General features: G+C 74.2%; 46 protein-coding genes (2 of these 46 running past the window's edge). 27 read left to right on the top strand and 19 right to left on the bottom strand.

Annotated features, from left to right (window positions below):
* Positions 1–1,193, bottom strand: the 5' portion of a protein-coding gene (locus tag NX794_RS18170; protein WP_258779603.1) for a SpoIIE family protein phosphatase. Its footprint begins 877 nt before the window's first position; only the first 1,193 of its 2,070 coding nucleotides appear in the window; its start codon is at positions 1,191–1,193; its stop codon lies off the left edge, out of view.
* Positions 1,194–1,383: 190 nt separating this feature from the next.
* On the opposite strand from NX794_RS18170, the gene NX794_RS18165 reads away from it, so the two are divergent.
* A complete protein-coding gene (locus tag NX794_RS18165) occupies positions 1,384–3,855 on the top strand; it encodes a SpoIIE family protein phosphatase (RefSeq protein WP_258779602.1) in 2,472 nt (823 codons plus the stop codon).
* A gap of 29 nt (positions 3,856–3,884) precedes the next feature.
* On the opposite strand, the gene NX794_RS18160 is transcribed toward NX794_RS18165, so the two are convergent.
* The gene (locus tag NX794_RS18160) at positions 3,885–4,967 is read right to left on the bottom strand and encodes a PP2C family protein-serine/threonine phosphatase (protein ID WP_428985924.1); all 1,083 of its coding nucleotides are present in this window, start codon (positions 4,965–4,967) and stop codon (positions 3,885–3,887) included.
* 316 nt (positions 4,968–5,283) lie between these two features.
* On the opposite strand from NX794_RS18160, the gene NX794_RS18155 reads away from it, so the two are divergent.
* Entirely contained in the window at positions 5,284–6,516 is a 1,233-nt protein-coding gene (locus tag NX794_RS18155) for an FAD-dependent oxidoreductase (protein ID WP_258779600.1), read from the top strand.
* A 29-nt stretch (positions 6,517–6,545) separates the two neighbouring features.
* Here NX794_RS18155 and NX794_RS18150 read toward each other — a convergent pair whose 3' ends face one another.
* Positions 6,546–8,213 (bottom strand): sigma-70 family RNA polymerase sigma factor, encoded by a 1,668-nt coding sequence (locus NX794_RS18150; RefSeq protein ID WP_258779599.1) that lies wholly within the window; start codon positions 8,211–8,213, stop codon positions 6,546–6,548.
* A 203-nt stretch (positions 8,214–8,416) separates the two neighbouring features.
* Positions 8,417–9,223 carry an SGNH/GDSL hydrolase family protein gene (locus tag NX794_RS18145; RefSeq protein ID WP_258779598.1) on the bottom strand — a complete coding sequence of 269 codons (807 nt, stop codon included), beginning with the start codon at positions 9,221–9,223 and terminating at the stop codon, positions 8,417–8,419.
* 275 nt (positions 9,224–9,498) lie between these two features.
* Here NX794_RS18145 and rpmG point away from each other — a divergent pair, with 275 nt between their 5' ends.
* The gene (rpmG, locus tag NX794_RS18140) at positions 9,499–9,663 is read left to right on the top strand and encodes a 50S ribosomal protein L33 (RefSeq protein ID WP_258779597.1); all 165 of its coding nucleotides are present in this window, start codon (positions 9,499–9,501) and stop codon (positions 9,661–9,663) included.
* A 218-nt stretch (positions 9,664–9,881) separates the two neighbouring features.
* Here rpmG and NX794_RS18135 read toward each other — a convergent pair whose 3' ends face one another.
* Positions 9,882–10,766: a pyridoxamine 5'-phosphate oxidase family protein gene (locus NX794_RS18135; protein WP_258779632.1), complete on the bottom strand. Its 885-nt coding sequence runs from the start codon at positions 10,764–10,766 to the stop codon at positions 9,882–9,884.
* A 97-nt stretch (positions 10,767–10,863) separates the two neighbouring features.
* Positions 10,864–11,682 carry a universal stress protein gene (locus NX794_RS18130; RefSeq protein WP_258779596.1) on the bottom strand — a complete coding sequence of 273 codons (819 nt, stop codon included), beginning with the start codon at positions 11,680–11,682 and terminating at the stop codon, positions 10,864–10,866.
* Between the two features lie 156 nt (positions 11,683–11,838).
* Between NX794_RS18130 and NX794_RS18125 the strand changes: the two genes are divergently transcribed.
* The 4 genes from NX794_RS18125 (at position 11,839) to NX794_RS18110 (ending at position 15,551) form a co-directional block, all read left to right on the top strand.
* The gene (locus NX794_RS18125) at positions 11,839–12,867 is read left to right on the top strand and encodes an alcohol dehydrogenase catalytic domain-containing protein (RefSeq protein WP_258779595.1); all 1,029 of its coding nucleotides are present in this window, start codon (positions 11,839–11,841) and stop codon (positions 12,865–12,867) included.
* A 23-nt stretch (positions 12,868–12,890) separates the two neighbouring features.
* Positions 12,891–13,775 carry a universal stress protein gene (locus NX794_RS18120; RefSeq protein ID WP_258779594.1) on the top strand — a complete coding sequence of 295 codons (885 nt, stop codon included), beginning with the start codon at positions 12,891–12,893 and terminating at the stop codon, positions 13,773–13,775.
* A gap of 131 nt (positions 13,776–13,906) precedes the next feature.
* Positions 13,907–14,761, top strand: coding sequence for a universal stress protein (locus NX794_RS18115; RefSeq protein ID WP_258779593.1), 855 nt, complete (start codon positions 13,907–13,909; stop codon positions 14,759–14,761).
* Between the two features lie 115 nt (positions 14,762–14,876).
* Positions 14,877–15,551: a pyridoxamine 5'-phosphate oxidase family protein gene (locus NX794_RS18110; protein ID WP_258779592.1), complete on the top strand. Its 675-nt coding sequence runs from the start codon at positions 14,877–14,879 to the stop codon at positions 15,549–15,551.
* Between the two features lie 102 nt (positions 15,552–15,653).
* Here NX794_RS18110 and NX794_RS18105 read toward each other — a convergent pair whose 3' ends face one another.
* Complete coding sequence (locus NX794_RS18105; protein WP_258779591.1) at positions 15,654–15,842, bottom strand: hypothetical protein; 189 nt, start codon at positions 15,840–15,842, stop codon at positions 15,654–15,656.
* A 39-nt stretch (positions 15,843–15,881) separates the two neighbouring features.
* A complete protein-coding gene (locus NX794_RS18100) occupies positions 15,882–16,340 on the bottom strand; it encodes a Crp/Fnr family transcriptional regulator (RefSeq protein ID WP_258779590.1) in 459 nt (152 codons plus the stop codon).
* A 188-nt stretch (positions 16,341–16,528) separates the two neighbouring features.
* Here NX794_RS18100 and NX794_RS18095 point away from each other — a divergent pair, with 188 nt between their 5' ends.
* The gene (locus tag NX794_RS18095; protein WP_258779589.1) at positions 16,529–16,741 is read left to right on the top strand and encodes a hypothetical protein; all 213 of its coding nucleotides are present in this window, start codon (positions 16,529–16,531) and stop codon (positions 16,739–16,741) included.
* 123 nt (positions 16,742–16,864) lie between these two features.
* Positions 16,865–17,821: a hypothetical protein gene (locus NX794_RS18090; protein WP_258779588.1), complete on the top strand. Its 957-nt coding sequence runs from the start codon at positions 16,865–16,867 to the stop codon at positions 17,819–17,821.
* A 1-nt stretch (position 17,822) separates the two neighbouring features.
* On the opposite strand, the gene NX794_RS18085 is transcribed toward NX794_RS18090, so the two are convergent.
* Together NX794_RS18085 and NX794_RS18080 are read right to left on the bottom strand one after the other, a co-directional pair.
* Positions 17,823–18,935 carry a sensor histidine kinase gene (locus tag NX794_RS18085; protein WP_258779587.1) on the bottom strand — a complete coding sequence of 371 codons (1,113 nt, stop codon included), beginning with the start codon at positions 18,933–18,935 and terminating at the stop codon, positions 17,823–17,825.
* Positions 18,932–19,597, bottom strand: coding sequence for a response regulator (locus NX794_RS18080; protein WP_258779586.1), 666 nt, complete (start codon positions 19,595–19,597; stop codon positions 18,932–18,934). Before NX794_RS18080 ends, NX794_RS18085 begins: the two co-directional genes overlap by 4 nt.
* Positions 19,598–19,851: 254 nt before the next feature.
* Here NX794_RS18080 and NX794_RS18075 point away from each other — a divergent pair, with 254 nt between their 5' ends.
* From NX794_RS18075 to NX794_RS18060, 4 genes are all read left to right on the top strand, one after another.
* Positions 19,852–21,156, top strand: a complete 1,305-nt coding sequence (locus NX794_RS18075; protein WP_258779585.1) for a DUF418 domain-containing protein — start codon at positions 19,852–19,854, stop codon at positions 21,154–21,156.
* 36 nt (positions 21,157–21,192) lie between these two features.
* Positions 21,193–21,990, top strand: a complete 798-nt coding sequence (locus NX794_RS18070) for a hypothetical protein (RefSeq protein WP_258779584.1) — start codon at positions 21,193–21,195, stop codon at positions 21,988–21,990.
* Between the two features lie 3 nt (positions 21,991–21,993).
* The gene (locus NX794_RS18065; protein WP_258779583.1) at positions 21,994–22,926 is read left to right on the top strand and encodes a hypothetical protein; all 933 of its coding nucleotides are present in this window, start codon (positions 21,994–21,996) and stop codon (positions 22,924–22,926) included.
* A gap of 81 nt (positions 22,927–23,007) precedes the next feature.
* Complete coding sequence (locus NX794_RS18060; RefSeq protein ID WP_258779582.1) at positions 23,008–25,143, top strand: tetratricopeptide repeat protein; 2,136 nt, start codon at positions 23,008–23,010, stop codon at positions 25,141–25,143.
* Here NX794_RS18060 and NX794_RS18055 read toward each other — a convergent pair.
* A complete protein-coding gene (locus NX794_RS18055; RefSeq protein ID WP_258779581.1) occupies positions 25,043–26,890 on the bottom strand; it encodes a hypothetical protein in 1,848 nt (615 codons plus the stop codon). The two genes, NX794_RS18060 and NX794_RS18055, sit on opposite strands and share 101 nt — an antisense overlap.
* Positions 26,891–27,190: 300 nt before the next feature.
* On the opposite strand from NX794_RS18055, the gene NX794_RS18050 reads away from it, so the two are divergent.
* A complete protein-coding gene (locus NX794_RS18050; RefSeq protein ID WP_258779580.1) occupies positions 27,191–28,546 on the top strand; it encodes a beta-1,3-glucanase family protein in 1,356 nt (451 codons plus the stop codon).
* 77 nt (positions 28,547–28,623) lie between these two features.
* Here the strand turns inward: NX794_RS18050 and NX794_RS18045 are convergent, their stop codons facing one another.
* The 4 genes from NX794_RS18045 to NX794_RS18030 are packed head-to-tail and all read right to left on the bottom strand — an operon-like array spanning position 28,624 to position 32,465.
* Positions 28,624–30,057, bottom strand: coding sequence for an NAD(P)/FAD-dependent oxidoreductase (locus tag NX794_RS18045; protein ID WP_258779579.1), 1,434 nt, complete (start codon positions 30,055–30,057; stop codon positions 28,624–28,626).
* On the bottom strand, positions 30,050–31,237 hold the full coding sequence (locus tag NX794_RS18040; RefSeq protein WP_309506004.1) for an MAB_1171c family putative transporter: 1,188 nt from the start codon (positions 31,235–31,237) through the stop codon (positions 30,050–30,052). The genes NX794_RS18045 and NX794_RS18040 overlap by 8 nt, the downstream gene beginning before the upstream one ends.
* Positions 31,237–31,845, bottom strand: coding sequence for a toxin (locus tag NX794_RS18035; protein ID WP_258779578.1), 609 nt, complete (start codon positions 31,843–31,845; stop codon positions 31,237–31,239). The genes NX794_RS18040 and NX794_RS18035 overlap by 1 nt, the downstream gene beginning before the upstream one ends.
* A complete protein-coding gene (locus NX794_RS18030; RefSeq protein ID WP_258779577.1) occupies positions 31,842–32,465 on the bottom strand; it encodes a hypothetical protein in 624 nt (207 codons plus the stop codon). The genes NX794_RS18035 and NX794_RS18030 overlap by 4 nt, the downstream gene beginning before the upstream one ends.
* A 165-nt stretch (positions 32,466–32,630) precedes the next feature.
* Here NX794_RS18030 and NX794_RS18025 point away from each other — a divergent pair, with 165 nt between their 5' ends.
* Positions 32,631–33,116 (top strand): hypothetical protein, encoded by a 486-nt coding sequence (locus tag NX794_RS18025; RefSeq protein WP_258779576.1) that lies wholly within the window; start codon positions 32,631–32,633, stop codon positions 33,114–33,116.
* Between the two features lie 15 nt (positions 33,117–33,131).
* On the opposite strand, the gene NX794_RS18020 is transcribed toward NX794_RS18025, so the two are convergent.
* Entirely contained in the window at positions 33,132–33,284 is a 153-nt protein-coding gene (locus NX794_RS18020) for a hypothetical protein (protein ID WP_258779575.1), read from the bottom strand.
* Between the two features lie 55 nt (positions 33,285–33,339).
* Between NX794_RS18020 and NX794_RS18015 the strand changes: the two genes are divergently transcribed.
* Positions 33,340–33,777, top strand: a complete 438-nt coding sequence (locus NX794_RS18015) for a hypothetical protein (RefSeq protein WP_258779574.1) — start codon at positions 33,340–33,342, stop codon at positions 33,775–33,777.
* 184 nt (positions 33,778–33,961) lie between these two features.
* Here the strand turns inward: NX794_RS18015 and NX794_RS18010 are convergent, their stop codons facing one another.
* Positions 33,962–36,565: a PA14 domain-containing protein gene (locus tag NX794_RS18010; protein WP_258779573.1), complete on the bottom strand. Its 2,604-nt coding sequence runs from the start codon at positions 36,563–36,565 to the stop codon at positions 33,962–33,964.
* A 161-nt stretch (positions 36,566–36,726) separates the two neighbouring features.
* On the opposite strand from NX794_RS18010, the gene NX794_RS18005 reads away from it, so the two are divergent.
* The 6 genes from NX794_RS18005 to gad all read left to right on the top strand — a co-directional run bounded on the left by NX794_RS18005 (position 36,727) and on the right by gad (position 44,113).
* Positions 36,727–37,740 (top strand): LacI family DNA-binding transcriptional regulator, encoded by a 1,014-nt coding sequence (locus NX794_RS18005; protein ID WP_258779572.1) that lies wholly within the window; start codon positions 36,727–36,729, stop codon positions 37,738–37,740.
* Positions 37,741–37,908: 168 nt separating this feature from the next.
* Positions 37,909–39,006, top strand: a complete 1,098-nt coding sequence (locus tag NX794_RS18000; protein WP_258779571.1) for an ABC transporter substrate-binding protein — start codon at positions 37,909–37,911, stop codon at positions 39,004–39,006.
* 1 nt (position 39,007) lies between these two features.
* Positions 39,008–40,525: a sugar ABC transporter ATP-binding protein gene (locus NX794_RS17995; RefSeq protein ID WP_258779570.1), complete on the top strand. Its 1,518-nt coding sequence runs from the start codon at positions 39,008–39,010 to the stop codon at positions 40,523–40,525.
* Positions 40,518–41,480 carry an ABC transporter permease gene (locus NX794_RS17990; RefSeq protein WP_258779569.1) on the top strand — a complete coding sequence of 321 codons (963 nt, stop codon included), beginning with the start codon at positions 40,518–40,520 and terminating at the stop codon, positions 41,478–41,480. The genes NX794_RS17995 and NX794_RS17990 overlap by 8 nt, the downstream gene beginning before the upstream one ends.
* Positions 41,481–41,503: 23 nt before the next feature.
* Positions 41,504–42,511 (top strand): ABC transporter permease, encoded by a 1,008-nt coding sequence (locus NX794_RS17985; RefSeq protein ID WP_258779630.1) that lies wholly within the window; start codon positions 41,504–41,506, stop codon positions 42,509–42,511.
* 201 nt (positions 42,512–42,712) lie between these two features.
* Positions 42,713–44,113 carry a glutamate decarboxylase gene (gene gad / locus NX794_RS17980; RefSeq protein WP_258779568.1) on the top strand — a complete coding sequence of 467 codons (1,401 nt, stop codon included), beginning with the start codon at positions 42,713–42,715 and terminating at the stop codon, positions 44,111–44,113.
* 55 nt (positions 44,114–44,168) lie between these two features.
* Here gad and NX794_RS17975 read toward each other — a convergent pair whose 3' ends face one another.
* The gene (locus NX794_RS17975) at positions 44,169–44,999 is read right to left on the bottom strand and encodes an alpha/beta fold hydrolase (RefSeq protein ID WP_258779567.1); all 831 of its coding nucleotides are present in this window, start codon (positions 44,997–44,999) and stop codon (positions 44,169–44,171) included.
* A gap of 125 nt (positions 45,000–45,124) precedes the next feature.
* Positions 45,125–45,682 carry a winged helix-turn-helix transcriptional regulator gene (locus NX794_RS17970; RefSeq protein WP_258779566.1) on the bottom strand — a complete coding sequence of 186 codons (558 nt, stop codon included), beginning with the start codon at positions 45,680–45,682 and terminating at the stop codon, positions 45,125–45,127.
* 92 nt (positions 45,683–45,774) lie between these two features.
* Between NX794_RS17970 and NX794_RS17965 the strand changes: the two genes are divergently transcribed.
* The 5 genes from NX794_RS17965 to NX794_RS17945 form a co-directional block, all read left to right on the top strand.
* A complete protein-coding gene (locus NX794_RS17965; RefSeq protein WP_258779565.1) occupies positions 45,775–46,071 on the top strand; it encodes a nuclear transport factor 2 family protein in 297 nt (98 codons plus the stop codon).
* Between the two features lie 24 nt (positions 46,072–46,095).
* Positions 46,096–46,938, top strand: a complete 843-nt coding sequence (locus NX794_RS17960) for an SDR family NAD(P)-dependent oxidoreductase (protein WP_258779564.1) — start codon at positions 46,096–46,098, stop codon at positions 46,936–46,938.
* Positions 46,939–47,115: 177 nt separating this feature from the next.
* Complete coding sequence (locus NX794_RS17955; protein WP_258779563.1) at positions 47,116–52,500, top strand: type I polyketide synthase; 5,385 nt, start codon at positions 47,116–47,118, stop codon at positions 52,498–52,500.
* Entirely contained in the window at positions 52,500–57,245 is a 4,746-nt protein-coding gene (locus NX794_RS17950; RefSeq protein ID WP_258779562.1) for a type I polyketide synthase, read from the top strand. Before NX794_RS17955 ends, NX794_RS17950 begins: the two co-directional genes overlap by 1 nt.
* 67 nt (positions 57,246–57,312) lie before the next feature.
* Positions 57,313–57,671, top strand: the beginning of a protein-coding gene (locus tag NX794_RS17945; RefSeq protein WP_258779561.1) for a type I polyketide synthase. 15,136 nt of this gene lie beyond the right edge of the window; only the first 359 of its 15,495 coding nucleotides appear in the window; it begins with the start codon at positions 57,313–57,315; the stop codon falls past the right edge of the window.

Here is a 57,671-nt window from a genome sequence, read left to right as displayed (position 1 = left end):
CGCGCCAGCAGCGCGCCGGCCTCGGCGTCCCGGGCGATCCGCGGCAGGTCCTCCGGTCCGACCCGCTGGACCAGCACCGGGCGGCCGGTGTGCACGCACAGGGTGACCAGCCGGTCGCCCTCGTAGGCGGCCAGGTCGCCGGGCGGGTCGGCGGCGCGCTCGGCGACCGTCGGATGGGAGGCCTTCAGGGCGAGCGCCCGGAACAGCTCCGGACCGTTGTCCGGGCGGCTCATGGGGCGGCAGGACAGCGCCGAGTCGAGGATGTCCACCGCCACCACGTCCGCGAGCGCCGGCGCGGCGATCTCGGCCAGCTCGCGGGCGGTCTCCTGGACGTCCAGCGTGGTGCCGACCCGCGTGGACGCCTCGGCCACCAGCGCCAGCCGCCGCCGCGCCCGGTCGGCCTCGCCCGCCGCCCGGTGCCGCTCGGTGACGTCCACGACCGAGACGGCGGCGCCCAGCACCCGGCCGCCGGGATCGGCGAGCCGGTAGAAGGACAGCGACCAGGCGTGCTCGTTGCCGGGGTCGGACGGGGGGCGGCCCACGTGGTACTGGTCGAGCAGCGGCGTGCCGGTGGTCAGCACCTGGCGCAGCGCGGACTCGACGGTGTCGACGTCCGGGAAGGGCAGGGTCTCGCGCAGGTGCCGGCCGATGTGCTCCTCGGCCGGGATGCCGTCGATGCGCTGGAGCGCCGGGTTGACCAGCAGGTAGCGCAGGTCGGGGTCGAGCAGGGCCAGGCCGATGGGGGACTGGTTGACGAGCTGCTCGCACAGGGCCAGGTCGGTCTCGACCCGCTGCAGCAGGGTGTGGTCGGCCGCGATGCCCAGGGCGTAGACATCCCCGAGGTCGTCCAGCAGCCGCATGGTGCGGAACTCGGTCAGCCGGCTGGTGCCGTCCTTGTGCCGCACCGGGAACGCGCCGGCCCAGCCGCGTCCGGTCTCCAGCACGTCCGTGAACAGACTGACCACGGCCCCCAGGTGCTCGGGCTGGACGAGCAGCCGGGCCGCGTGCCGGCCGAGCGCCTCCTCGGCGGTGTAGCCGAACAGTTCCTCGGCCTGCGGGGTCCAGAAGACCACCCGGCCCTGGGTGTCCAGGGCCACCGCGGCCACGCTGAGCACGTCCAGCAGGCCGGTCGCCCGGGGTGGCGGCTCGGGCCGCTGTTCCGCGGGGCCGGTCTCGAAGGAGTCCACTGCCATACCGGGTCCACCTCCACCGGCCGGTCGGCCGCCCTCGCGGCCGGCGTCGCACCGGTCGCGCCGCTGCGTGCCGGGCACCGGTTTTCCGTCCATGGTCCCTCCGGGATCCTCCGGACCCAACCCGGCGAGGTCCGCCGTTAAAGCCCACCATATGAATAAAAGGGACCAAAGTGGTGAATGGTTTCATCTGATGGAATCTCCGCGAAAGGACGAGGGCGCATCCGGTTCCACCGGACCGGATGACCTCTTCGACGCGTCCGCCGACGCGGCGGCGGTGGTGGACGCGGCCGGCGTCGTGGTGGGCTGGACCCGCGGCGCCGAGGAGCTGTGCGGCTATCCGGCGCACGAGGTCGTCGGCCGCTCCGCGGCACGGCTGCTGGCCATGCCCGAGGACCCCGCGCGCGTCGCGGGCATCGCGGCCCGGTGCCGCGCCGGCAACGGCTGGAGCGGGCTGATCACCGTACGCCGCCGGGACGGCCGCCCGTTCGACGTCCGGCTGCGGGTCTCCGCGTCCTTCCGCGTCGGTGACGGCGACTGCTTCCTGGTCTCGGCCCACGAACAGCGGACCCGGTGGAGCAGCCAGTCCGTCCTCGACGCGTTCCTGACCCGCTCACCCCTCGGCATGGCCGTCGTGGACCCCGAGCTGCGCTACGTGTGGCTGAACGACACCCTCGAAGGCATCGGCGGGGTGCCCCGCGAGGAGCGGATCGGGCGCCGGCTGAGCGAACTGCTGCCCGGTCTGGAGGCCGAGACCCTCGAAGGCCTGATGCGCAAGGTCCTCGCGACCGGCGTACCGGTCACCGACTACGAGTACGTCGGCTGGAGCTGGGCCGACCCGCACCGCCGGCACGCCTACTCGTCGTCGTTCTTCCCCCTGGTCGACGCCGACGGCACCGGCACCGGCGTCTGCTACATGGTCCTGGACGTCACCGAGCGCTGGACCGCCCGCCGGCTGCTGTCCCTGGTCAACGAGGCCGGCACCCGTATCGGCACCACCCTCGACGTGATGCGCACGGCCCAGGAGCTCGCCGACTTCGCCGTCCCCCGCTTCGCCGACTTCGTCATGGTGGACCTGCTGGAGCCGGTCCTCAGCACCGAGGGACACGGCGCCTGGCTCAGCGACGCCGGACCCGCGCCCGCCTGGCCGACGATGCGCCGCGCCGGGCTCAGCTCGGTCAGGGCGGGCGCCCCCGAGGCCGTGGCCCGCGTCGGCGAGGAGGCCGACTTCCTCACGCGGCCGCACGGCATGAACCTGCGCATCGACGAACCGCTGCTCATGCCGGTCCTCGACCCCTCCGACGAGATGTGGGCCGTACAGGAGCCGGGGCGCGCGCGGACCATCCGCGAGTTCGGTCTGCACTCCCTGATCGCCGTGCCGATGCGGGCCCGCGACACCACCCTCGGCCTCACCACCTTCATCCGCTCCGACAACCCGGTCTCCTTCGGACCCGACGACGTCCTGCTCGCCGAGGAACTGGTCGCCCGGGCGGCGGTGTGCGTCGACAACGCCCGCCGCTACACCAGGGAGCACGCGGCGGCCGTCACCCTCCAGCGCAGCCTGCTGCCGCCGGCACTCGCGGGCGGCACCGCCGTGGAAGTCGCCTCCTCCTACCTGCCGGCCGACCCCTCGGGCGGTGTCGGCGGTGACTGGTTCGACGTGATCCCGCTCTCCGGGGCCCGGGTCGGCCTGGTGGTCGGGGACGTGGTGGGCCACGGCATCCCCGCGGCGGCCAGCATGGGACGGCTGCGCACCGCGGTGCAGACCCTGGCCGACATGGAGCTGCCGCCCGACGAACTCCTCGCCCACCTCGACGACCTCGTGCTGCGCCTGACCGACGAGGAGGCCACCGCGGGCGAGGCCCCCTCGAACGCCACCTTCACCGGCGCCACCTGTCTGTACGCCGTGTACGACCCCGTCACCCGGTGCTGCCGGCTGGCCCGGGCCGGCCACCCGCCGCCCGTCGTGGTCGACCCCGACGGGCACCACTGGTACCCGGAGATCCCGGCCGGGCCCCCGCTCGGCCTCGGGGGCATGGCTTTCGAGGCCACCGAGATCGAACTCGCCGAGAACAGCCTGCTCGGCCTCTACACCAACGGCCTCATCGAGGGCGGCGATCAGGACGTGGAGCGCGGCATGGCCCGGCTCGGCGAGATCCTCGCGGGCGCCGAGGAGGACCTCGCCACGCTGTGCACCTCCGTGGTGCGGCATCTCGTGCCCGTGCCCCAGCCCGACGACGTCGCCCTGCTGCTGGCCCGCACCCGCGCCCTGGACGCCGACCACGTCGTCTCCTGGGAGGTGCCCGTCGACCCGGCGGCCGTCGCCGATCTGCGCACTCGCGCCACCCGGCAGGTCGAGGAGTGGGGATTGCCGGAACTGGCCGTCACCACCGAACTCCTCGTCAGCGAACTCGTCACCAACGCCATCCGCTACGCCACCCCGCCCATCCGGCTGCGCCTGCTGCGCGACTCCCGTCTGACCTGCGAGGTCACCGACGCCAGCAGCACCGCGCCCCGGCTGCGACACGCCCGCAGCACGGACGAGGGCGGCCGGGGCCTGTTCCTGGTGGCCCAGCTCGCCCTTCGCTGGGGCGCCCGGTACACGGACGAGGGCAAGGTCATCTGGGCCGAGCAGGAGATCCCCGGAGCCCCGGCGGTGCCGTGACGCGGGCCGCCTCGCCGGCCCCGCCGTCCTCAGCCGGCCGCTGGGCGGGTGGCCGTCCGGCACACGGCGAGCGCGGCGGTGTCGTCCTGCGGGCGGTCGCTGGCGTACTCCAGCAGATCCTGGTGGAGCCGTTCCAGCAGGTCGTGCGGTGGCAGCGTGTCCCAGGCGCGCAGCCGCGCCATCAGGGGATAGAACGCGCCGGAGGCGTCCCGCGCCTCCGTCACGCCGTCCGTGTACAGCAGGATCAGGTCGCCGGGCCCGAAGGGATAGGTGTCGACGTGGTACGGCTCCCCGAGCAGCACCCCCAGGTTCAGCGGCGGAGCCGACCGCCCGCTGTCCAGCTCGCGCACCTCGCCGGGACGGACCAGCATCGGGGGCGGGTGACCGCAGTTGACGACGCGGACCACCCCGCCGCCGGGCGGGATCTCGGCGAACACGGCGGTGACGAACCGCTCCTCCGTCTCGCTCCCGCCCAGCTGCCGGGCCCTGCGGGTCATGCTCGTCTCCAGCCGGGCGGCCAGCGCGGCCAGGTCCGGCTCGTCGTGGGCCGCCTCGCGGAACGCCCCGAGCAGAGAGGCGGCGGTCTCCACCGCGAGCAGCCCCTTGCCGCGCACGTCGCCGATGATGAGCCGTACGCCGTGGGCGGTGGGCACCGCCTCGTACAGGTCCCCGCCGATCCGCGCCTCCGCCGCCGCCGAGAGGTACAGGCTCTCCATGACGAGGTCGCCGACCCGGTGCGGAACCGGCCGGAGCAGCACGCGCTGCGCGATGTCGGCCACGAACCGCACGTCGGCGAGCGTGCGCTCCCGGCGGGTGCGGTGGGCGGCGAGCACCGCGCCGAGGGCGCCCACCAGCGCCGTGCACACGTAGGCGGCCACGTAGTGCCGGTCCCACAGGTAGCCGACGGAGCGGCCCGCGCAGCACGGGGTGCCGGCCAGCACCCCGAGGAAGAGGATCGCGAAGACCGTCGTACCGCCCACGACCAGCGGCCCGTGGGCGAACGCGGCCACCAGGGGCAGCGCGATCAGCACGAAGCTGACCGGCCAGTCCACGGGGGTGACGGGTTCGAGCGCGAGCAGGCCCGCGACGAACAGGACCGGCAGCCAGCGCATCCACGCCGGTGGCGCGGTCAGCCGGGCGCGGGACGCCGTGACGCCCTCCGGCGTCCTGCCGGTACGGCCGTGCCTCACCCGGCCCTCCCCTGACGGTTGGGCTTACGCGGCCTTCGCACCTCGGACTCCTGTCACCCGACCCGGCAAGATCTCCAGCCTGCTGGGCCCGGCCACGGCGCACCGGTCATTGCTCCACTCAGCGGCATGTTCGCCCACTCGACAGGACCGCCCGGCAGGAGCGTAGGATATTCATCAGGTGACGAATTAGTGTTCGGGTACCGGCACCCCAGGGCCCCACGAGAAGGGCGGGAACGACATGGAACGTACGACGTGCTGTGTGGTGGGCGGCGGCCCCGCGGGCATGGTGCTCGCCCTGCTGCTGGCCCGGTCCGGTGTCGAGGTGACCGTGCTGGAGAAGCACGGCGACTTCCTGCGCGACTTCCGCGGCGACACCGTCCACCCCTCCACCCTCGCCCTGCTGGACGACCTCGGCCTCGGCGAGCGCTTCGCCCGGCTGCCGCAGCGCCGGGTGAGCACCGTCCAGCTGCCGGCCGGCGCCGACCGCTCCATGGTCACGGTCGCCGACCTGGGCGCCCTGCCCGGCCCCTACAACTACGTGGCGATGGTGCCCCAGTGGGACCTGCTGGACCTCCTCGCCGCCGAGGCCCGCCGCGAACCCGCCTTCGACCTGCGCATGAACACCGAGGCGACGGACTTCCTCGTCGAGTCCGGCCGCGTCACCGGCGTGCGCTACCGCACCGCCGACGGCCGCACCGGCGAACTGCGCGCCCTGCTCACCGTCGCCTGCGACGGCCGCGGCTCCCTCGCCCGCACCCGCCCCGAACTCGGCCCGCACGGCTACACCTGCCCCATGGACGCCTGGTGGTTCCGGCTGCCCCGGCACGAGAGCGACCCGCGCGGCCTCGTCGGCGGCGCGGCGAACGGCCTGCTGACCGCGATGATCGACCGCGGCGACTACTGGCAGTGCGCCGTGATGATCCCCAAGGGCACCGACGCCGAGCGCCGCGCCGCCGGACTCGACCGCTTCCGCGCCGACTTCACCGCCGCCTTCCCGTGGACCGCCGACCGCGTCGCCGCGCTGCGCTCCTTGGACGAGGTCAAACTGCTGAACGTCCGCCTGGACCGGCTGCGCCGCTGGCACCGGCCGGGCCTGCTGTGCATCGGCGACGCGGCCCACGCCATGTCCCCGGTCTTCGGCATCGGCATCAACCTCGCCGTGCAGGACGCCGTGGCCGCCGCCCGGTACCTGGTGGGACCGCTGCGCCGGGGCTCGGTGCGGCTGGGCGACGTACGCGGGGTGCAGCGCCGCCGCCTGCCCACCACCGTCCTCGCCCAGACGCTCCAGCGGACCGCCCACGCCCGCTTCATCGGCCCCGTCCTGCGCGGGCGCCCGCCCTTCGGCAGCGCCGAGCGGGCCGGGCACGTCGCCCGCCGGGTCGCCGGCTCCCGCCGGCTGCGCCGGGTCCCGGCGTACTTCATCGCCTACGGCGCCCTGCGCGAGCGCCCGCCGGCGGCGGCCGTCCGCTGACGGCGCCCTGCCCCCGTACACCCCGCCCGCTACAGCTTGGCGCCGAAGTCCTGGGTCCACCAGGGGCCGCCCGAACCCCGGTGGACGCCCACGCCGAGGTTCTTGAACGAGCAGTTGAGGATGTTGGCGCGGTGGCCGGGGCTGTTCATCCAGGAGTCCATCACCGACTCCGGGGTCTGCTGGCCCTTGGCGATGTTCTCCCCGTACGTCGACCAGCGGTACCCGGCGGCGGTGATGCGCTGTCCGGGGTCGGCGCCGTCGGGGTTGGTGTGCTCGAAGAAGTTCCGGGCGGCCATGTCGTCGGAGTGCGCCTGCGCGGCCTTGTCCAGCTCGGAATCCTCCGTCACGGGGCCGCAACCGGCCGTCGCCCGTTCCTTGTTCACCAGCGCGATCACCTGGGCCACGGTGCCGGCCGGGGCCGGCTGGGGCGGCGGCGCGGCGGAGGCGGTGCGCGTCGGGCGGGGCGCGGGGGCCGAGGCGGTCTTCTTCGCGGGCCGCGGGGTCTTCGCCGAGGGGCTCGGCTTCTTCTTCTCCTTCTTCTTCGGCGACGCGCTGGGACTCGGGGAGGTGGCCGAGGCCGACGGCGAGGCCTCGGCCGGGCGGGAGGAGGAGAGGTCGGCGAGGGTGTCGTCGGCGGGCCGTACGGCGGTGGCGCCGCCGTCGCCGTCGCCCGAGCCGGTCCCGAAGTACCAGAGTGCGCCGCCCGCCACGCAGGCCGCCAGGACGGCACCGCCGACGGCCCGGCGGCGCAGCCGGCGCCGCCGCCGCGCCTCGCCGCGCGAGCCGCCACGGCCACCGGAAGCGCGGTGCCCGCCGCCCGGACCCCCGTGCGCGGAGACCGACATGACCGGCATGGCCGAGGTGTCCGCGACGGGCGCCGCCGCCCCCGCCATGGCCGAACTGCCCGCACCCGCACCGAACTTGGCGAGCAGCGCGGCCGACACCGGCACCAGCGCCAGCCCCGCGAGCAGCCCCTCGGCGGGCATCAGACCGCCCCACAGCCCGGAGCAGCGTATGCAGTCCCGGGCATGACGGGCTATGCGCTTGCGCCACAGCGCCGAGGGCCGGCCGTCCCAGGAGACCAGCATCCCGCGCAACTCCTCGCAGGGCGGCTGCGCCTCCAGCGCCCGCACCACCACCCGCGCCGCCTCCAGCTGCGCCTTCATGCGCTGCACCCGCACCGCCGTGTGCTGCGGCGACAGTTCCAGGGCCGCCGCGACCTCGGCCCGGGTCAGCTCGCCGGCGCACTCCAGCCACCACAGCGACAGCAGCGCGCGGTCGTCCGGCTCCAGCCAGCGGGTGGCACGCGCCGTCTCCTGGCGCTGGCCGGACAACTGGAGCCGCACCATCGTCAGGTCCACGAAGTCCGCGCCCGGGTCCGCGAGATCCTGCGCCTCCTCCACCGCGCCCGGTGCCGACTGCCGGGCCTGCCAGTGCGCCCGCACCTGGTTCATCGCGATCGCCACGAGCCAGGGACGGAAGTTGTCGGGGGCGCGCAGGTCGCCGAGCGCGTGCAGGGCGCGCAGCATCGTCTCCTGCACGACGTCGTCCACGTCCACGGAACCGTTCAGGGCCCGGCCCACGATGTTGTAGACCAGCGGAAGGTACGCGCTGACCAGGGCGTCCTGGGCGCCCGGATCGCCCGCCTGGGCAGCGGTGACCAGTGCCGCCGTGTCCGCCGTGTGCTGTGAACTCATCTGTCGCTTCCCTGTCCTCGATGCCGAACGGTGCTGCCCGACACATGGGAGACCGTCCGACGAGCCCCGGATAACAGTTCTTCGGGAACTCGTTCGAAGAGAGGTTCGTCGGACAGCCCGGCGAACGCAATGGGAGAGATCACAGGCAGGTGGGTGAGTGTCCTGACGGACCCTCACCCACGGGAGGTTCTACGGCCGCGCGTTCAGAGCGCGTCGGCCAGCAGCGGCAGATAGCCGTCGGCCTGCCCGGAGGCCGTCGGATGGTACGACTCCGTGAGGTTCATCCAGTTCACGCTGCGCAGCCAGGGGCTGACCGAGCAGATCTCGTGCCCGGTGAAGGCGCGGCGCGGGTCGGCGAACGTGAACCCGTGGGCGGCCGCCTGCCGGGCGATCACCCGGTCGAGATGGTCCACGGCGTCGTTCAGCGCCGCCCGCTCCGCGTCGTGCAGACCGCCCTGGCAGGTGCCGTGCGGCTGGTAGAAGTGCGGGTAGCCGAGCACGACGACCCTCGCGGCGGGCGCCCGGCCCCGGATGGCCGTGTAGAGGCGGTCGAGGTTGCCGGGCAGCGTGCCGTCGATGTACGTGTGCGCGCGGGCGACGGCGGACAGGCAGGCGCCGCTGCCCGGCAGCACGCAGATCGCCATCACGGCGGCGTACCCGGAGTCGCTGCCCCCGACGCTGAGGGTGACCAGGTCGGTGCCGGGGCCGAGCGTGCCGAGCTGGCCTTCCAGGACGTCGTCGGTCTGGGCGCCGTTGCAGGCGGCGAAGCTGAACGAGGAGGCGTGCGCGGCGGCCCACAGGACGGGGTAGGCCCGGTTGCTGCGGAAGCAGCTCCGGTCGGCGCCGACGTAGTTGCCGGCGCCGACCCCCGCCGAGTAGGAGTCGCCGAGGGCCACGTAGTCCAGTGCGGCTCCGGCCGACGCGGCGGGCGCCTTCACCGGGCCGGCGAACGCACAGGCGCAGGCGAGCAGGAACGCGGACACGCAGGACGCTGTTCGGGACCGTCTCATGTCTCTGCTATAGCTCGGACGGGTGGCGTCCACCGTCCGTCACGGGGTGTCGCCTTGACGAACCGGTGAGTAACCGCCATCGGTCGAGCGCCCTGCCGCGGAACGGCTCGCGACCGGGTCCCGGGCCTGCTGCGGCGTACCGCTTCGCGGGCCGGATTCACCCGGTGGGCCGTCGCTCGGACGGCGGTGTCCGGGCGGGAATGGCGCGGACCGCCGCCACGTTGGTACCGGTGGCATGCTCCGGTCAGTACGGGGTGTGCCGGAAGGAGAGGCTCATGGCACGCAGCACCCTGCGTCCCGTCGTCAGGCTGAAGTCGACCGCGGGGACCGGTGTCACCTACGTGACCCGCAAGAACCGTCTCAGCGACCCGGACCGGCTCGTCCTGCGCAAGTACGACCCGGTGGCCGGCACGCACGTCGACTTCCGCGAGGAACGCTGACGCAGGCCGACCGAGGCCGGTGCCGGCTGACGCCATAGGCGCGACCGGCGGCGACCGGCGGTGACCGCCCGGGCCCCGGCACTCCGGGACCCGGGCGGCGGCCTGTTCGCGCCGCCCCACCACGCGCGCCGCCCCACCACGCGCGCCGCCCCACCACGCGCGCCGCCCCACCACGCGCGCCGCCCCGCCGCGCGGGACTCCGGCCGGTGCGCCGCCCGTCACCCGCCGGCCGGGGTGATACGGCGGCCCGTCAGGCGGGCGGGCCGGATCGCCACCCACATCTCGCGGTCGCCGCCCGCCCACGGCGTGGTGTGCGCGTGCCGGGTCAGCCCGCGCACCTCCTCGGGGTCGGTGACGACGCTCGCGGGGCCCACGGCCAGCACGCTCCAGCCCTGGCTCAGCACCTCGTCCACGTGGTCGACCTCGAAGGCGACCTCCGAACCCACGGCGGACGCGGCAACGGAACCGGGCGCCGTCCGGAACAGGATCGCGTCACCGGCCACCTCGTAGTTGACCGGGACGACCGCCGGCCGGCCGTCCGGCTCCGACACCGCGACGCGCCCCACACCGTGCGTGGACAGCAGCGAACGGCACTCCCGCGGCGTGAGGTCCCGCAGCTCCGGGTGCAGCAGGGCGTGGCCCTGTCCGGGCGGGAGGTCCGCGCCGCCGCGCAGCGCGCCGACCGTGGTGCCCAGCGCGTCGGCCAGCCGGATCAGCGTGGCGAGCGTCGGATCTGCGGGCCGCTCCTCCAGGTAGGCCAGGTAGTCCGGCGACATCCGGGCCCGGCCGGCCGTCTCCGCACGGCTCAGCCCCCGCCGGCGGCGCTCCACCGCCACCCGCCGGCCGATGTCGCCGGGGCCGGACACGGCCGACGGCTCCTCGTGGCGGTGCTCTCCGGCGCGGCTGGGCCGCTCAGATGCGAGGTGCCGGACGTGCGCGTCGGGTCCGGGGAAGACGAGGGTCACCTCGTCCGTGTCCGACCAGCGCACGTCGTAGGGAGGTGTGCCGTCCTCGTGGCGCAGTCCGACGATCTCGCCGTCGCGCCGGGCCGAGCCGGTCGCCGGGCTCTCGATGACGAGCTGGTCGCCGAGGTGCGCGTGCATGATCGCCGCCCTCTCCTCGCGGTGCCGTTCCCTCCAAGCTGCCACGCGCGCCCCGCCGCCGCACGGGCGGGCGGCCGGCGGGCCGGCGTACCGGACGTCAGCGCCGGGGCACGACCGCGACGGGGCACGGCGCGTGATGCAGCAACGCGTGGTTGACCAGCCCGAGTTGCAGCCCCGGACACGTCACCCGCGGCCGGGCCCCGACCACCAGCAGGTCCGCCTCCGCCGCCGCCTCCAGCAGCGCCCGGCGGGCCGGCTCCTCCACCAGCCGCCGCTCGACCCGCGCCTCCCGGTACCGCTCGCCCAGACCGCGCAGGGAGTCGTCCAGCACCTGCGACGGCGGACGCAGATGGGCCTCCAGGGGCCACGACGGCGCCTGTGCTGTCGTACAGGCGCCGAGCGGGGCGCTCCAGGCGTGCACGGCGACCAGCCGGCAGCGGCGCGCCTGCGCCTCGCCGAGCGCGAACCGCAGCGCCGTCGCACTGCTCCCGTCGTCCTCGACACCCACGACGACCGTCCCGGACCGGGCGTCCCGGTGCTCCTGCCCGCCCCGCACCACGACGACCGGGCACCCGGCGCGCGCCGCGACGGCGAGCGAGACCGAGCCCAGCAGCAGTCCGGGCAGCTCGCCGAGCCCACGGGGGCCGAGGACCAGCGCGAAGGCCGCACGGCCCCGCTCCACCAGGGCGGACGCCGCGTCCGTGCGCACCACCTCACTGGACAGCGGCACCGCCGGAGCCCGCTTCGTGGCCCGCGCCGCGGCCGCACCGATCACCTCAGACGCCTCGCGGTCACCGCAGGCCGCGTGCAGGACGTGCAGCGCCAGGCCGTGGCGCAGCGCCTCGTCGGCCGCCCAGTCGACCGCCGCCAGGCTCGACCCGGACCCGTCGACGCCGACCACCAGGGGATTCGTCACCGCCCCTGTCTCCTCTCGTGCCGGACACCGAACCGCGACCGCGGACGGGACTCCAGCTTCGTACGGGACGCGGGGCGCCGCCAGGCACGGCCGTGTTGCCCGCCGGAACCGCCGGGGCGACCGTGGAGGGGGAGAGCGAGCGAGGGAGTGAGTACCGTGCGAGCGCTCGTCTACCACGGCCCGGCACACACCTCCTGGGACACGGTTCCCGACCCGGCGGTCCAGGAGCCGACCGACGCCGTCGTACGGGTCGACGCCACCACCGTCTGCGGCAGCGACCTGGACATCCGGCGGGGCGACTGCCCCGAGGTGAAGCCGGGCACCGTCCTCGGCCACGAGGCGGTCGGCGAGGTGCTGGAGACCGGCCGCGCGGTCCGCCACCTGCGCCCCGGCGACCAGGTGATCGTGTCCTCCGTGACGGCCTGCGGGCACTGCGGCGAGTGCCGGGACCTGCGCTACGGCCAGTGCCTCGGCGGTGGCGGCCGGATCCTGGGCAGCCTGGCCGACGGCACCCACGCCGAACTGGTGCGGGTGCCGTTCGCCGACCACTCCACCACCCGCCGCCCCTGCGACCTGCCGCTGCCCGACGCCGTGCTGCTCGCCGAACTGCTGCCGACCGCCTACGAGGTGGGTGTGCGCAACGGGCACGTCTCGCCGGGGGACACCGTCGTCGTGGTGGGCGCCGGCCCCGTCGGGCTCGCCTCGGTGGTCGTCGCACGGCTGTACTCGCCGCGCCGGATCGTCGTCGTGGACTTGGCCGACGCCCGGCTCGCCGACGCCGAGCGCCTGGGCGCCGACGTGGCCGAGTCCCCGGGCCGCATGATCGCCGACCTGTCCGAGGGACCCGGCGCCGACGTCGTCGTCGAGGCATCCGGCGACCCCGAGGGCTTCGTGCTGTGCACCCGCGCCGTGCGCGGCGGAGGACACATCGCCGCCATCGGCACGCACGGCACCCCGGTGCCGCTGCACCTGGAGACGCTGTGGCGCAAGAACGTCACGATCAGCACCGGCCAGGTGGACACGTCCTCCACCCCCTGGCTGCTGGAGCTGATGCGGTTCGGCCGGCTGTCCGGAGCCGGGCTGGTCACCCACACCTTCGGCCTGGACCGGATGCAGGAGGCCTACGAGGTGTTCGCGGACGGTCCGGTCAACGGCGCCCTGAAGGTCGTACTGCACCGCGAATGACATACGTGGGAGGCAGACGGGGCATGAGCGATCCGGTCGTGGTCGGCGTGGACGGCTCGGCGTCCGCCCTGGACGCGGTGGAGACCGCGGCGCACGAGGCGGAGCTGCGCGGGACGGGCCTGCGGCTGGTGCACGCCTTCGGGTGGCCGCCGGCGCACCCGCCGCACGCCGGGCCGCCGTGGTATCCGGGCTCGGCGGGGATGCGGGAGCTGGTCGACGGCACCCTCGCCGCGGCCGAGGAGCGGGCCCGCGCGGCGGCACCGGGTACGGCCCTCACCCGCGAGGTCACCGTCGGGGCGCCGCTGACCGTACTGGAGATCGAGTCCCGCGCCGCCGCGCTGCTCGTGGTCGGCAGCCGGGGTCTCGGCGGCTTCGGCAGCCTGCTGCTCGGTTCCACCGCCGTGCACCTGGCCGCGTACGGCCGCTGCCCCGTCCTGGTGGCGCGCGGCCGGCCGAATCCGGACGGCCCGGTCCTGCTCGCCGTCGACGGCTCACCGGCCGGCGCGGCGGCCGTGGAGTTCGCCTTCGCCGCCGCCGAACTGCACCGGGCCCCGCTCGTGGCGCTGCACGTCTGGAACACCTGGAGCGAACCCGCCCACGACGGCCCCGACAGCCCGCTGGACGTGGTGGTGAACCTCGACCGGCTGCGCGAGGAGGAGCGGCGGACGCTGGACGAGACGGTGCTCCCGTTCCAGGCGCTCCGGCCCGGTGTGGCGGTGGAACGGCGCCTGGTGCGCTCCCGGATCCGCCCGGCCCTCATCGACGCGAGCCGCGAGGCCCGGCTGACGGTGACCGGCGCCCGCGGCCGGGGCGGCTTCACCGGCCTGCTGCTCGGCTCGGTCAGCCAGGCCCTGCTGCACCACGCCCACGGCCCCGTCGCCGTCGTCCGCGGCGACGGCCGCGCCTGACCCCCGGCGGGGCCGAAGGTCCCCACCGCCCCGGGCCGAAGAGCACTCCCCGCCGCCGCGCCCGCGGTGCGACCGTGAAGTGCGGGCCACGGCACCGCGCTTACAGGAAAGCAGGAAAGGCGGTGGGGAAGATGACACTCCCCGTGGTGGTGGGCGTCGACGGTTCCGAGCCGAGTCTGCGCGCCGTGGACTGGGCCTGCGACGAGGCCGCCCTGCGCGGCACCTCGGTCCGCCTGGTGTACGCCTCCCTCTGGGAACGCTACGAGGGCACCTCGCTCGCACCCGGGCTCGGCGACCCGGACGAGGAGGTGACGGCCGAAAACGTGACGGCCGAGGACGTCGTCCGGGCCGCCGAACGGCGTGCCCACGACCGGCAGCCGGACGTGAAGGTCACCACCGACGTGCTGCCCGAGGAACCCGAGTACGCGCTGGTCCGGGAGAGCCGCAGCGCCCTCGCCGTGGTCCTGGGCTGCCGTGGCCGCGGCGGCATGACCGAGGCGCTGCTCGGCTCCGTCGGCGTCAGCGTCGCCGGTCACGCCCACTGCCCGGTCGTCGTGCTGCGCGGCGGTCACGACAACCGGGTCCGCCCGGGAACCCGGGGCCCCGTCGTCCTCGGCGTCGGCGACCGGCCCGCCGGCTCGCCGGCCGTGCGGTTCGCGACCGGGGAGGCCCTGCTGCGCGGGGTCCCGCTGGAAGCCGTACGCGCCTGGCGGCGCCCCGCCCGCACACCGGCCCAGGAGCGGGAACGGCAGGCGGCCGAGGTGCTGCACCGGGCGCTGTACGACGCCCCGGCGGCCCTGCGGGTCGAACGGCGGCTGCCCGAGGCCGCCGCTCGCGACGCCCTGCTCGCCGCGTCCCGGGACGCCGGCCTGCTGGTGGTCGGCGCCCGCCGCCGACCGGGCCACTACGGCCTCCAGCTCGGCCGCGTCGCCCACGGCGTGCTGCACCGGGCCGCCTGTCCCGTGGCCGTCGTACCGGAAGCGTGACGGGTGGCGCCGAGCGGGGTCGCGCAAGCTGGAGGGGTGAGACCGGCGCGCTTGAGACGCTGCCCTGAACGCGGCCCGAAGAGACCTGACGAGGACGAGAAGGGACGTGACGGCCATGACCGAACAGACCACACCCCGGCCGGCCCCGGAGGCCGTACTCGGCGACCTGGGCCGCCGGCTGGCCGCCCGGCGCGCCCGGCTCGGCCTCACCCGGCGGGAGACGGCCCTGCGCGCCGGCATGGCGCCCAGCTACCTGCGCTACCTGGAAGAACACCCCGGAGCCGCGCCCCGGCCCGCCGTACTGGTCACGCTGGCCCAGGTGCTGCGCACCACGGTGACCGAGCTGAGCGGCGGCACCGTCGATCTGCCGCCCGGCCCGGCCCGAGCCGGGAGCGCCCCACGGCTCACCGAACTCGGACCCGCCGAGTGCCAGGCCCTGCTGGGCACGCACGGCGTGGGCCGGCTCGGCGTCACGACCGACGACGGTCCGGTGATCGTGCCCGTCAACTACACGATCGTGAACGGTGCCATCGTCTTCCGCACGGCGCGCGGAGCGACCCCGGCCCTGGCCGCCGGCGCCCGGGTGGCCTTCGAGGTCGACCGCGTGGACGACGCGTTCGGCCAGGGCTGGAGCGTTCTGGTCCGCGGCCCGGCCCACCACGTGACCGACCCCGCCGAGCGGGCCGGCTACGCGGACCGGGCCCACAGCGGGGCCTGGGCCGGCGGCCCGCGCGAGGAGTGGGTACGCATCCAGCCCCGGGTGGTGACGGGGCGCCGGGTCTCGCTCTGAGGCTCACTGCTGCCTCGGCGGCGGCCCCGCCCCGGCCGAGGCGGAGCCTGTCCGCGGCAGCGGGCCGGCCGCCGCTCCGAGACGTCCCGGGCCTGCCCCGGCTCAGTCCGGATCAGCCCCGCTCGGCACGGCTCGGTCGCCGGCGCCGGTCGCCCCGTCCGTCTCGGTGAGCCGGCAGTCCTGGCCCCGCACGTCCTCGACGCCGCGCCCCATGAGGACGGCCGGCGGGAGCGGGGCGGAGTCCGCGACCGCGCCGGTCAGCGTCACCACGCCGACCACCCGGGCCGTCACCCTCCGGCACCGGCAGGGCGCCGATCGGCCCCCCACCGGTCACGCCGCGCCCCCGCTGCCATAGGGCGCGTAGAGGTCGAGCAGCCGGACCCGGGAGGAGTGCAGCCGTTGGGCGACCACCCGGCCGACCCAGACGGCGATGGCCCGGCCGAACTCCGGATCCGCCTCGCAGCGCTCGCACACCGCGCCGGCGTCGAACTCGTACGCCCGCACCGGGCTCATCGCCTCGGCGCCCAACTGCCAGATGTGCGGCGGGAAGTGCCAGGACCAGCCGATCAGTTCACCGTGTCCGAGCGTCTCGATCACGGCGGGACGGCGGCCCGGCACCCGCAGGTCGAGGGCGACGGTGCCGGTGCGCACGATCCAGAAGCGGTCGGCACGCCGGCCCTCCTCGAACAGGCGTGTCCCGACCGGGAAGGAGACCTCACGCGCGAGGTCCATCAGCCGTTCACGGTGTACGGCGGGCAGCGCCGCGTTCATGGTGGTGGCGGAGGTCATCGCACCGGCTCCCTTCGTGGTCCCTGGACCCAGCGTGCGCCCGCCGCCGGTGCCGCACCACGGGCCGGCCGGACCCACGAGGGGACCTTCGGCCCCTGACGGCCGGCGGCCCGGCGCGCACCCCCGGGCCGTACCCCGTACGGCCGCCCCCGAGTGCGCCGGAGCCGGGCAGCGGCAAGGGTGGCGCTGTGCTTCAGGTGATCGTGTACCCGCCCGCGTCGGACGGCGGCCGTCGCGTCCGGGTCGGCGACTCCTTCGCCGGCATGGCCTACACGGTGCTCGACGTGGTCGAGTTCCTGCGGGCGGCCGGTCTGGAGGACATCGAACCCGACGACGTGTCCGCTGCCGAGTGGATCGAGTGGCGCGACGGTGGTCCGCACGCCTGGGGCGAGGGGAGTTGACCGACCGGTCGGTCACGGCATGTCATCTCACCATACGAGCGGGTAACCATGGCAGAGTCGTGCAATCGATAACGATCTTGGCGTAAACCTTGTGCAATCCCGGGCCGCCCCTAGCCTCCCGGCATGGGATTTCTTTCGAGTCGCCGCAAAAGGTCACGCCTCGCCCCGGAACTGGACGACCAGGACCTGGGCAAGCTTCTGAAGTCGCTGCTGGCGACGACGAAGTCCGGGATCATCGCGACGACGGACCTGTGCCTGGCGCAGATCTCCCGGCTCCTCGGCCAGCAGCCGGGCGACTGGGACCGCCGTGCGCACCGGATGGGCGTCCTCGCGGACTACCTGGCCGAAACCCAACTGGCGAAGTCCTGGGCCGTCCGGGAGCCGCGCAGCGCCGACGCGCTGACCCTGCACGCCTGGACCCAGGTCGCCCGCGCCCGCCGCCACAACTCCCCCGAGGACGCGGCCGAGGCGGTCGACCTGTGCCTGCGGGCCGCCGCGCTCGCCCCCGACGACCCCACGCCCTGGGTGGTGCTGCTGGAGGCGGGCCGCGTACAACGCCTCCAGCGCTCCCAGGTGTTCGGCGCCTGGAACGAGGTGCTCGCCCGCGACCGCTGGAACCGCGAGGCCTACCTCGGCATGCTGGGCTACCTCGGCCCGCAGGAGGCCGGATCGCGCGTCCAGGTCCTCGACTTCGTGGACTCCCTCGGCCACCGCATGCCCGCGAACGTCCCCTGCGCCGCCGTGGAACTCACCGCCCAGGTCCTCCAGTACCACTCCCTCGTCGAGCGGGGCGGGGTCGAGGCCCTGGTGGCACGCAACCACTGGTCGCACACGGCGGCCACCCAGGCCCTCGACCGGGTGGCCCACACCTGGGCACAGCCCGGCTTCCTGCGGCACGCGAAGGCGCTCGCCGACCTCAACCTCCTCGCCTACGCCCTGGTGGCCGCCGACCGGCGCCGGCAGGCCGCGGCCGTCTTCGACCTCCTCGGCGGTGTGGTCACCCCGTGGCCGTGGGCGACCGAGGGGGACGCGCTGGCCGGGTTCGAGCAGGCGCAGCGCCGGGCGCTGGCGGCCCTGTGACTCACGCCGAGGCGGTGGCCGGCAGGTCCAGGGTGAGTTCGTAGCCGCCGTCCGCCGTCGGACCGCAGGTGAGGGTGCCGCCGAGGAGTTCGGCGCGCTGGCGCAGGCCGACGAGTCCGTGGTGGGCGCCCGGCAGGGGCAGGGCCGGCCGGGTGGGCGCGGTGTTGGCGATGGTGGCCAGCACACGGCCGTCCGCGCGCCGGACGTGCACGGTGGCTCGCGCGCCCGGCGCGTGCTTGCGGACGTTGGTCAACGCCTCCTGGACCGTGCGGTAGACGGCGCGCTGGACGGCGGCGGGCAGGTCGTCCGGCAGGTCCGTCTTCAGCTCGGCGTCGATCGCGCTGCCGTCCACCAGCCGCTGGAGATCGGCGAGGGACGGCTGCGGGGTGAGTTCCGTGGGCCGGCTGCCGGAGGCGCGCAGCACGCTCACCATGTGCCGCAGCTCGTCCAGCGTCTGCACGCTGAGCCGCCGGATCGTGGCCGCCGCCCGCCGGGCCTCGGCGTCCGGGCTGCCCACCTGGAGCGCCCCGGCCTGCACCGCGATCAGACTGACCTGGTGCGAGACCACGTCGTGCATCTCCCGGGCCAGCTGGGCGCGTTCCTTCGCCAGGACGCTCTGGGCCGTCAGCAGCCGCTGGTGCTCACGCGCCTCGGAGATCTCCGCGAGCCGCCGGGACAGGTCCCTGCGGGCCTGCACGAGCTGGCCCAGGAAGACGGGGGCGACCGCGGTCGCCAAGGTGTAGGTCAGGTGCAGCAGCGAGTCCGCGCGCGTGAAGTCGGAGGCCCGCACGTGCGACCACGGCCACGGCAGGAAGTCGATGATCGCGTACGCCAGCGCGCAGAACGCCAGCAGCACGCGGTGCCGGCTGAACGACGCGAGCGTGTACAGCGCCGCCGTGGTCGCGAACGTCGCGTCGGTGATCATCGCCGAGGGCAGCGTCAGCAGGAAGGTCAGCAGCGGCCGGTGCCGGCGCATCACGAGGACCGCGGCCCCGCCCACCGCGCAGACCGAGGCCGTGTGGAAGCCGATGTCGACCCGCACCAGCGCGTCCGCCAGCGAGACGAGCAGCAGGACGGCGTCCAGCAGCGGGGGCGCCGGCCACCGCGCGCTCACCGCTCGTCCCCGGCCCGGGACGCGTCCAGCAGCCCGGCGCGCTCGGCGATCAGGGCCGCCTGCACCCGGCTGCTCACCCGCAGCTTGCCCAGCAGGGCGCTGACATGGCCCTTGACCGTCCCGGTGCTCAGATGCAGGCGCTCGCCGATGTCGGTGTTGGCCAGCCCCTCGGCCATCAGCACCAGGACCGCCCGCTCCCGCTCGGTCAGCCGGGCGGTCAGCCGGACGGCGGGCTCGCGGCCGTCCTGGTCGAGGTAGCCGTCCACGACCGCGCGGGTCACCTTGGACGACAGCACCGTCCCGCCCTCGGCCAGGGCGCGCACCAGATACGGCAGCTGCTCGGGATCGGTGTCCTTGAGCAGGTACCCGGCGGCACCCGAACGCAGCGCCGTCGCCACGTACTCGTCCGTGTCGAACGTGGTGAGCATCGCCACCACCGGCGGGTCCGGCAGCCGGCGCAGGTCGGCCAGGACCCGCAGCCCGTCCACGTCGGGCATCCGGATGTCCAGCAGCACGACGCCGGGGCGCGCCTCCCGGGCCCTCGGCACGGCCTGGGCGCCCGGGACCGCCCCGACCACCTCGATGTCGTCCGCCGCGTTCAGGATGTGCGTGAAGCCCGTACGGACGAGCGCCTCGTCGTCGACCACCAGTACCCGGATCACCTGCGCTCCGCTCCTCGCCGGCCAGCCGCGTGATGTCTACCCGCCGGGGCCCGCTCCGGCGGCGGGCGCCTCTCGATTCCCGCCGATTGGCGGCGCGTCCCGGCCGGTCGGCCGGCCAGGTCCGGCCGACCGGCCGGGGGGTTCCGGACAGGTGCCGGGTGAGCGGACACGGCCGGGCGGCAACACCTCACGGCATGAGGACGTGTGCGGCGACACCTGGCGGCATGAGGACGGGCGCGGCGACATCTGACGGCATGCGGGAGAAGGCGGCACGGGCCGGCCCGGCGGCGCCTCCGCGAGCGGCCCCGCCCACCGCCTCCGGCACCCGCCCCGGCCGGCTCGTCGGCGTCGACCTGGCCCGCGGTCTGGCCGTCCTCGGCATGTTCTCCGCCCACGTCGGCCCCGACGTGAGCGTGGGCGGCCCCACCGGGTTCCTGCTGGAGACGGCACGGGGCCGTTCCTCCGCGCTGTTCGCGCTGCTCGCCGGCTTCTCGCTGATCCTCATCACCGGCCGGCCGTACCCCCACACCGGCCGCGCCGGCCGCCAGACCCGGGGCAGGGTGCTGATCCGCGCCGCCGTCCTGCTGGTGCTCGGCTACGCCCTGACCGCCCTGGACACCGACGTGGACGTGATCCTCGGCTGCTACGCCCTGCTCTTCGTCGCCGTGCTGCCGCTGTACCGACTGCGAGCCCGCGCACTCGCCCTGGTCGCCGTCGCCGGAGCGTTCGTCATGCCCGGGGCCCTGTACGCCGTCCAGTCGTCGATCCGGGACGGCGGCTGGGCGGACCAGGTCACCGCCTGGGACCCACTGGCCCGGCTGAGCGGCACCGACGGCCTGGTGGAGCTGCTGTTCACCGGGGACTACCCGGCGCTGACCTGGCTGCCGTTCCTGGTGGCCGGCATGGCCGTGGCCCGCCTCGACCTCACCCGGGCCGGCGCCCGGGCCCGCCTCGCACTCACCGGCGCCGCGCTCGCCGTGCTCGGCTACGGCGGCTCCTGGCTCGCCCTGCGCCTGGTGCCCGGCGCCCGGTCCGCCGTCACCGCCGCCACGCACGGCGGCCCCGCCTCGGCCGCCTGGTGGTCCGACACCGTCGGCAGTCCCGGGAGCCACCCGCCGGCCGCCTGGCTGCTGGTCGCCGCGCCGCACAGCCAGACCACCTTCTCCATCGCCGGCAACACGGGCGTCGCCCTGGCCGTGCTGGCCGGCTGCCTGGCCGTCGCCGCCCGGATGCCGCGCACCACCCGCCTGGGCCGCCCCGTCGCGGCGGTCGGCGCGACCGCCCTGACCGCCTACGTCCTGCACATCGTCGCCCTCTGGCTCCTCACCGACGTCTGGTACGTGCCGGTGGCCGACGACGACACCATGAGCGCCCTGCCGGTCCTGCTCGGGTTCATCGGGGCCGCCCTGCTCGGCGCGACCGTCTGGACCCACCGCTTCCGGCGCGGCCCCCTGGAACACCTGCTGCACCTCGCCACCCGGCCGGCCCGGCACCTCGGGCAGCCGCCCGCCCGCGCTCCGGACCCGAACCGCCCCCGGCCGCCCGGCGGTAGGACATAGTTGAGGTCCGGCGTGGCCGACCGAAGGGGGCGCGGGGTGACGGGGGATCCGCTCGACGGATGGATCGTGCTGCTCGGCATCGACGGCACCGATGACACCGACGGCACCGATGGCATCGAGGACATTGATGGCATCGAGGACACCGAGGACGTGACCCGACGGCCCGACGCCGTCCGGACGACGCTCCGCCGAGCGCTGCACGCCGTGACGGAGTCCGCGCTGCGGCGGGACCGGCTCGGCCTGGACGCGGCGAGGATGGCGGACCGCGGCGACGCGCTGCTGCTCCTCGTCCCCGGCACCGTCGGGACCGACAGGCTGCTGCGCGGGTTCGTCGGCGGCCTCCACGACGCGCTGCGCGACGACGCGCACCGGATGCGGCTGCGCGTGGGCATCGGCCGTGCACCCGTGGTCTCCCACGAGGACCGCCTGGCGGTGGCGGGCGCGGACATCGACGACCTGGCCCGGCTGGTGGACTCCGGCCCGGTCCGGCAGACGCTCGCCCAGAGCCGGGACCGGCTGGTGCTGGTCCTCTCCGACCGCGTCCACAGCGCGGTCTCGGGGCAGGGTGCTCCGGGCGCCGGCCAGGGGGTGTACCGGCCCGTCGAGGCCGCCGCCGGGCCCGGCCGTACGGTACGCGGGCTGATCGCCGTACCCGGTGACGCGGCACCGCCCGGGTCGCCGCAGCGGGAGACCGGGCACCGCGGCAGGGTCCTCGCGAACGACGAGCCGCACCCGGGTGGCTTCCCGCCCGGTCGGGCCGCCGTCGGCCACACCCCGCCCGGCCCGCCGCTCGACCCGGACGACGACTGGCCGCGACAGACGCCGGAGCCGTAGACCGTGGGAGACATCGCCAAGGGCGTGCTCGGCGGCGGCTGGAGCCTGCTCGTCGGCTGGATCCTGCCCACCGCCCTGAACCTCGCGGTCTTCACCCTCGCCGTCGCGCCCGGCATCAGGCCGCCCGCCGTACTCGACCGCTTCCGGCCGGGGTCGGGCGGGTCCCACGCGCTCGTGCTGCTGGTCGCCGCCATCCTGCTCGGGCTCGTCGTCAACGCCCTCCAGACGCCGCTCTACCGCTTCCTGGAGGGCTACGCGCTCTGGCCGTCCGCCGCCTACGCGTACGGCTGCCGCCGCCAACTGGCCCGCAGGCGGCGGACGGCCGACCGCCTCGCCGACCCCGCGCTCACCTCGCCCATCCGCCGCGCCCTGCTCGCGGAGAAGCTCAGCCGCTACCCGGTGAGCGACACCCAGGTCACCCCGACCCGGCTCGGCAACGCCATCCGCCGCTTCGAGGAGTACGGGTACGACCGCTACCGCCTCGACACCCAGGTCCTCTGGAACGAGCTGACCAGCGTGGCGCCGGAACCGGCGGGCCGGCAGGTCGGCACCGCCCGGGCGAACGTCGACTTCTTCGTGGCCCTGCTCTACGGGCACGTGGCCGTCGCCCTGGGCGCCTTCGCCGCCCTGCCCGTGGCCCGCGCCGACCGGACGGTGCTCGTCCTCACGGGCGCCGGACTGCTCGCCCTGGTCCCGCTCTGGTACCGGGCCGCGGTCGCCGCCACCGACGAATGGGCGGCGGCCGTACGGACGTTGGTCAACATCGGCCGCAAGCCGCTCGCCGACGCCCTCGGCCTGGTCCTCCCCAAGAGCCTCGCGGACGAGCGCGCGATGTGGCTCCTGGTCACGCGCATGTCCAACCGCCCCTACGCCCCGGCCGCCGACGCGGCCTTCGCGCCGTACCGGGCCGATCCACCCCAGCCCACGGGCCGGTGAGGTCTGAAATGTTTCGTGGGACCGGGGCCGCGGGGATACAGTCCGGCCAAGGTCGGACAGGGGACCAGCAAAGGGGCCGACGTGCTGGAGATCGTGGCGCTCAGCGCGCTCACCACGTTTCTCATGAGTGTGGGCAATGGCGCCGCCGGGGAGATGGGCAAGCAGTTGCTCGTGTCGACCGGTGCGCTGGCGAGGCGGACCCTCGGAGGGCGGACGCCTCTTCCGGCGACCGCCGAGGGATGGGAGGCGCTCGCCGGGCAGATGCACGCCCGGCTGGGTCACGATCCGCGGCAGGCGGCCGAGTGGGCGCTGCTCGTGGGGAGTTCGTCGCCGCCCCCGGCATCCCTCGTCCCGACCGCCGGACTGCCGCCCGCCCCACGGGACTTCACCGACCGGCAGGGCGTGCTGAAGCAGCTCAAAGGGGAGTTGACCCGCCCGGCCGCCGGCCGGCCACGTGTGGCGCTGCTCTACGGCCCGCCCGGGATCGGCACCACCGCGACCGCCCTCCACCTCGGCGCCGTGCACCAAGGCCTTTTCCCCGACGGGCAGTTCTACGTCGACCTCCGTGACGGAGGCGGCGGCCCCGGCGTCGCCCCGGCCGCGGTCCTGGGCCGCCTGCTGCGCGCCATGGGGGTGGCGGCCGAGCGGATCCCGGCCCCCGCCGGCCGCGAGGACCTCTACCGTCGGCTCACCACGGGCCGCCGAGCGCTCATCGTGATCGACCACGTCACCTCGATGGCACAGGTCCGGAGTCTGATCCCCGCCACGCCGGAGGTGTTCCTCCTGGTGGTGGTCTCCGGCCGGCCGTTCCTGCTGGAGGCCGAGCGTGTCGCCGTACCTCCTCTGAGCGACCGGTACGCGCTGCGGATGCTCAGGAACCTGGCCGGCCGGGAGAAGGTGGCGGGGGCCCGGGCCCGGCTGCCCGAGGTACTGCGGTCGTGCGCGGGCAACGCGTACGCGCTCAGGACCGAGGCGGCGCGGCTGCTGGCCGACGAGCCGGGCCCGCCCGGGCACCCGGCCGGCGACGGGCCGCCGCCTGAGCATCCCGTGCACGCGGCGGCGCGTACCGCGTGCCGCGCTCTCCCGCCCGAGACGGTACGGCTGTGCCGGCTGACGGCGCTCGGCGGCTGGCCGTCCGTCGACGCTCGGCTGGCCGCCACCGCGGTGGGCGTCGAGGACGTGTCCGAGGCCACCCGGATGCTCGAAGAGGCCGTGGCGGTCCGGTTGGTGGAGCCCCTGCCCGCCGACCGCTACTCGTTCCGGCCGGAGGTGCGGCGCTACCTCGCCGACAGCGCGGGAGTGGAGCACGGTGTCGCCGAGTGCGCCGCCGCCGTGGCCCGGACCCTCGACGCCCTGCTGAACCGGGTGCTGCACGCCGCCCACGCCGTCCTGCCGCAGAGCTGGCGCACCGAGCCGGCCCCGGAGCGCGGGGCGGCGTGCCGTGACGAGGCGCAGGGTGTGGCCGTCCTCGCCGCCGAAGTGGGCAACGTGGTGCGGGCGGTGACGGTGGCCGAGGAGCACGGGCACCTCGACACGGCACTGCGGCTGGCCCGTGCCCTGTGGCCGCTCCAGCTCAAGGCCGGACACTGGGACGAGGTGCTGCCCGCGCTGCATGCCGCCACCCGGTGCGCCGACAGGCACCGGCCGGACTCCCGCATGGCCGGCGCCCTGCACTTCCAGCTCGCGCACTGCCTCGGCGAACTGGGCCGGGGCGAGGACGCCGACCGCGCGGCGAGCGCGGCCGTGGCCTGTGAACGGGCGGCGGGGCACCGGCGCGGTGAGGCGTCGGCCGTCGAGCTGCGGGGGCTGCTGCTCCTGCACCGCTGGGAGTGGGAGGCGGCCTACGAGCGGTTCACCGAGGCCGAGGCCGTCTACGGAGAGATCATTTCCGGCCAAGAAGGAGCGCGGGACCTGCCGCGTGCCCTGGCTCTGGTGGAACGGCACCAGGGGCGCGCGCTGCGCGGCATGGGACGGTTCGAGGAGTCGCGCCGTCTGCTGGAGACGGCCGTGGCGTTCTTCGCCGCACAGGGGGAGGGGTACAACCAGGCCCGCGCCCTCACGGATCTCGCCGAGACGCTCCACGAGGAGGGTGACAACGCCCGGGCCCTGGACCGGATCACCGAGGCCGAGCGTCTGCTTCCCGCGGCCGCCGTACCGCACCGGCAGTATCTGGCAGGCCTGCGGCTGCGCTGCGAGACCGGCCGGCAAGAGGCCTGACCCGCAGCGGATGCGAGCCGCCACCGGCCCGCATCCGGAGCGTCATGCCGTCGGCGGGCACCGCGTTGCCCGCCGACAGCCACGCGTACAGCGCCGACGCGTACGCGGCGGGGTCGGCGTCCGCGCCCCGGCCCGCGGCCACCTCGAACACGCCGTGGTCCCGGAGGCGTACGGTGCACGTGTGCGGCCCGGTCACGTACCCGGCGACGGCGCACTGCGGGTACCGGTGCAGCACCTCGGCCGTCCACACGTCCGGACCGCCCAGCCGCGGGTCCGCCGCCTCCCCCTCCCGCACGATCAGGTCCGCGATCTCCAGGGCGCCCTGGTCGCGGGTGTCCTCGTGCACGGCGAGATGCACGTCGCCGTCCGCGTCGTAGGGAAGGCCGGCTGACCGCTCGACCGTGATCCCGGTGCCGCGCACCCGGGTCAGCACCTTCAGCGGGGCGGTGCGCAGCGGGGGATCGTACGGCGGCAGGGGCAGTGGCTCCAGCAGGGCCGGGGCGGCCGGCTCGGGGAGCTCCATCAGGGCGTAGAAGTTCCGCCGCAGCAGGGCCGCCGAGGCGCCGGGGTGGGAGGTGACGAACTCGGCCGAGCCGGGGAGCGCCCGGTGCCGCTCGATCGCGTCCTCGACCTGGCCGCGGACCGAGGCGCCCGGATCGAGGCGCGGTGCCCGCCGGACGAACTCCGCGAGGGGCGCCTCGGGGTCCAGCCGGTCCTCGTCGGAGGAGGCCAGCAGCACCGGGATGTCCAGGGCCGAGGCGTAGTAGGAGACGGAACCGAAGTCACCGATGACCACGTCGGCGGCCAGCAGCGCCTGCCGCCAGTGGCGCACCGGGTCGATCAGGGCGAGCCCGCCTCGGCAGGCCTCGTTCAGCCAGGCCCGGATCTGGCCCGGACCGTGGCCGTACCAGATGTTCGGATGCAGTACGGCCGCCAACCGGTAGTCGTCGGCGGGAAGTTCGGCGGCGAGCCGGGGGAGGAGGCTCGGGAGTACGTCCTGGGAGCCGCCGTCACCGAAGAGCCCCTCCGGGTTCCAGGTGGAGTTGAGGACGACGAGCCGCTGCCCCGCCCGCACGCCGAGGGCGCGCCGGAACCGCTCGCGGTGGGGACGCGCGGCGAGCATGCGGTCGAAGCAGGGGTCGCCTCCGAGGAACCCGGCGGGTGCGGCCTCGGGGCAGAGACGCCACAACCGCTCCTGCTGCTCCGGATGGGAGAACACGAGCCCGTCGACGAACGGCTTGCCGTCGTGCAACAGCCACTCCGCCGACAACCCGAACGTCGGCTCCCGGCTCCCGGCTCCCGGCTCCCGGCTCCCGGCTCCCGGCTCCCGGCTCCCGGCTCCCGGCTCCCGGCTCCCGGCTCCCGGCTTCGGTAGTTTCTTAGTATACCCGACACCATGGGACAGAACGCACAACTTGCCCTCCAGCGACCACAGTTGGCCACCGAAGCTGGAAGATAGCGCCAGATCCACCCGCGTCCGCAGGGCCTGTTCCCACGGCAGTACCGGCAGTCCCACGTCCTCCAGCAGCCGGCCGACTCCGCCCTGGAACGCGGAGGACCCGGTCGACGTGAGGAGCAGCTGCACCCGGAAGTCGTCGTGGAACAGCGGCAGTACGTCCAGCAGGCGTCCGGCGGAGGTGACGTTGTGCACCACGACCAGTACCCGGCGGGGGGCCTGGCGGCTGACCCACTGGCGGGACCCCTCCCCGACCGGAACGCGCACCGGCGCGGATGGAGTCGGCTCCATGGGTCACCTCCGGTGCGGGGCGTGGCGGCATCTCGGCCTGATCACCTTATCCGGCGGCCGACTGGGGCCGCTCGCCCGCGTCAAGTCCTGAACGCTGCACGGCAGTCCGGGGCGGATGAGTGGTCGGGCCGCGAACGGAGCGGCGGGGCGAGCGGTCCGCGTGGCCGCCGGCAGGTCAACTCCACTGATCTCGCGTTCAGTTGTTGACGCCGTGCAGTACCCGGTATACAACCCACAGAGAGCGCTCTCACATCTGCGGCCGCAACCCCCACATCCGGTACCCCGGCTCTCGGAGACCCCATGCAGACTCCAGCCAGCGCACTCCTTCACAGACCTCCCGCGCGGGCGCGCCTGCGCACGGCGCTCGGACTCGTCGTCGTGCTGCTCGCCGCCTGCGTCGCTGCGCTCGCGCCGTCGCCCGCGCACGCCGCCGAGCAGTTGCTGTCCCAGGGGCGGCCCGCCACCGCCTCCTCCACCGAGAACGCGACCTTCCCCGCCGCCGCGGCGGTCGACGGCAACACCGGCACCCGCTGGTCCTCGGCCTTCGCCGACCCGCAGTGGCTCCAGGTGGACCTCGGCTCCGTGCAGCAGCTCAGCCGCGTCGCGCTGAACTGGGAGGCCGCCTACGCCAAGACCTTCCAGATCCAGACCTCCAGCGACGCGCAGAACTGGAGCACCGTCTACTCCACCAGCACGGCCACCGGCGGCAGCCAGAGTGTCACCGTCAGCGGCAGCGGCCGTTACGTGCGCGTGTACGGCACCGCCCGCGCCACCGCGTACGGCTACTCCCTGTGGGAGTTCCAGGTCTACGGACCCGGCGGCGGCACCACCCCGCCGGACGACTTCTGGGGTTCCACGAGCGACGTACCGCCCGCGAAGAACGCCGTGGAGGTGAAGATCCTCAACCGCACCAACGGCAAGTACCCGGACAGCCAGGTCTACTGGAGCTTCAACGGGCAGGTGCACTCCATCGCCGAGCAGCCCTACCTGGACATGCCCGCCAACTCCGCGGGCCGCATGTACTTCTACCTCGGCTCGCCGAACGGGCCGTACTACGACTTCATCGAGTTCACGGTCGGCAACAACGTCTTCAACGGCAACACCACCCGCGTCGACGCCTTCGGCCTGAAGCTGGCCATGCGGCTGCACAGCAAGGACGGGTACGACGTGGAGGTCGGCGAGAACCGGCAGACCTTCGCCGAGGACCGCGCGACCACCTTCCAGCGGTTCACCGACGCCGTGCCCGGCCAGTTCAAGGTGCTGGCCCAGACCCAGGCGCCCTACCGGATCATCGCGCCGGGCAGCGACCCGAGCTTCCGCGCGGGCGGCGCCAACGCGAACTACTTCACCTCCTACGCCCAGTCCGTCGGCGTGAACGCGGCCACCTCCGACATCTTCGGCTGTGCCGCGTCCCTGGCCGGCAACCCCGACATGTGCGCCGCGCTCAACCGCCATGTGGCCACCCTGCCCGCCTCCCAGCAGGGCGACCCGTCCCAGTACTACAAGGCGGCACCGGCCAACTACTACGCGAAGTTCTGGCACGACAACGCCATCAACCACCTCGCCTACGGATTCCCCTACGACGACGTCGCGGGCCAGTCCTCCTTCATCTCGCACGGCGACCCGCAGTGGCTGCTGGTCGCCGTCGGCTGGTAGCCGGCCCGTAGCACCACCACCGGGGCACCGGCAGCCGCACGTCGCCGGTGCCCCCACGGTTGAGGCGGGCGGCCGCGCTAGACGCCCCGGGTACGCGCCTGCGGCGGGGCCGCGCCGTCCGCCGGGCGGGCCGCCGTCCGTTCCGCCTCGGTGATCGGCGGCTCCGCCAGGTGCGGTCTCCTGGGGCCGAAGAGCATCGGGATCAGCATGTCCGGGGAGAACAGGCGGGTGGCCCGCTTCTCCATGCTCATCACGTCCAGCAGGGCGCCGAGCGCCCGTGGATGGGAGGCGCCGGTGGCCACGGCCCGGTCCACGTAACGGGCGAGGAATCGTTCCAGCGCGGTGGGCGGGGTGCCGGTGGCCCCCGGGTAGAAGGCGTCCTGGCCGACCGCCAGGTCCCAGGCGGCGGCCACCGGACGGCTCGCGGCACGCTGGAGGCGGCGCGCGGTGCCCGGCGCGGTGAGGGGCCGCGCGCGCAGCACGTCGCGTACGGCGAGGGCGCCCTGGGCGGCGACGGTGAGGCCGTGGCCGTAGACCGGGTTGTAGCCGGCGACGGCGTCGCCGAGCACGGTGAAGCCCTCCGGCCAGACGCGCAGCTTCTCGTAGTAGCGGCGGACGTTGGCGGTGCTGCGGGTCGCGGCGACGTCCCCCAGGGGTTCGGCGGCGCGGAGCAGGTCCCCGATGACGGGGTCCCCGAGGCCGAGGGCGAAGTCCAGGAACGCGTCGGGGTCGGCGGTGGGCTCGCCGCCCCGGGTGCCGGAGAGGGTGACGATCCACCGGTTGCCCTCGACGGGCAGGACGATGCCGCCCCGGCCCGGCGCCTTCGCCGGGTTCGCCTGCACGTTGACCAGCGGGAAGTCGAGGGCGGCGGTCGTACCCGGGGCCCGGTAGAGGCGGGTGGCGTAGGCGACCCCGGCGTCGACCTGGCGCTCGGTGACCGGCGGCAGGCCCAGTTCCTCCAGCCACCGGGGGGCTCGGGACCCGCGGCCCGTGGCGTCGATCACGAGGTCCGCGCGCAGCGTCCGCTCGCAGCCCGCGTCGCGGATACGGACCCCGGTGACCCGGGACGCGGTGCCCTCAAGGGCGAGGACCGTGGTTTCCTGACGTACCGTCATTTCCGGTTGTGACAGGACCCGTTCGCGCAGTACGAAGTCGAGCAGGTCGCGTGAGCAGACCAGGTTGCGGTGGTGGGTCGAGGTGAAGCGCCGGAACCAGATCTCGTTGGGGGCCCGGGAGACCATGTCGCCCATGATGTGGACCAGCCGTCCGCCCTTGCCCACGACGTCGCCCACGAGGCCGGGCAGCAGCGCGTCGAAGGCGGCGACCCCGCCGCTCCACACCAGGTGCGCGTGCCGGGCCTGGGGGACACCTCGGCGCGGTTCGGGGCCGTCCGGCAGGATGTCCCGTTCGATGACGGTGACGTCGGCCGATTCGGCGAGCGCGGTCGCGGCGAACAGGCCAGCCGCGCTCGCGCCGATCACCACGGCGGTGGGGCGGGCTCTGTCAGGCATGGGTGTCCACGCTTTCTGTGCTGCTCAGCCCGCGGCGCACGGCGTTCAGGGCGCGCGGCCGGTGCAGGGCGGAGGCGATGGCGTCGATGTGGTCGGTGATGTCGGTGCCGATCTGCGGTGCCGGGCCGTCGGCGGGGTGGGTGGCCCGGGTCTGGTAGGCGTCGGTCGCGGCCTGGATGGCCACCGCGCCGGCGATGCCGCGCGCCTGGGACTCGCCGTGGGCGGCGGCGGCCGTGGCGTGGGCGCGCCGGTAGAGGGCGTCGTCGTAGTGCGGGGCGAGCAGTCTGAGGGCGTCGTGGATGCGCTGGCGGCGGGCCAGCAGGCGCAGGTCGAGCGGTGTCCAGGGAGTGAGGCGGGCGCGTGGGCCGGCCGGCTGGACCACGCGGATGGTGCGCCACAGGGCGTGCAGGCGCCGGTAGGCGCGCTGGTCCCGGTGGCGCTGTTGCAGAAACGGTCCTGCTTGGGGGGCGATGAACCCGACGGCGACCAGGCTGGCCTCCAGCAGCGCGAAGGGCGGTGCCGCGTGGGTGCTCAGATAGTCGAGGTCGTTGCCGCTCCAGCGGGCCGAGACCGCGGTCAGCTTCAGCGCGTCGAAGACCAGCCCCATCGCGTAGCCCACCTGCTGGAAGACGACGCCGGTCTTCAGCCACGGGTTGGTGACCGCCGGGAACCACTTCCACAGCATGGCGGCGGCGACCAGGCACGACACCAGGTGGGCGAGGAGGTAGAGCAGGGTGTGCTCGCGCATCCAGGGCGTGTTGGCGTAGTAGGTGTCCAGGTCGTAGATGCGCGGCTCGGGTACGTGCGCCATCAGGAACGTGAACCACAGGCCGGCGACGATGCCGGCGTAGATCCAGTACACCGTGATCATGCGCCGGTGCCGCCGGGGCGAGGGCGCCTCCCGCCAGCGCATGATCATCGTCAGGCCGGTGGCGCAGAACGCCGTCAGGAAGCTGTAGGCCCAGGGCGAGGCGATGTTCGGGATGCCGGTCAGGCGGTTCAGCCGGTCGATGTTGACCGGCGTGATGACGACGAGGACGGCCGTGGCCCAGGTCAGCAGCAGGGTGGTCGCGCGGACGTCGGGGTCGCGCCAGGCCCGGACGAACGTGGGGCCCTTCAGCAGCAGCGCGGACGCGAGCAGGACCGTGGGCAGCGCGTACGGGATGTGGAAGTGGTCCATCAGAGGATGCGGCCGCCGCGGTTGAGCAGGGACAGGTTCATCCGGCCCTCGACCGTGGCCGCGTCGGCCGGGCTCTGGGCGTACGGCCCGGTCATCCAGGTGCGCACCTCCCGGCCGAACAGCAGGCCGAACGTCTCCGCGTCCACCTCGTGGTCGTCGGCGGACTCGGCCCGCGCGGCGACGGTCAGCACGGCCTCGACCGGCACCTCGTGCGCCGCGAGGATCTCCTGTGCCGCCCGGCGGACGGCGTCCGGGCCCTGCGGCGCGGCGAGGGCGCGGGTGGCGGCCTGGAGCCCGTCGATGTGATGACTGCAGTCCCCCTTCTCCTCGTGCCACAACTCATGTCCGAGGATGACCAGTTGGGCCTCGGGTACGGTCGTCTCGTCCACCACGATGATGGAGCGGTCGCCGCAGTCCAGTCGCATGCCGGAGATGGGCAGGCTGGGCGGGAACGCCCGGAACACGAGCTGGACCGGCCGGTTCTTGCGGGCGCTCATCGCCCGGCAGAACTCCGCCATGACCGCCTTCGGCTCCGCCGGGCGCCGGACCGACGTCGCCGCGTCGGCGCACAGACGGGCGAGCAGGGACTTCATCGCTCGGGTACTCATCGGACGGGCCCTTCCTCCTGAGGGAGAACCACTCTCAGGACTTGCGCCAGGAGTTCTTCGAACTGTTCGATGCTGAGCTGCGGATGGCCCGGTGAGCGCAACGCCACGCGCTCGACGCCGTATCTGCGCATCAGGGTCCGCAAGGGGTCCGACCCGGGGCACTCGTACCGGCGCAGGATGGTCAGGAGTTCCCGGTTCAGGGCGTCGGGCGCCTCGTCGGTGAAGTAGGCCTCCTTCGCGTCCCCGAGACCGAAGAACTTCACCAGGCCGTGCAGGATCTGGACGTTGGGCACCTTCTTGCCGTCGCACACGAGCCGCGCCCAGTAGTCCGAGATGTTCAGGCTCCGGGACACCTCCGCGACCAGCTCGGCCTTCCGCTTGCCGGTCCGCGCGGTGTAGGCGTCGGCCAGGGTCCTGATCCGCCGCCGCACCCGGTCGTTGACGTCTTCGTCGGGCGGCGCGTCGCCCGCCAGCAGCGCCCGGACCGTGTCCTCGCCCAGTGCCGTGCGCGCCGCGAGGTCACGCGGGTCGAGCAGCTGCGACCGGGACACACCGTGCTCGTCCAGGGCCGCGTCCAGACGCCGCAACGTCTCGGGCAGAGACGGACCGGATGACTCCAACGACGGACTCCCCTGTACGGCGGCCGAGTTGCCTTGTGCGGCATCCTAGGGGTTCGACCCCGAGTTCGAAACGATCGTTGCGAATCAGGCGGCGATCGTTGGCGAAGGCTTTCCCTCGGCGGGGGCATGCGGGGAGCCCTGCGCGGGCTGGAAGGAAGGCGTGACGTGGCGTACGAGTTGCGGGCGGTGATCGCCGCGGAGGCGGTGCTGCGCCCCGCGGCAGCGGAGATCGAGGGCGCCCGGGTGGCGCGCCTGGCGCAGGGGCTGGCGCTGCTGCCCGTGACGGACGAGGTCCTCGGTGCCGTGACCGATGGTGGTGACGCGCGGCGGCTGGGGTTCCGGAGCCTGACGGAAGGGTGGGAGGGCGGCCTTGCCCGGTGGTCCGTGGCGGGCCCGGTCGCCTATGTGGAGGTGGAGTACTTCGGTGGCGCCGGCGAGGAGCGGGCCGCCGTGTGGGCCGGCGGAGCCCTGACGGCTGGTCCGTTCGACACGTCGGCGAGGAGAGGGTTCCGGCGGGAGGTGAGCCCGGTGTCGGCGGCGCTCCGTCGGCTCGGTGTCCGGGCGGAGCGGGGGCAGGACGCGTTCGAGGCGGTCGGCCTGGAGCGGCATCGGTTCACCGAGGACTGGGCCGCCGAGGGCGCGCGGTCCTGAGGCGGGCCGGGGCCGCTACCAGATCAGGCACCAGTAGCCGTCGTGGCTTCCGATGCCGATACGGCCGCCCGCGGGGACCAGGGCGGGGTCGGGCGGCCCCACCGAGGCCAGCGAGCACGCGGGATCGCCGACGGTGCCGGCGGCGGCCATCCGCTGTGCCGCGGCCACCGCGGCGGGGGAGGTGTACCAGGTCGTCGTGGGACCGGATCGCGTCCCTGTCGGCGTGGGAGTGGGTGTCGGCGTCGGAGTCGCCGGGCGGGTGGGCGGCGTCGGAGCCGTGGGCGTCGGGGGCGCTGTCGAGGGGCGGCCCGTCGGGGTCTGGGACGGGTTCGGCGGTGGCTGCGGATTCCGCGAGGTCGGCTTCGCCGGAGGGGGCGGACGGTGGGACGGCGAGCTGCTCGGGGTCTGGGGGCGCCGGGTCGTCGGGGTGGGCTCGGTGGAAGGGCTCGCGGAAGCCGGCGGGGTGGGGCTGGACGGCGTCGGTGCGGGGGTGTGGGACGGGCGCGGGGTCGAGGTCGGCAGGGAGAGTTCGCCCGAGGCCGACGGACGGGGGCTCGGCGTTCCGCCGTCCGGGACCGCCAGCCAGATGCCGGCGCCCGCCGCCACGGCCACTGCCGCGCCGGCCGCGATCCACGGTGCCTTGCGGGGCGGGCGCCGGTGACGGCTCATACGCTCCACTGTCGGTCCGCCCGCCGACGACTTCAACCGGGGCCGGGAAGGGCCCCGGCCGCATTACCGCGCCCGTCGGCGCACCGCAAGTCGAACGGGAGGCGGGAGGCGGGAGGGCGTTCCGGCGGGACCCGGGCAGGGCCCGCCGGAACGCCCGTCACACGCGGTCAGACGGGTCAGGCGCAGCCCGCCGGAGTCGCCCGGGACGCGTCCGAGATCAGGGCGTCCTGGGCCGCCTTGATGCGCCGTACGTCGGGCTTGACCACCTTCCGGTCGTACGTCAGCAGGCCGTTCAGCTCGCCCTCGACGTCCGTGATCTGCGTGTACACCGCGCCGTTGCTCCCCTCGCAGGCCAGCGCGCGCACCTCGGCCAGCTTCTCCAGGTAGTCGTCCGTGTAGGTGCTGGAGTCGACGTCCACGTAGGACTGCTGGACCGACCAGGCGTGGCCGGGCACCGCGAGGCCGAGGCCGCCGTACTCACCGCTGACCAGTGCCCGTTCGCCGTCTGGATGCGGTGGCAGGGCCGGGCTCGGGTACCCGTGCTCGTCCATGATGTCGCCGGCCTTGCCGTCCGCGCCGAGGTTGAGCCCGGACATGTTGTTGACCAGCCGGGTCGGGTCCCAGGACTTGGCCTGCTCGGCGACGCGGTCGACGTCGTACTGGCCCCAGCCCTCGTTGAAGACGACCCACATCACCACCGAGGGGCTGCTGATGTGCTCGTCGATCATCTCCTTCATCTCGTGCTCGTACTCGGTGCGTGCCGACGCCGACGGGTTCACGCCCGCCGCCATGGCCGGCATGTCCTGCCACACCAGCAGTCCGAGCCGGTCGGCCCAGTAGTACCAGCGGTCGGGCTCGACCTTGATGTGCTTGCGGACCGAGTTGAAGCCCATCCGCTTGTGCGTCTTCAGGTCGTACGCGAGCGCCTCGTCGCTCGGCGCGGTGTGCAGGCCGTCGGGCCAGAAGCCCTGGTCGAGCGTGGCCATCATGAACACCGGCTTGCCGTTGAGGACGGTGCGCGGGGTGCCGTTGACCTTCCGCACGGAGATGGAGCGCATGCCGAAGTAGCTGCCGACCCGGTCCGCGCCGACGCTCACCTTCAGGTCGTACAGGTACGGGTCGTCCGGCGACCAGAGGCGGGCGTGCGGGATCTTCAGGGTGAGCGGCTCCCCGGTGCGGCCGGTGGCCGTGGCGACCCGGTGCTTGCCGGCGTACGCCGTCGCGGTGACCGGGAGGCCGTCGCGGACGCCCTGCGGGACGACGGTGAGGGTGCCCTTGTCGACGTCCGGGGTCAGCTTCAGCTGGTCGACGTGGTCCGCCGCGACCGGTTCCAGCCACACCGTCTGCCAGATGCCGGAGGACGGCGTGTACCAGATGCCGCTCGGGTCCAGGCGCTGTTTGCCCATCGGCGGGTTCTCGCCGTTCGCGGCGTCCGTCGGGTCGTAGACGCCGACGATCAGCTCCTGGGTGCGGCCCGGCTTCAGCGCGTCGGTGATGTCGGCGCTGAACTTGTCGTAACCGCCCTGGTGTTCGGCGACCTTGGTGCCGTTGACGTACACCTCGGCCTGCCAGTCGACGCCCCCGAAGTTCAGCTGGAGCCGCTTGTGGTCGCCGGTCTTCCAGGCCGCCGGGACGGTGAAGGTGCGCCGGTACCACATGCGGTCCTCGTGCCGTTCGATGCCCGAGAGCTGGGACTCGACCGGGTAGGGGACGAGGATGCGTTCGTCCAGCGTGCGGCCGACCGGCGGCTGTTCATCCTGCTTCGCCGCGGCGAACTGCCAGCGGCCGTTGAGGTTCTGCCAGGCGTCGCGGGTGAGTTGCGGCCGCGGGTACTCGCGGTGGGCGTTGGCCGGGGTGACGTCGTCGGCCCATTTCGTGCGCAGCTCGTAGGTGGAGTGGTTGGCGCCGCTGCTCCAGAAGGCGCTGACAACGTTGCCGTCCCGGCCGGTGAGGCCGCCCGCGCCGTCGTAGCGGACGTCCGCCAGGCCGGACGCGGTGCCGGTCTTGTTGCCGACGACCGGTTCCTTCAGCGAGACGAGCAGGGACCTGGGGTCGTCCGGGTCCAGGCGGACCCTGCCCAGGGGCCAGGTCGCGCCGCCGATCACCGCGCCGAGGTGGTCGGTCAGTGCGGCGGCCGGTTTCGCCAGGCGCTGGGCGAAGTCCAGGCGCAGGGTGCGGCCGTCGCGCAGGACGGTGGTCGCGATGGCGCCGTTGTAGGCGTAGCCCTCGGGCAGCAGGAACGCCGACTGGGGCACGGCGGTCTTGGTACCGCCGGGCGGGGTCCAGCGCACGTGGAGGTTGGAGCCCCCGTAGTGCTCGAAGTACTCGACCTTGATGTCGTAGGCCTGGCCGGCGGTCAACTCGACCGGTGCGCTGGTCTGTTCGCGGTCCCAGTCGTCGACCCAGTGGTCGATCGTGAGTTTCCCGCCGATCCAGAGGCGGAAGCCGTTGTCACCGGTGATCGAGAAGGTGGTGGCGCCGGTCTTCTCCGGGACGATCCGGCCGGTCCAGCGGACGCTGACGTCGTCGGACCGCCCGGTGGCCGAACTGAGGCGGGACTCCAGCGAGTCGAAGTCGAGCCGGGGGTCGAAGCCGGTGGCCTTGAGCTGGTCGAAGTCGAAGGCTCCCGGGGCGGACTGGGTGTAGTACTCGCCCTTGAGGCCGTGGACCTCGGCGGGGGTGTCCGCGGCCGTGGCGGCGGGGGCCGCGGACAGCCCGGCGAAACCCAGGACGCCCGCGAGCAGAAGGGACAGTCGGTGTCGGAGTGGTCTGATGCGCACGGTTCTCCCTTGGCTGAGGGGAAGGGTGGCGGCTCACTGCTTCAGTCTGTACAACGTTGGAAGCAACGGCAGTTGGCATGAGAGCACGGCTCCCGGCCGCTGTCCAGGGTCATGACAAGGCTCCGCGCTTCCGGAGTCTTTGCCGACGCGAGGAGTTCCCTTTGCCGGTGAGTCTGAAGGACGTGGCCGCGCGGGCCGGCGTCTCGATCAAGACCGTGTCCAATGTCGTGAACAACTATCCGCACGTCACCCCGGCGATGCGGGCCCGGGTGCAGGAGGCCATCGACGAACTCGGCTACCGGCCGAACCTGACCGCCCGGCATCTGCGCAAGGGCCGTACCGGCATCATCGCGCTCGCCGTCCCGGAGCTGGGCAACCCGTACTTCGCGGAGCTGGCGACCGCGGTCATCGACGCCGCCGCCGAGCACGAGTTCACGGTGCTGCTCGACCACACCCGCGGCAGACGCGAGCAGGAGGTGCTGGTCAGCCAGGGTTTCCGGGCCCGGGTCATCGACGGGCTGATCCTGAGCCCGCTGGAGCTGGAGGCGGAGGACCTCCAGGGGCGCTCCGACGACGTGCCGCTGGTGCTGCTCGGCGAGCGCGAGTACGACACCCCGCACGACCACATCGCCATCGACAACGTGGCGGCGGCCCGGGCCGCGGTGCGCCATCTGCTCGGCCGCGGCCGGACCCGGATCGCCTACCTGGGTGCCCGCACCGATTCCGCCAACCGGCCCGCCCATCTGCGACTGGTCGGCTGGCGCGAGGAGTTGGCCGCCGCCGGGGTTCCGGCGCCGGACGACCTGGTGGTGCCGGTCGGCGGCTGGGACCGCGACGACGGCGCCCGGGCCATGGCCGGCCTGCTCGACTCGGGGGTGCGGCCCGACGCGGTCTTCGCGCTCAACGACCTGATCGCGATCGGGGCGATGCGGGTGCTGCACGAACGCGGTCTGCGGGTGCCGTGGGACGTCGCCGTGGTCGGCTTCGACGACATCGCCGAGGGCCGCTTCGGTGCCGTCTCGCTGACCACCGTCTCACCGGACAAACGGGCCATCGCGCGGCTGGCCGTGGGGTCGCTGCTGCGCAGCCTGTCGGGGCGGGGCGACCCAGGCGGGCGGACCCTGACGGCCGAGTTCCGGCTGGTGGAACGGGAGAGCACCCTGGGGCGCCGCTGACCGTAAAGCCCGGCCGGCGGAGGGGAGTTCGGGCGGGAGGGGTTTACACGGGTCTTCCAACGATGTAAAAACCTCCCCTGACCGACGTGCAAGCCGAGTTGACCGCAAGAGCCGTCCGACCCCGAGAGCGCTCCCAGTGCGCCGGGGCCACGCCGTTTGGGGACTCCCATGAAGCACCTCGCACCGCAGCGCCGCGCCCGGGCGCGGACCCTCCTCACCGCCGGCCTCGTCACGAGCCTGGCCCTCATGGCCGGATGCGCCAAGTCCGAGGACGACTCGGGCGGCGACAAGGACGCCTCCCGGAGTGCCGAATCGGGCCAGGTGGTCGCCTCGCCCAGCGGCGGTTCCGGGCCGACCTGCGGCATCGACGCCTACGGCGGCAAGAAGCTCGACCTCAAGTCCGCGACGGTCGGCTTCTCCCAGTCGGAGAAGGAGGCCAACCCCTTCCGCATCGCCGAGACCGCCTCCCTCAAGGCCGAGGCCGGCAAGCGCGGCGTCAAACTGCTCACCGCCAACGCCCAGTCGCAGTTCTCCAAGCAGATCAGCGACGTCCAGGACCTCATCGCCAAGGGCGCCGACCTGCTGGTCATCGCGCCGCTGAACTCCGACGGCTGGGAGCCGGTGCTGCGCTCGGCCGCCGCCAAGCACATCCCGATCGTCACGGTGGACCGCAAGATCAACGCCACGGCCTGCAAGGACTACGTCAGCTTCATCGGCTCCGACTTCGTGGAGCAGGGCAGACGGGCCGCCGACCGGATGATCGAGGCGACCGGCGGCAAGGGCGAGATCGCCATCCTGCTCGGCGCGGCCGGCAACAACGTCACCACCGAGCGCACCAAGGGCTTCGAGGACCGCGTCAAGGAGAAGGCGCCCGGACTGAAGATCGTCTTCCGGCAGACCGGCGACTTCGCCCGCGAGAAGGGCCAGTCGGTCACCGAGAACCTGATCCAGTCCAAGCCCGGCATCAAGGGGATCTACGCCGAGAACGACGAGATGGGCCTCGGCGCGGTCAACGCCCTCAAGGGCGCCGGCAAGAAGCCCGGCGATGTCAAGATCGTCACCATCGACGGCACCCGCAACGCCGTGCAGGGCATCGTGGACGGCTGGATCGACGGCGTGATCGAGTCCAACCCGCGCTTCGGACCGCTCGCCTTCCAGACCCTAAACAGCTTCACCCAGGGGCAGAAGGTCGCCCAGGACATCGTCATCCAGGACAGCGCCTACACCAAGGACAACGCCAAGGCCGACCTGGGCAAGGCCTACTGAGATGCTCACGGTCACCGGACTGTGCAAGACCTTCCCCGGCGTGCGGGCGCTGTCCGACGTGGACTTCACCGCCCGCGCCGGGGAGGTGCACGCGCTGGTGGGGGAGAACGGCGCGGGCAAGTCCACCCTGATCAAGGTCCTCACCGGCGTCTACCGGCCGGACGCCGGCGAGATGGCCTGTGACGGCTCCCCGGTCCGCTTCCACACCCCGCTCCAGGCCCAGCAGGCCGGCATCTCCACGATCTACCAGGAAGTGAACCTGGTCCCGCTGATGAGCGTGGCCCGCAACCTCTTCCTCGGCCGTGAACCGCGCGGCCGGCTCGGCCTCATCGACTTCCGGCGCATGCACCGTGAGGCCGACGAGACGTTGCGGGGCCTCGGCATCCGGGTCGACGTCCGCCGTCCGCTGCGCGAACTCGGCGTCGGCGCCCAGCAGATGGTGGCCCTCGCCCGGGCCGTGGCCGTGGACGCCCGGGTCGTGGTGATGGACGAGCCCACCTCGTCCCTGGAACCGCGCGAGGTCCGCACCCTCTTCGACGTCATCCGCACCCTGCGCGAGCGCGGCATCGCCGTGGTCTACGTCAGCCACCGGATGGACGAGCTGTACGAGATCTGCGACGCGGTCACCGTGCTGCGCGACGGGCGGGTGGTGCACACCGGGCGCCTCGCCGGACTCGACCGGCTCCGGCTGGTGTCGCTGATGCTGGGCCGCGAGATCGGCGAGGTCGGCCGGGAGGGCCGTACGAAGTTCTCCGGGTCCCACGCCATCGCGGACCAACCCGTCCTCGCCGCACATGATCTGACGGTACGTCACCGACTGTCCGGGGTGTCGCTGGCGCTGCGGCCCGGTGAGGTGCTCGGGCTCGGCGGGCTGCTGGGCTCGGGGCGCAGCGAGACCGCCAAGGCCGTCGCGGGCGCCCTGCCCGTCGACAGCGGGCGGGTCGTCGTGGCCGGCACCCCGGTGCGCACCGGGTCCACGCCGGCCGCCATCCGGGCCGGCATCAGCCTGCTGCCGGAGGACCGCAAGAGCGAGGGGATCGTGCCGGGACTGTCGGTGCGCGAGAACATCGCCCTCGCCGCGCTGCCGTCGCTCACCCGGTTCGGCCTGGTCGACGACGCCCGGATCGACCGGATCGTGGACACCTTCATGAAGCGCCTGCGCATCAAGGCGGCCGGACCGCACCAGAAGGTCGGCGAACTCTCCGGCGGCAACCAGCAGAAGGTGCTGCTGGCCCGCTGGCTGGCCCTGCAGCCGAAGGTGCTGCTGCTGGACGAGCCGACGCGCGGCATCGACGTGGGCGCCAAGGCCGAGGTGCAGGCGCTGGTGGACGAACTCGCCGACGAGGGGCTGGCCGTGCTGCTGATCTCCTCCGACCCCGAGGAGCTGATCGAGGGCAGCGACCGGGTGCTGGTCCTCAAGGACGGCGCGGTGGTGCGGGAGCTGACCGGCGACGCCGTCACCGAGGACGAGCTGATGCGCGCCATCGCCGCCGTACCGTCCGGAGGACACGATGACTGACCTCTCGCTCACCCGCGCCGGCGTCGACCGCGACCGGGTGCTGCGGCTGCTCCAGGAGTACGGCGTCTACGCGGGCGTCGTGGTCCTGCTGCTGTTCAACTTCGCCTTCACCGCGCACTTCGCCTCCGCCGAGAACTTCCGCACGCAGGCCGTGCAGGTCGCGCCGGTGCTGATCGTCGCCCTCGGCATGGCGCTGGCGATCGGCACCGAGGGCGTCGACCTGTCGGTGGGCTCGGTGATGGCCCTGGCCACCTCCCTGCTCTCGCTGTACCTGGGCTACGGCCCCTGGCTCGCGGTGGTGGTGGCGGTCGTCGGCGGCATCGTGGTGGGGCTGGCCAACGGAGCGCTGGTCGCCTTCGTCGGGGTGCAGCCCATCGTGGCCACGCTCGCGCTGATGGTGGGCGCCCGGGGTCTCGCGCTGGTGCTGCTGCCGCAGCTGAAGGACGTACGCGACCCGGGGCTCGCGTCCCTCGGCTCCGGTGACGCCCTGGGCATCCCCTACCTGGTGCTGATCGCCGCCACGCTCGCGCTGCTCGTGGCGTTCGTCGTCCGGCGCACCGCGTTCGGCCGGCAGCTGCTCGCCGTCGGCGACAGCAGGCCGGCGGCACGCCTGGCGGGTCTGCCGGTGCGCCGGGTCCTGATCGTCGTCTACGTCTGCTCCGGCGCGCTCGCCGCGATCGCGGGCGTGCTGGCCACCGCCCGGCTCACCGCGAGCGACCCGACCTCGCTGGGCTCGCTGATGGAACTGTCCGCCATCACGGCGGTGGTCGTCGGCGGCACCCCGCTCAGCGGCGGCCGGGTCCGTATCGGCGGCACGGTGGCGGGCGCCGTACTGATCCAGCTGCTCACCACCACGCTCATCAAACACGACCTGCCGCCGTCCTGGACCCAGATCGCGCAGGCCGTGGTGATCGTCGGCGCCGTCTACGCGGCCCGTGAACGGGGGAAGCGATGACCACCGGCACCGGAGAGGCCACCATGGGGACCGACACCGCCGCCACCCTCACCGACGGCGAGCCCCTGGGCGCGAGCCGTTCCGAGCGGCTGAGCGCCCTCGCCCAGCAGCACGGCGCGCTGGTCACCCTGGTCGTCGCGATGCTCGTCGCCTCGCTGAGCTTCGACACCTTCCTGACCGGCGACAACCTGGAGAACATGGCGCTGTCCTCGGCGTTCCTCGCCGTCGTCGCGCTCGGCATGACCTTCGTGATCATCACCGGCGGCATCGACCTGTCGGTCGGTTCGCTGTTCGCCCTCGGCGGGGTCCTCGCCGCCTGGGGCTCCCGGTACGGCACCGTCGTCGCCCTGCTGCTGCCGCTCGCGGTGTGCGGGCTGATCGGGCTGGTGAACGGGCTGCTGGTGGCCCGCTCGGGGCTGGCCCCGTTCATCGTGACGCTGGCCGCCATGCTCGGGGCGCGCGGCCTCCTGCTGGCCCTCACCGACGAGGGCTCGCGGACCTACCTGGTCGCGAAGGACTCCTTCTTCGCGAAGCTCGGGCAGGACTCGCTGCTCGGCGTCGGGGTGCCGGTGTGGATCACGCTCGCGCTGTTCGTGCTCGGCGCGGTCGTCCTCCGGCGCACCCGCTTCGGGCAGTACGTGTACGCCGTCGGCGGCAACGAGGACGCGGCGGCCCTGATGGGCGCACCCGTCGCCCGTACCAAGGTCTCCGTCTACGCCCTGTCCGGGCTGTGCGCGGGCCTGGCCGGCGCGCTGAACGCGGCCTGGCTGGTGTCGGGCGTGACGATCCTCGGCTCCGGCATGGAACTGGAGGCCATCTCGGCCGTCGTCATCGGCGGCTGCCTGCTCACCGGCGGCTTCGGCTACCTGAGCGGCACCCTGGTCGGCGTCGCGCTGCTGAAGGTGATCCAGAACGTCATCAACCAGATCGGCTCCCTGGACTCGGCCTACCAGCAGGTCGTCAGCGGGGCGTTCCTCGCGGTGGTCGTGGTGGCGCAGACCTGGCTGGGGCGGCGGCAGCGGGTGCTGTGAGCGGGGGAGAGGGGGAAGTGCCGTGAACGGGGGGCCGTGGGCAAAGGGCAGGCCGGGTCCCGTATGGCCAAGGGAAAATACAGTTCATCAGTGCGCAAACCGGTCGCTTGATCGGTGTAATCGGCACATATGTCGGATCGCGGGGAGGTCTAGCGTCGGGAGCACGTGGGCCGCACGGACCAGAAAGGCTTCGAGGCACTCATGCCCCTCCCGAACACCGACGTCATGCCCGACACCCGACACACCACCCCGACCCCTCCGCCCGGCTTCGGCCACCCGCCCGCCGACGACCTGCTGCTGCCGGTCGACGAGCTGCCCGAGTCCCCGTCGTCGCCCGACCTGATCTGCCGCCGGGTACGCGACGAGCTGATGCTCGACGGCAACGCACGCCTCAACCTCGCCACCTTCGTCACCACCTGGATGGAGCCCCAGGCACGCCAACTCATGGCCGAGACCGCCGAGAAGAACCTCGCGGACCGCGCCGAGTACCCGCAGATCACCGCCATGGAGGAGCGCTGCGTGCGGATGCTCGCCCGGCTCTGGCACGCGCCGAGCCCGGAGCGGGTGCGCGGCTGCTCCACCACCGGCTCCAGCGAGGCCGCCATGCTCGGCGGCCTCGCCCTCAAGCGCCGCTGGGCGGCCCGCCGGCGGGCCCAGGGCAAGGACACCGCGCGGCCCAACCTCGTGATGGGGGCGAACGTCCAGGTGTGCTGGAAGAAGTTCGCCAACTACTTCGACGTGGAGCCCCGTTACGTTCCCATGGAGCCGGGCCGCTACCACCTCACCGCCGACACCCTCACCGCCTACTGCGACGACAACACCATCGGCGTCGTCACGATCCTCGGCTCCACCTTCGACGGCTCCTACGAGCCGGTCGCCGACATCTGCATGGCCCTGGACGGCTACCAGGCCGCCACCGGCACCGACATCCCCGTGCACGTCGACGGCGCGTCCGGCGCCCTGGTGGCGCCGTTCCTCGACCCCGGCCTGATGTGGGACTTCCAGCTCGAACGGGTCGCCTCCATCAACACCTCGGGGCACAAGTACGGGCACGTCTTCCCCGGTCTCGGCTGGGCCCTGTGGCGGGACGCCGAGGCGCTGCCGGACGACCTGGTGTTCGAGGTCGACTACCTGGGCGGCCGTTCGCCCAGCTTCACCCTCAACTTCTCCCGCCCCGGCGCCCATGTCGTCGCCCAGTACTACAGCTTCCTGCGGTACGGCTTCGAGGGCATGCGGGAGCTGGCGGCGCAGTCCCGCACGACCGCTCGCGCGCTCGCCTCCCGGATCGCGGCGATCGCGCCCTACGAGCTGGTCACGGACGGCTCCGAACTCCCCGCGTTCGCCTTCCGGTTGGCGCCCGGCACCCGGGGCCTGACCGTCTTCGACGTCTCCCACGCCATGCGCGCCCGGGGCTGGCACCTGCCCGCCTACACCTTCCCGGCGCCCTGCCACGACGTCTCCGTGCTCCGTCTGGTGGTGCGCACCGGGTTCACGGCCGACCTCGCGCGCATGTTCATCACCGACCTGACCGAGGTCACCCGTCAACTGCACACCGAGCGGCCGGTGCCGGCGCCGGTGTCCGAGCCGGTGATGGCCGGCTGAGCCGTCGCCCGGGGACCGTGCGCGCGCATGGGCACGGCCCCCGGGCGGCACCCCGTCACGACCGCACGAACTCCAGCAGGTCCGGGTTCAGTTCGTCCGGGTTGGTCGTCAGCATGCCGTGCGGCAGGCCGTCGTAGGTCTTGAGGGTGCCGTTCTTCAGCAGCTTCGCCGACAGCGGTCCCGCGTCCTCGTACGGCACCACCTGGTCGTCGGTGCCGTGGCAGACCAGGACCGGGACCTCGATCTTCTTCAGGTCCTCGGTGAAGTCGGTCTCGGAGAACGCCTTGACGCACTCGTAGTGGGCGTTCGCCGCACCCGCCATGCCCTGCCGCCACCAGTTGTCGATCATTCCCTGGGACACCTTGGCGCCGGGCCGGTTGAAGCCGTAGAACGGGCCCGAGGCGACGTCGATGTAGAACTGGGCGCGGTTGGCGGCCAGTTCCCTGCGGAAGCCGTCGAACACCTCGATCGGCAGGCCGCCCGGGTTCGACTCCGTCCTGAGCATGATCGGTGGCACCGCGCTCACCAGGACCGCCTTGGCGACCCGTCCCGGCTCGGCGCGGGCGACGTAGCGCGCCACCTCGCCGCCGCCGGTCGAGTGCCCGATGTGGACGGCTCCCCGGAGGTCGAGGGCGTCGGTCAGCGCGATCACGTCGTCGGCGTAGGTGTCCATCTCGTGGCCGGTGGCGGACTGCGTGGAGCGGCCGTGGCCGCGCCGGTCGTGCGCGATGACGCGATAGCCGTGCGACAGGAAGAACAGCAGCTGGTTGTCCCAGTCGTCGGCGCTCAGCGGCCATCCGTGGTGGAAGACGATCGGCTGACCGTCGCGCGGGCCCCAGTCCTTGTAGAAGAGGACCGTGCCGTCGCCGGTGGTGACTGTCCCCATCGGGAAACCTCCGCTCAGGCAGCCGGAATCCTCGGGCGCGTGGGTGGGGGGACACGGGTGCCACGGAGCATACCGGCCTGTCGAACGCGCGCCTCTGACACGGCGACTCGGCTCACGGGGAAACGCTAACCCGCGCCCGGGGCCGGGGCATCTCGATCTGCGGCGCCGAGGGCACCGCGCCGGGCCGTCCGCTTCCGGTCGAGTTCGGTGTACCGGGCACGCATGCCCGGCCCGGCGGCGGGGCCGGCGGTGAACACGTACGCCTCGCTGTCGTCGATCGGGCGGCCGGTGCGCGCGTCGACCACCACAGGGTCGGCCTCCTCGCCGGATTCGGCGTCGACCAGGATCATGGAGCGGTCCGCCGGCTCCAGGTGCCGGTTGCCCCAGGCGGCCAGCGCGACGATCACCGGCCGCAGGGAGCGCCCCCGCCCGGTCAGCACGTACTCGTGGCGCACCGGGTTGGTCTGGTAGGGCCGCCGCTCCAGCAGCCCGTCGGCGACCAGCGTCTTCAGGCGCGTGGTGAGCATGCTGGTGGAGATGCCCAGGCTCTGCTGGAACTGGTCGAAGCGCGTGAAGCCGTCGAAGGCGTCGTGGAGGAGCAGCAGCGTCCACCACTCGCCGACGTGCCGCACCGTGGTCGACAGCGGGCACTCCCGGTCTTCCAGCCTGACGCGGCTCGCCATGACGGCACCCCTTCCTGGTCACTGCTAAGGTGAAAGTCACTGACTTCGATTCTAGCAGTCACTTCTCCGGGGGATATCTCCGGGAGGCAGTCATGACCGACGTACCCGACGGTGCCGGCATCGGCACTACCGACGTGCCCGGCATCGTGCGGCGCTACCCGCGGGCCCACCACGTGGGGGACGCCGTCGCGGCCACGGCCCTCTTCACCCCCGACGCCACCGTCACCGACGACGGCCGCGCCCACCGGGGGACCGACCGGATCGAGGCGTGGCTGCGGCGCGCCACGTCCGCGTACACGTACACGTACACCACCACGTTCCTCCGCGCCGAGCACACCGGTGATGGCCGCGACCGGGAACTGATCCGCGACCTCGTCATCGAACCCTGACCCCGGCAGCACCGAGAGGGACGCATGAAAACCTGGTTCATCACCGGCGGCACCCCGGGCGGCTTCGGCCTGGCCTACGCCGACGCGGCCCGCGAGCGCGGCGACCGCGTCGTCCTCACCGCCCGCCGACCCCACCTGCTCGACGACTGGGCACGGCAGCACGGTGACGCCGTGCTCGTCCTGCCGCTCGACGTCACCGACAGCGCGGCCATCCGCACCGCCGTCGCCACCGCCGAGGAGCGGTTCGGCGGCATCGACGTCCTGGTCAACAACGCGGGCAGGGGCTGGTACGGCTCCGTGGAGGGGAGCCCGGACCCCGACGTCAGACGCTCCTTCGAGCTGAACTTCTTCGCCGTCGTGGACGTCCTGCGGGCCGTCCTGCCGGGGATGCGGGCCCGGGGCGGCGGCTGGATCGTGAACATGTCCTCCGTCGCCGGGCTGCGGGGCGTGCCCGCGTTCGGCTACTACAGTGCCGCGAAGTTCGCCGTCGAGGGACTGACCGAGACGCTGCGCGAGGAGGTGGCGCCGTTCGGGATCAGGGTGCTCGCCGTCGAACCGGGCGCCTTCCGCACCAGCGCGTACGCCGGGTTCGCCGAGGAACCCGTCACCGAGACGGTCGACGCCTACCTGCCGCTGGTGGAGTCCGTCCGCGCGTCCATGATCGAGCAGGACGGCCGGCAGCCCGGCGACCCCCGCCGGGGCGCCCGCGCCGTGATCGCGGCCATGGAGCAGGCGGACCCGCCGCACCGCCTCGTCCTCGGTGCCGCCGGCCACGACGCCGTCACCGGTCATCTGGGCGCTGTACTGGCGGAGTTGGCCGGGCAGCGGGAGGTCGCGTACGGCGCCGACCTCCCCGACGGGCGGTAGCCGCGGCACCGTCGGCCCCCCTTAAACCAGCGCACGCCCCCCTGGGGGCCGTAGGGGTGTCCTGCCCCGCCGCCCCCTGCCTAGCCTCCGACAGCGGGGGGTGAGTGGAGCCGAGGCCCTCCGGAGAGGTCCGTACGGCCGAGGCCCTCACTTCGATCCCGATCGGATGGCGCGCTGGTGACCAACGAAGAGCAGCTGCTCGACTATCTCAGGCGGACCACCGCCGACCTGCGGGAAGCGCGGCGCAGGCTGCGCGAGACCGAGCAACGCGCACACGGCCCGGTCGCCGTGGTCGGCATCGGCTGCCGCTACCCCGGCGGTATCACCACCCCCGAGGACCTGTGGGAGCTGGTCGCGTCCGGCACCGACGCCGTGTCCGGGTTCCCCGTCGACCGCGGCTGGGACGTGGACGCCCTCTACGACCCCGACCCTGACGCCCCCGGCCGGACCTACGCCCGCACCGGCGGATTCCTGCACGACGCCGCCGACTTCGACCCCGACTTCTTCGGCATCGGCCCCCGCGAGGCCCTCGCCATGGACCCCCAGCAGCGGCTGCTGCTGGAAACCTCCCACGACGCCTTCGAACGGGCCGGCATCGTCCCCGCCACCCTGCGCGGCAGCCGCACCGGCGTGTTCGCCGGCGTCATGTACAACGACTACGCCACCCGCCTCACCTCCGTACCCGACGACCTCGACGGCTACCTCGCCAACGGCAGCGCCGCCAGCATCGCCTCCGGCCGCGTCGCCTACACCTTCGGCCTGGAGGGCCCGGTCGTCACCGTCGACACCGCCTGCTCCTCCTCCCTGGTCGCCCTGCACTGGGCGGTCCGCGCGCTCCAGTCGGGCGAGTGCTCGCTCGCCCTGGCCGGCGGCGTCACCGTGATGTCCACACCCGAGACCTTCGTCGACTTCAGCCGCCAGCGCGGACTCTCACCCGACGGCCGCTGCAAGGCGTTCGCCGCCGCCGCCGACGGCACCGGCTGGGGCGAGGGCGCCGGCATGCTGCTGCTGGAGCGGCTCGCCGACGCGCAGCGGCACGGGCACCCGGTGCTCGCCGTGATCCGGGGCAGCGCCGTCAACTCCGACGGCGCCAGCAGCCGCCTGACCGCCCCCAACGGCCCCTCCCAGCAGCGCGTCATCCGGCAGGCCCTGGCCGCCGCCGGGCTCGGCGCCGCCGACGTCGACGTGGTCGAGGCGCACGGCACCGGCACCTCGCTCGGCGACCCCATCGAGGCCGGAGCCCTGCTCGCCACCTACGGCAGGGAACACCCCGCCGAACGGCCGCTGCTGCTGGGCTCGGTGAAGTCCAACCTCGGGCACACCCAGGCGGCGGCCGGGGTCGCCGGTGTCATCAAGATGGTGCAGGCCATGCGGCACGCCGAGGTGCCGCCCACCCTGCACGTCGACACCCCCACGGACCAGGTGGACTGGAGCGCCGGCGCCGTCGAACTCGCCCTGGAGCGGCGGCCGTGGCCCGAGACCGGGCACCCCCGCCGGGCCGCCGTCTCCTCCTTCGGCATCAGCGGCACCAACGCCCATGTCGTCCTGGAGCAGGCCCCCGTGCCGGAGAGCGAGCCCAACCCGGCGACGGGGCAAGGGGGTTGGGTGCCCTGGATCGTCAGCGGCCGTACCCCGGGCGCCCTCGCCGGGCAGACCGCGCGGCTGCGCGAGCACCTCGCCGCCCGTCCCGGGGCCCGCCCCGCCGACATCGCGCTGTCGCTGGCCACCACCCGTGGCCGGTTCGAGCACCGCGCCGTCGCCGTCGGTCGCGACACCGGCGAGCTGCTCGACCGGCTCGCCACCGCCGCCCCGCTCACCCCGGCCGGCGGCAGGACGGCCTTCCTCTTCACCGGGCAGGGCGCCCAGCGCCTCGGCATGGGCCGGGCCCTGCACCGGGCCTTCCCCGCCTACGCCGAGGCCTTCGACGCCGTGTGCGCGCTCGCCGACCAGGGCCTGGAGCGGCCGCTCGCCGAGGTGATCGACACCGACGCCGCCCTGCTGACCCGTACCGACTACGCGCAGACCGCCCTGTTCGCCACCGAGGTCGCCCTGTACCGGCTGCTGGAGTCCTGGGGGGTGGTCCCCGACCTGCTCGCCGGGCACTCCGTCGGCGAACTCGCCGCCGCGCACGTCGCCGGGGTGCTGTCCCTGCCGGACGCCGTACGGCTCGTCCTCGCGCGCGGCACCCTGATGGCGGCCCTCCCGGCGGGCGGTGCCATGGCCGCGCTGCGCGCCACCGAGGCGGAGGTCGCCCCGTACCTGGACGGCCGGGTCGGCCTCGCCGCCGTCAACGGGCCCCGCTCGGTGGTGATATCCGGTACCGAGGACGCCGTGGACGCCCTCGCGGCGCGCTTCGAGAAGAGCAGGCGGCTGACGGTGTCGCACGCCTTCCACTCGCCGCTGATGGAACCGATGCTGGCCGACTTCGCCGAGGCCGCCGCCCACTGCTCCTTCCAGCCGCCCACGATCCCGGTCGTCTCCACCCTCACCGGAGCCCCCGCCGATCCCGCCCAACTCGCCGGCCCCGCCTACTGGGTGGACCACGTCCGCCAACCCGTCCGCTTCGCCCCCGCCCTGGCCGCCCTGCACGACCTGGGCGCGCGGACCTTCCTCGAAGTCGGCCCGGACGCGGCCCTGACCGCCCTGGCCGGGGACTGCCTGCCCGAGGACAGCACCGCCCTCGCCGGGCTGCGCCGCGACGGCGACGAGGAACGCGACCTGGTCACCGCCGTGGCCCACCTGCACGCGGCCGGCACCCCGGTCGACTGGGCGGCCTTCCTCGCCCCGCACGGGGCCCGCCGCACCGACCTGCCCACCTACGCCTTCCAGCGCGAACGCCTCTGGCTGGACGCCGGGGCGGGCGGCACCGGCGACGCCGACGGACTCGGCCAGAGCGCCACCGGGCACCCGCTGCTGACCGCCGTCGCCGAACTGCCCGACACCGGGGGAGCGGTCCTCACCGGCCGGCTCTCCCGCGCCGCCCAGCCCTGGCTCGCCGACCACGCCGTCCACGGCACCGTGCTGCTGCCCGGCACCGCCTTCGTGGAGATGGCCCTCCAGGCCGCCGAGCGCACCGGCTGCGCCGGCGTCGACGAACTCACCCTGCACGCCCCGCTGATCCTGCCCGAGCAGGGCGCGCTCGCCGTCCAGGCCGCCGTCGGCGGGGACCGGGACGGGCGCCGCGAGCTGACCGTGTGGTCGCGCCGTACCGAAAGCCCCGACGCCCCCTGGACCCGCCATGCCTCCGGCTTCCTGACCGCCGCCGGGGAGGCGGCGGACCCGGCCGGGCCGGCCGCCTGGCCGCCGGACGGCGCCGAGCCCGTGGACCTGGAAGGCCTGTACCCCGGCCTGGCCCGCACCGGGTACGGCTACGGCGAGGTGTTCCAGGGCCTGCGCGCGATGTGGCGGCGCGGGGACGAGCTGTTCGCCGAGGCGGCCCTGCCCGAGAGCGCCCGCGCCGGTGCCGCCGCCTTCGGCCTGCACCCGGCGCTGCTGGACGCCGTCCTGCACGTCAACCTGCTCGACCTGCCGGGCGGGCAGGCGGTGCTGCCGTTCGCCTGGGGCGGGGTCACCCTGCACGCGGCGGGCGCCGACACCCTGCGTCTGCACCTGGCCCCGGCCGGTCCCGACGCCGTCGCCCTGACCCTCACCGACACCACCGGCGCCCCCGTGGCGACCGTACGCAGCCTCGTGGCCCGTCCGGTCTCCGCCGAGCAGCTCGCCGGGGACGGCGACGACCCGCTGTACCGGGTCGACCTGGTGCCCGCGCCCGGCCCGGCCGCCGCCGGTCCCCCCGCCTTCGCCGTCATCGGTGACGCCGCCGGCCTCGACGCGCGCCGGTACCCCGGCCTGGCCGCCCTGCTCGCCGCCGGACCGGTGCCCGACCTGGTGGTGTGGGCCGTACCGGCCACGCCCGGCACCGACCTGCCCGCCCTGGTCCGGGACCGGGTACACACCGCCCTGGACACCCTGCGCGCCTGGCTGGACGACGAACGCTGCGCCGGCCGCCGGCTCGCCGTGCTGCTGCGCACCGGCGACCTCGGCCACGCCGCCCTGCACGGGCTGGTCCGCGCCGCCCAGGCCGAGAACCCTGGCCGGTTCCTGTTGCTCGACACCGACGGCAGCACCGCCCCCGAAGCCGCCCTGGCCGCCCAACTCGGCGCCGACGAACCGGAGATCGCGATCCGGGATGGTGAGGTGAGGGTGCCGCGACTGGCCCGCGCCAAGCCCGGGAGCCCGCCCGCCTGGGACCCCGACGGCACCGTCCTGATCACCGGCGGCACCGGCGGCCTCGGCGCGCTGATCGCCCGCCACCTGGTCACCGAGCGCGGCGTCCGGCGCCTGCTGCTGGCCGGGCGACGCGGCCCCGACGCCCCCGGCGCCGATGAACTGCGCGCGCAGCTGGAGGAGTTGGGTGCCGAGGTGATCCTCGCCCGGTGTGACGCCGCCGACCGCGCCGACCTCGCCGCGCTGCTCGACCGGCACCGGATCCGGGCCGTCGTCCACGCCGCCGGCGTCGTCGACAACGGCGTCCTCGCCACCCTCGACGCCGGGAAGGTCGACCGGGTGCTGCGGCCCAAGGTGGACGCCGCCTGGAACCTGCACGAACTCACCCGCGACCGGGACCTGTCGGCGTTCGTGCTGCTGTCCTCCACCGCCGGTCTGCTGGTCGGCGGTGGCCAGGCCAACTACGCCGCCGCCAACACCTTCCTGGACGGACTCGCCGCCCACCGCCGCTCCCTCGGCCTGCCCGCCGTCTCCCTCGCCTACGGGCTGTGGTCCGGGACCGGCGGCCTGAGCGACGGCATCGACGCCGCCGACCTGGAGCGGCTGCGCCGGCTCGGCCTGCCCGCCCTGACCCCGGCCCAGGGGCTGCGCACCTTCGACGCCGGGCTCGGCGCCGAGGACGCGGTCGTGGTGCCCGTACGCCTGGACACCTCGGCGGTGCGCGCCCGCCCCGACGGCGTACCCGCCCTGCTGCGCGGCCTGGTCAGGCCCGCCCGGCGGCGCGGCGCCGGACCCGCGCCGGGCGCGGCCGGCGACTCCTGGCGGGACCGGCTCGCCCCGCTGTCCGACGCCGAACGCGACCGCGTCCTGCTGGAGTTGGTCCGCGTCCACGTCGCCGGAGTCCTCGGACATCCCTCGCCGGGCGCGGTGGACCCGGGGCGCGCCTTCCAGGAGATGGGGTTCGACTCGCTCGCCGCCGTCGAACTGCGCAACCTCCTCGCCGGCGCCACCGGACTGACACTGCCCGCGACGCTCGTCTTCGACCAGCCCACCCCGCTGGCCCTCGCCGCCCACCTCAAGACCGCCCTGGTGCCCGGACCGGCCGACCTCACCCGGTCGGCGCTCACCGACCTCGACCGCGTCGAGGCGGCCCTGCACGCCCTGCCCGACCAGGACGGCAGCCACGCCCGTGTCACCGCGCGCCTCGAAGCGCTGCTGCGCACCTGGCAGGACACCCGCGAGCGCCCCGGCGCGCCCGAGGCGCCGGAGGACTTCCGGGACGCCAGCGACGACGAACTCTTCGCCAGGATCGACAACGAACTGGGAGCCCTGTGATGGAAGACTCGGCCACGGCCGGCAAACTCCGCGACTACCTCAAGCGGGCCACGACCGAGCTGGAGCGCAGCCGCCGCCGCGTGCGCGAGCTGGAGGAGCAGGACCGCGAGCCCGTCGCCGTCATCGGTATGGGCTGCCGCTACCCCGGCGGAGTGCGCACCCCGGAGGACCTGTGGCGGATCGTCGACGAGGGCGTCGACGTCGTCACCGAGTTCCCCACCGACCGCGGCTGGGACATCGAGGCGATCTACGACCCCGAGCCCGGCGCCCCCGGCAAGTCCTACGTCCGGCACGGCGGGTTCCTGCACGACGCCGCCGAGTGCGACCCCGCGTTCTTCGGCATCAGCCCCAAGGACGCCCCCGGCACCGACCCGCAGCAGCGGCTGCTGCTGGAGGTCACCTGGGAGGCCTTCGAACGCGCCGGCATCGACCCCACCACCGTGAAGGGCACCCCCACCGGCGTCTTCGTCGGCCTGATGCACCACGACTACGTCGGCGGCACCATCTCCGGCAGCATCGTCTCCGGCCGGATCGCCTACACCCTCGGCCTGGAGGGCCCGGCGGTCACCATGGACACCGCCTGCTCCTCCTCCCTGGTCGCGCTGCACTCCGCGATCCAGTCGCTGCGCAAGGGGGAGTGCTCCCTGGCGCTGGCGGGCGGCGCCGCCGTCATGGCCGGCCCCGAGATGTTCGTCGAGTTCAGCGAGCGCCGGGCGCTGTCCCCCGACGGCCGCTGCCACTCCTTCTCCGCCGACGCGGCCGGCGCCGCCTGGGCCGAGGGCGCGGGCATGCTGCTGGTGGAGCGGCTGTCCGACGCGCTGCGCAACGGCCACGAGGTGCTGGCCGTGGTGCGCGGCTCCGCCGTCAACCAGGACGGTGCCTCCAACGGCCTGACCGCGCCCAGCGGACCCGCGCAGGTCCGGGTCATCCGGCAGGCCCTCGCCGACGCCCGGCTCACCCCGCACCACATCGACGCCGTCGAGGCGCACGGCACCGGCACCACCCTCGGCGACCCCATCGAGGCGCAGGCCGTCATCGCCGCCTACGGCCAGGACCGGCCCGCGAACCAGCCCGTCTGGCTCGGCTCCATCAAGTCCAACATGGGCCACCCGCAGGCCGCGGCCGGAGTCGGCGCCATCATCAAGATGGTCATGGCCATGCGGCACGGCACCCTGCCCCGCACCCTGCACGCCGAGACGCCGAGCACCGCCGTCGACTGGAGCGCCGGGGACGTCCGGCTGCTCACCGAGCCCCGCCCCTGGGACACCCCCGACGGCCGCCCCCGCCGGGCCGGCGTGTCCTCCTTCGGCATCTCCGGCACCAACGCCCACACCATCCTGGAGCAGGCCCCGGCCGCCGACACCGCACCGGCCGACACCGAGCGGGCCGCGCTGCCCGTCATCCCCTGGGTGCTGTCCGGCAAGGGCGCCGACGCGGTACGGCGGCAGGCCGAGCGGCTGCTCGCGGTCGCCGGTGACCTCGACCCGTACGACGTCGGACACTCCCTGGCCACCACCCGCGCGGTGTTCACCCACCGGGCCGCCGTCACCGGCCGCGACCGGGACGAACTCCTCGCCGGGCTGCGCGCCGTCGCCGACGGCACCCAGGCACCCGTCGTCGCCCCCGAACCCGGCCTGCTCGGCGTGCTGTTCTCCGGGCAGGGCTCCCAGCGCCCCGGCATGGGCCGCACCCTGTACGCCGCGTTCCCGGTGTTCGCCGCCGCCTTCGACGAGATCTGCGCCGCCTTCGACCCCCATCTCGACCGGCCACTGCGCGAGGTGATGGCCGACCGGGACACCGACCCCCCGCCGCTGCACCGGACCCTGTACACGCAGGCGGCCCTGTTCACCTTCGAGACCGCCCTGTACCGGCTGCTGGAACACTGGGGCGTCCGCCCGGACCTGCTCGCCGGGCACTCCGTCGGCGAGATCGTCGCCGCGCACGTCGCCGGCGTGCTCGACCTGGGGGACGCGGTCACGCTGGTCGCCGCGCGCGGCCGGCTGATGCGGGACCTGCCCGCCGGGGGCGCGATGGTGTCCCTACTGGCCACCGAGGCCGAGGTCGTCCCGCTGCTCACCGACGGCGTGGACATCGCGGCCGTCAACGGCCCCCGCGCGGTGGTGATCTCCGGTGACGAGGACGCCGTCCTCGCGGTCGCCGCCCGGGTCGAGAAGTCGACCCGGCTGAAGGTGTCGCACGCCTTCCACTCGCACCGCATGGACCCCATGCTCGACGCCTTCCGCGAGGTGCTCGCCCAACTCACCTTCCACGAGCCGGCCCTGCCGGTCGTCTCCAACGTCACCGGCCGCCTCGCCGACGAACTCACCTCGCTCGACTACTGGGTACGGCACGTGCGCGCGGCCGTCCGCTTCCACGACGGCGTCAGCACCCTGGCCGCCGAGGGCGCGACCCGCTTCCTGGAGGTCGGCCCGGACTCGGTGCTCACCAACCTGGCCCAGGACGTCGTCCCGCACGTCATCGGCGCCCAGCGGCGCGACCGCGACGAGGACGCCGCCCTGCTCGACGCCGTCTGCCGGCTGCACCTGACCGGCACCGGACCCGACTGGACGGCGGTGTTCGCCGGGGGCCGCAAGGTCGACCTGCCCACCTACCCGTTCCGCCGCGACCGGCACTGGGAGGACGCCCCCATCCTCCAGGCCGAACGCGCGGCGGGGGCCCGCACGGGCGGCGACGCGGCCGACCCGTTCTGGGAACTGGTCCGGGACCAGGACGTGCCCGCCGTCGCCGCCACACTCGGCGTCACCGACGAGGCGTCCGTCGCCGCCGTCGTCCCCGCCCTGGCCGCCTGGCACGAGCGGCGCAGCGCCCACGCCACCGCCGACGGCTGGCGGCACCGCGTCACCTGGCAGCCGCTGGCCCCCGCCGCCACCCCGGCCCGCGGCGGCCACTGGCTCGCGGTCGTCCCGGCCGGCGACGACCCCTGGACCACCGCCGTCCTCACCGGCCTCACCGCACACGGTCTGCGGATCGACACCCTGACGGCACCGGACACCGCCGACCGGGCCACCCTGGCAGCGCTGCTCACCGGATACGACGGCGTGGACGGCGTGCTGTCCCTGCCGGCACCGGCCACCCCGCTCACCGCGACCGCCGCCCTGGTCCAGGCCCTCGGGGACGCCCGGCTCACCGCGCCGCTGTGGTGCGTCACCCGGGACGCCGTCGCGCACGGGACGGCCGCCGCCGTCACCGGATTCGCGCAGGCCGGGGTGTGGGGGCTCGGCCGGGTCGCCGCCCTGGAACACCCCGACCGCTGGGGCGGGTTGATCGACCTGCCCGTCGAGACCGGCCCCGCGATCCTCGCCCGGCTGGCCGCGCTGCTCGGCGACGCCGGCGGCGAGGACCAGATCGTCGTCCGCGAGACCGGCGTCTTCGGACGGCGCCTCGAACCCGCCCCGGCCCGCGCGGGCGCACCCTGGAAGCCGTCCGGCACCGTCCTGGTCACCGGTGCCACCGGTGCCGTCGGCGCGGCCGTCGCCCGCTGGCTCGCCGCCGAGGGCGCCGGGCACCTGCTGCTCACCTCCCGCCGGGGCCCGGACGCGCCCGGCGCCGCCGACCTGGTGCGCGAACTCACCGACGTCGGCACCCCGGTGACCCTCGCCGCCTGCGACGTCGCCGACCGCGAGGCACTCGCCGACCTGCTGGACGCCGTACCCGAAGAGCAGCCGCTGACCGCCGTGTTCCACCTGGCCGGCGTCCTCGACGACGGTGTGCTGGACGCGCTGACCCCCGACCGGTTCGCGTCCGTCCTCGCCCCCAAGGCCGACGCCGCCCGGCACCTGCACGACCTCACCGCCGGCCGGGACCTGTCGGCGTTCGTGCTGTTCTCCTCCCTGACCGCCACCGTCGGCGGCGCCGGACAGGCCAACTACGCGGCCGCCAACGCCTGCTTGGACGCCCTGGCCGAACACCGGCGCGCCGCCGGACTGCCCGCGACCTCCGTCGCCTGGGGCCCCTGGGGCGGCGACGGCATGGCCGCCCACGGCGGCGTCCGCTCCGCCGCCCGCGCCCTCGGCATGTCCGTCCTCGACCCCGGCCGCGCCCTCACCGCGCTGCACCGCGCCCTGGACGGCGGCGACACCACCGTCACCGTCGCCGACGTCGACTGGTCCGTGTTCGCGCCCGCGTTCACCGCCACCCGCCCCAGCCCCCTGCTCTCTGCGCTGCCCGAGGCCCGGGCCGGCGCTGCCGCGCGGGACACCGGCGCGGTGGACGGGTTCGCCGAGAAGCTCGCCGGGCTCACCGGCGGCGCACGCGAGCACGCCCTCCAGGAGCTGGTGTGCGGGCAGGCCGCGGCGGTCCTCGGCTACCCGGACCCCGACGCCGTGGAGCCGGCCACCGCCTTCCGCGACCTCGGCTTCGACTCCCTCACCTCCGTCGACCTGCGCAACCGGATCAGCACCGCCGCCGGGGTGCCGCTGCCGGCCACGCTCATCTTCGACTACGCCACCCCCGCCGCCCTCGCCAAACACCTGGGCACCGAACTCGCGGGCGAGGACACCTCCGTGGACACCGTCGTCGCCGAACTCGAACGGGTCGCGGCCCGCCTCGGCGACCTCACCGCCGAGGACATCGAACAGGGCCGGATCACCACCCGCCTCCAGACCCTGCTCGGCGACCTCACCAAGACCCTCGGCCAGGACGCGACCGCCGTCGCCGGCCGGCTGGAGGACGCCTCCGCCGACGACGTCTTCGCCTTCATCGACAACGAACTCGGCTCGGCGTGAGGCCGCCCTGCCACGACACCCCGGCCGCGCCCCGGTCCACCTCTTCGCACAGGAGTGGCGACACCCGATGACCAACGACGACAAGCTGCTCTCCTACCTCAAGCGGGTCTCCGCCGACCTGGCCCAGACCCGGCAGCGGCTGCGCGAGGTGGAGACCCAGGACCGGGAACCCATCGCCATCGTCGGGATGAGCTGCCGCTTCCCCGGCGGCGTCACCACCCCGGAGGAGTTCTGGCGGCTCGTCCACGACGGCACCGACGCCATCGGCGACTTCCCCGCCGACCGCGGCTGGGACGTCGACGCGCTCTACGACCCCGACCCGGACGCCACCGGCAAGAGCTACGTCCGGCGCGGCGGCTTCCTGGCCGACGCGGCCGGGTTCGAACCGGACTTCTTCGGCATCAGCCCCCGCGAGGCGGTCACCAT

This window comes from Streptomyces pyxinicus (assembly GCF_024753135.1).
GTDB lineage: Bacteria > Actinomycetota > Actinomycetes > Streptomycetales > Streptomycetaceae > Streptomyces > Streptomyces pyxinicus.
The sequence above is the reverse complement of the archived record's forward strand: the minus strand, read 5'-3'. Positions and strand labels throughout refer to the sequence as shown.

What these genes read in the sequence shown, in the direction of transcription:
- NX794_RS18165 (WP_258779602.1), top strand. Translation starts at nt 1,384, where the DNA reads ATGGAATCTCCGCGAAAGGACGAGGGCGCATCCGGTTCCACCGGACCG.
- NX794_RS18160 (WP_428985924.1), bottom strand. Translation starts at nt 4,967, where the DNA reads ATGCGCTGGCTGCCGGTCCTGTTCGTCGCGGGCCTGCTCGCGCTCGAA.
- NX794_RS18155 (WP_258779600.1), top strand. Translation starts at nt 5,284, where the DNA reads ATGGAACGTACGACGTGCTGTGTGGTGGGCGGCGGCCCCGCGGGCATG.
- NX794_RS18150 (WP_258779599.1), bottom strand. Translation starts at nt 8,213, where the DNA reads ATGAGTTCACAGCACACGGCGGACACGGCGGCACTGGTCACCGCTGCC.
- NX794_RS18145 (WP_258779598.1), bottom strand. Translation starts at nt 9,223, where the DNA reads ATGAGACGGTCCCGAACAGCGTCCTGCGTGTCCGCGTTCCTGCTCGCC.
- rpmG (WP_258779597.1), top strand. Translation starts at nt 9,499, where the DNA reads ATGGCACGCAGCACCCTGCGTCCCGTCGTCAGGCTGAAGTCGACCGCG.
- NX794_RS18135 (WP_258779632.1), bottom strand. Translation starts at nt 10,766, where the DNA reads ATGCACGCGCACCTCGGCGACCAGCTCGTCATCGAGAGCCCGGCGACC.
- NX794_RS18120 (WP_258779594.1), top strand. Translation starts at nt 12,891, where the DNA reads ATGAGCGATCCGGTCGTGGTCGGCGTGGACGGCTCGGCGTCCGCCCTG.
- NX794_RS18115 (WP_258779593.1), top strand. Translation starts at nt 13,907, where the DNA reads ATGACACTCCCCGTGGTGGTGGGCGTCGACGGTTCCGAGCCGAGTCTG.
- NX794_RS18110 (WP_258779592.1), top strand. Translation starts at nt 14,877, where the DNA reads ATGACCGAACAGACCACACCCCGGCCGGCCCCGGAGGCCGTACTCGGC.
- NX794_RS18100 (WP_258779590.1), bottom strand. Translation starts at nt 16,340, where the DNA reads ATGACCTCCGCCACCACCATGAACGCGGCGCTGCCCGCCGTACACCGT.
- NX794_RS18090 (WP_258779588.1), top strand. Translation starts at nt 16,865, where the DNA reads ATGGGATTTCTTTCGAGTCGCCGCAAAAGGTCACGCCTCGCCCCGGAA.
- NX794_RS18075 (WP_258779585.1), top strand. Translation starts at nt 19,852, where the DNA reads ATGCGGGAGAAGGCGGCACGGGCCGGCCCGGCGGCGCCTCCGCGAGCG.
- NX794_RS18055 (WP_258779581.1), bottom strand. Translation starts at nt 26,890, where the DNA reads ATGGAGCCGACTCCATCCGCGCCGGTGCGCGTTCCGGTCGGGGAGGGG.
- NX794_RS18050 (WP_258779580.1), top strand. Translation starts at nt 27,191, where the DNA reads ATGCAGACTCCAGCCAGCGCACTCCTTCACAGACCTCCCGCGCGGGCG.
- NX794_RS18045 (WP_258779579.1), bottom strand. Translation starts at nt 30,057, where the DNA reads ATGCCTGACAGAGCCCGCCCCACCGCCGTGGTGATCGGCGCGAGCGCG.
- NX794_RS18040 (WP_309506004.1), bottom strand. Translation starts at nt 31,237, where the DNA reads ATGGACCACTTCCACATCCCGTACGCGCTGCCCACGGTCCTGCTCGCG.
- NX794_RS18035 (WP_258779578.1), bottom strand. Translation starts at nt 31,845, where the DNA reads ATGAGTACCCGAGCGATGAAGTCCCTGCTCGCCCGTCTGTGCGCCGAC.
- NX794_RS18000 (WP_258779571.1), top strand. Translation starts at nt 37,909, where the DNA reads ATGAAGCACCTCGCACCGCAGCGCCGCGCCCGGGCGCGGACCCTCCTC.
- NX794_RS17995 (WP_258779570.1), top strand. Translation starts at nt 39,008, where the DNA reads ATGCTCACGGTCACCGGACTGTGCAAGACCTTCCCCGGCGTGCGGGCG.
- NX794_RS17990 (WP_258779569.1), top strand. Translation starts at nt 40,518, where the DNA reads ATGACTGACCTCTCGCTCACCCGCGCCGGCGTCGACCGCGACCGGGTG.
- NX794_RS17985 (WP_258779630.1), top strand. Translation starts at nt 41,504, where the DNA reads ATGGGGACCGACACCGCCGCCACCCTCACCGACGGCGAGCCCCTGGGC.
- gad (WP_258779568.1), top strand. Translation starts at nt 42,713, where the DNA reads ATGCCCCTCCCGAACACCGACGTCATGCCCGACACCCGACACACCACC.
- NX794_RS17975 (WP_258779567.1), bottom strand. Translation starts at nt 44,999, where the DNA reads ATGGGGACAGTCACCACCGGCGACGGCACGGTCCTCTTCTACAAGGAC.
- NX794_RS17970 (WP_258779566.1), bottom strand. Translation starts at nt 45,682, where the DNA reads ATGGCGAGCCGCGTCAGGCTGGAAGACCGGGAGTGCCCGCTGTCGACC.
- NX794_RS17965 (WP_258779565.1), top strand. Translation starts at nt 45,775, where the DNA reads ATGACCGACGTACCCGACGGTGCCGGCATCGGCACTACCGACGTGCCC.
- NX794_RS17960 (WP_258779564.1), top strand. Translation starts at nt 46,096, where the DNA reads ATGAAAACCTGGTTCATCACCGGCGGCACCCCGGGCGGCTTCGGCCTG.
- NX794_RS17950 (WP_258779562.1), top strand. Translation starts at nt 52,500, where the DNA reads ATGGAAGACTCGGCCACGGCCGGCAAACTCCGCGACTACCTCAAGCGG.